57 protein-coding genes, 1 pseudogene and 1 riboswitch (2 of these 59 cut by a window edge) are annotated in these 57,671 nt (G+C 35.7%); of the genes and pseudogenes, 53 read left to right on the top strand and 5 right to left on the bottom strand.

All coding sequences use genetic code 11. The features are described 5' to 3' along the window. The 20 genes and pseudogenes from LF845_RS01695 to LF845_RS01595 all read left to right on the top strand — a co-directional run. Positions 1-1,871: the 3' portion of a P-loop NTPase gene (locus LF845_RS01695; protein WP_242819258.1), read on the top strand. The gene continues 67 nt to the left of window position 1, outside the view; only the last 1,871 of its 1,938 coding nucleotides appear in the window; its start codon lies off the left edge, out of view; its stop codon occupies positions 1,869-1,871. Continuing rightward, positions 1,861-2,124: a DUF167 domain-containing protein gene (locus LF845_RS01690; protein ID WP_242819257.1), complete on the top strand. Its 264-nt coding sequence runs from the start codon at positions 1,861-1,863 to the stop codon at positions 2,122-2,124. Before LF845_RS01695 ends, LF845_RS01690 begins: the two co-directional genes overlap by 11 nt. Positions 2,125-2,489: 365 nt before the next feature. Further along, on the top strand, positions 2,490-3,560 hold the full coding sequence (pheA, locus tag LF845_RS01685; RefSeq protein WP_242819256.1) for a prephenate dehydratase: 1,071 nt from the start codon (positions 2,490-2,492) through the stop codon (positions 3,558-3,560). Beyond that, positions 3,557-4,654, top strand: a complete 1,098-nt coding sequence (hisC, locus tag LF845_RS01680) for a histidinol-phosphate transaminase (protein WP_242819255.1) — start codon at positions 3,557-3,559, stop codon at positions 4,652-4,654. Before pheA ends, hisC begins: the two co-directional genes overlap by 4 nt. A gap of 3 nt (positions 4,655-4,657) precedes the next feature. Next, positions 4,658-5,677, top strand: a complete 1,020-nt coding sequence (gene aroF / locus LF845_RS01675) for a 3-deoxy-7-phosphoheptulonate synthase (protein ID WP_242819254.1) — start codon at positions 4,658-4,660, stop codon at positions 5,675-5,677. Between the two features lie 6 nt (positions 5,678-5,683). Then, the gene (locus LF845_RS01670) at positions 5,684-6,517 is read left to right on the top strand and encodes a prephenate dehydrogenase (RefSeq protein ID WP_242819253.1); all 834 of its coding nucleotides are present in this window, start codon (positions 5,684-5,686) and stop codon (positions 6,515-6,517) included. Beyond that, positions 6,514-7,794 (top strand): 3-phosphoshikimate 1-carboxyvinyltransferase, encoded by a 1,281-nt coding sequence (gene aroA, locus LF845_RS01665; protein ID WP_242819252.1) that lies wholly within the window; start codon positions 6,514-6,516, stop codon positions 7,792-7,794. Before LF845_RS01670 ends, aroA begins: the two co-directional genes overlap by 4 nt. A gap of 42 nt (positions 7,795-7,836) precedes the next feature. Further along, a complete protein-coding gene (cmk, locus tag LF845_RS01660) occupies positions 7,837-8,499 on the top strand; it encodes a (d)CMP kinase (RefSeq protein WP_242819251.1) in 663 nt (220 codons plus the stop codon). Further along, positions 8,499-9,347 carry a 4-hydroxy-3-methylbut-2-enyl diphosphate reductase gene (gene ispH, locus LF845_RS01655; protein WP_242819250.1) on the top strand — a complete coding sequence of 283 codons (849 nt, stop codon included), beginning with the start codon at positions 8,499-8,501 and terminating at the stop codon, positions 9,345-9,347. The genes cmk and ispH overlap by 1 nt, the downstream gene beginning before the upstream one ends. Beyond that, on the top strand, positions 9,337-11,034 hold the full coding sequence (locus tag LF845_RS01650; protein WP_242819249.1) for a S1 RNA-binding domain-containing protein: 1,698 nt from the start codon (positions 9,337-9,339) through the stop codon (positions 11,032-11,034). The genes ispH and LF845_RS01650 overlap by 11 nt, the downstream gene beginning before the upstream one ends. 41 nt (positions 11,035-11,075) lie before the next feature. Next, positions 11,076-12,050 (top strand): sodium:calcium antiporter, encoded by a 975-nt coding sequence (locus LF845_RS01645; protein WP_242819248.1) that lies wholly within the window; start codon positions 11,076-11,078, stop codon positions 12,048-12,050. Positions 12,051-12,053: 3 nt separating this feature from the next. Further along, positions 12,054-12,911, top strand: coding sequence for a signal peptide peptidase SppA (gene sppA / locus LF845_RS01640; protein ID WP_242819247.1), 858 nt, complete (start codon positions 12,054-12,056; stop codon positions 12,909-12,911). Between the two features lie 9 nt (positions 12,912-12,920). Beyond that, on the top strand, positions 12,921-14,423 hold the full coding sequence (locus LF845_RS01635; RefSeq protein ID WP_242819246.1) for a YifB family Mg chelatase-like AAA ATPase: 1,503 nt from the start codon (positions 12,921-12,923) through the stop codon (positions 14,421-14,423). A 207-nt stretch (positions 14,424-14,630) separates the two neighbouring features. Next, positions 14,631-14,969, top strand: coding sequence for a P-II family nitrogen regulator (locus tag LF845_RS01630; protein WP_242819245.1), 339 nt, complete (start codon positions 14,631-14,633; stop codon positions 14,967-14,969). A gap of 10 nt (positions 14,970-14,979) precedes the next feature. Beyond that, positions 14,980-16,311, top strand: coding sequence for an ammonium transporter (locus LF845_RS01625; protein ID WP_242819244.1), 1,332 nt, complete (start codon positions 14,980-14,982; stop codon positions 16,309-16,311). A gap of 275 nt (positions 16,312-16,586) precedes the next feature. Continuing rightward, positions 16,587-16,787, top strand: a riboswitch (cobalamin riboswitch). A 96-nt stretch (positions 16,788-16,883) separates the two neighbouring features. Beyond that, positions 16,884-19,099: pseudogene (locus LF845_RS01620) on the top strand (ribonucleoside triphosphate reductase). Continuing rightward, positions 19,071-19,754 (top strand): anaerobic ribonucleoside-triphosphate reductase activating protein, encoded by a 684-nt coding sequence (locus LF845_RS01610; protein ID WP_242819241.1) that lies wholly within the window; start codon positions 19,071-19,073, stop codon positions 19,752-19,754. The pseudogene LF845_RS01620 and the gene LF845_RS01610 overlap by 29 nt, the downstream one beginning before the upstream one ends. A 120-nt stretch (positions 19,755-19,874) precedes the next feature. Beyond that, complete coding sequence (locus LF845_RS01605) at positions 19,875-21,725, top strand: sensor histidine kinase (protein WP_242819240.1); 1,851 nt, start codon at positions 19,875-19,877, stop codon at positions 21,723-21,725. Then, positions 21,706-23,004, top strand: a complete 1,299-nt coding sequence (locus LF845_RS01600) for a sigma-54-dependent transcriptional regulator (RefSeq protein WP_242819239.1) — start codon at positions 21,706-21,708, stop codon at positions 23,002-23,004. Before LF845_RS01605 ends, LF845_RS01600 begins: the two co-directional genes overlap by 20 nt. A 144-nt stretch (positions 23,005-23,148) precedes the next feature. After that, complete coding sequence (locus LF845_RS01595) at positions 23,149-25,074, top strand: cytochrome c3 family protein (RefSeq protein WP_242819238.1); 1,926 nt, start codon at positions 23,149-23,151, stop codon at positions 25,072-25,074. 37 nt (positions 25,075-25,111) lie between these two features. Here LF845_RS01595 and aroF (LF845_RS01590) read toward each other — a convergent pair whose 3' ends face one another. Continuing rightward, positions 25,112-26,125, bottom strand: a complete 1,014-nt coding sequence (aroF, locus tag LF845_RS01590; protein WP_242819237.1) for a 3-deoxy-7-phosphoheptulonate synthase — start codon at positions 26,123-26,125, stop codon at positions 25,112-25,114. Positions 26,126-26,375: 250 nt separating this feature from the next. Between aroF (LF845_RS01590) and LF845_RS01585 the strand changes: the two genes are divergently transcribed. The 20 genes from LF845_RS01585 (at position 26,376) to LF845_RS01490 (ending at position 43,899) form a co-directional block, all read left to right on the top strand. Beyond that, the gene (locus tag LF845_RS01585; RefSeq protein WP_242819236.1) at positions 26,376-27,599 is read left to right on the top strand and encodes a GGDEF domain-containing protein; all 1,224 of its coding nucleotides are present in this window, start codon (positions 26,376-26,378) and stop codon (positions 27,597-27,599) included. Between the two features lies 1 nt (position 27,600). Next, complete coding sequence (hypA, locus tag LF845_RS01580) at positions 27,601-27,948, top strand: hydrogenase maturation nickel metallochaperone HypA (RefSeq protein ID WP_242819235.1); 348 nt, start codon at positions 27,601-27,603, stop codon at positions 27,946-27,948. Further along, positions 27,941-28,615: a hydrogenase nickel incorporation protein HypB gene (gene hypB, locus LF845_RS01575; protein ID WP_242819234.1), complete on the top strand. Its 675-nt coding sequence runs from the start codon at positions 27,941-27,943 to the stop codon at positions 28,613-28,615. Before hypA ends, hypB begins: the two co-directional genes overlap by 8 nt. Continuing rightward, positions 28,596-29,147 carry a ribonuclease HII gene (locus tag LF845_RS01570; protein ID WP_242819233.1) on the top strand — a complete coding sequence of 184 codons (552 nt, stop codon included), beginning with the start codon at positions 28,596-28,598 and terminating at the stop codon, positions 29,145-29,147. The genes hypB and LF845_RS01570 overlap by 20 nt, the downstream gene beginning before the upstream one ends. Beyond that, positions 29,134-29,472, top strand: a complete 339-nt coding sequence (locus LF845_RS01565) for a YraN family protein (protein ID WP_242819232.1) — start codon at positions 29,134-29,136, stop codon at positions 29,470-29,472. The genes LF845_RS01570 and LF845_RS01565 overlap by 14 nt, the downstream gene beginning before the upstream one ends. A gap of 34 nt (positions 29,473-29,506) precedes the next feature. Next, complete coding sequence (gene uvrC / locus LF845_RS01560; protein ID WP_242819231.1) at positions 29,507-31,330, top strand: excinuclease ABC subunit UvrC; 1,824 nt, start codon at positions 29,507-29,509, stop codon at positions 31,328-31,330. Positions 31,331-31,411: 81 nt separating this feature from the next. After that, complete coding sequence (locus LF845_RS01555; RefSeq protein ID WP_242819230.1) at positions 31,412-31,867, top strand: 23S rRNA (pseudouridine(1915)-N(3))-methyltransferase RlmH; 456 nt, start codon at positions 31,412-31,414, stop codon at positions 31,865-31,867. A 32-nt stretch (positions 31,868-31,899) separates the two neighbouring features. After that, the gene (locus LF845_RS01550) at positions 31,900-32,265 is read left to right on the top strand and encodes a TraR/DksA family transcriptional regulator (RefSeq protein WP_242819229.1); all 366 of its coding nucleotides are present in this window, start codon (positions 31,900-31,902) and stop codon (positions 32,263-32,265) included. A gap of 5 nt (positions 32,266-32,270) precedes the next feature. Then, a complete protein-coding gene (gene gpmI, locus LF845_RS01545; RefSeq protein ID WP_242819228.1) occupies positions 32,271-33,791 on the top strand; it encodes a 2,3-bisphosphoglycerate-independent phosphoglycerate mutase in 1,521 nt (506 codons plus the stop codon). Beyond that, on the top strand, positions 33,769-34,458 hold the full coding sequence (locus tag LF845_RS11995; protein WP_242819227.1) for a ComF family protein: 690 nt from the start codon (positions 33,769-33,771) through the stop codon (positions 34,456-34,458). The genes gpmI and LF845_RS11995 overlap by 23 nt, the downstream gene beginning before the upstream one ends. Continuing rightward, positions 34,455-35,789, top strand: coding sequence for a PAS domain-containing protein (locus tag LF845_RS01535; protein WP_242819226.1), 1,335 nt, complete (start codon positions 34,455-34,457; stop codon positions 35,787-35,789). The genes LF845_RS11995 and LF845_RS01535 overlap by 4 nt, the downstream gene beginning before the upstream one ends. Next, positions 35,767-36,765 (top strand): type I glyceraldehyde-3-phosphate dehydrogenase, encoded by a 999-nt coding sequence (gene gap, locus LF845_RS01530; protein WP_242819225.1) that lies wholly within the window; start codon positions 35,767-35,769, stop codon positions 36,763-36,765. Before LF845_RS01535 ends, gap begins: the two co-directional genes overlap by 23 nt. A gap of 71 nt (positions 36,766-36,836) precedes the next feature. After that, positions 36,837-38,012, top strand: a complete 1,176-nt coding sequence (locus LF845_RS01525) for a phosphoglycerate kinase (RefSeq protein WP_242819224.1) — start codon at positions 36,837-36,839, stop codon at positions 38,010-38,012. Between the two features lie 119 nt (positions 38,013-38,131). After that, positions 38,132-38,557, top strand: coding sequence for an ATP synthase F0 subunit B (locus tag LF845_RS01520; RefSeq protein WP_242819223.1), 426 nt, complete (start codon positions 38,132-38,134; stop codon positions 38,555-38,557). Positions 38,558-38,566: 9 nt separating this feature from the next. Continuing rightward, positions 38,567-39,124 carry an ATP synthase F0 subunit B gene (locus tag LF845_RS01515; protein WP_242819222.1) on the top strand — a complete coding sequence of 186 codons (558 nt, stop codon included), beginning with the start codon at positions 38,567-38,569 and terminating at the stop codon, positions 39,122-39,124. After that, complete coding sequence (atpH, locus tag LF845_RS01510; protein WP_242819221.1) at positions 39,121-39,660, top strand: ATP synthase F1 subunit delta; 540 nt, start codon at positions 39,121-39,123, stop codon at positions 39,658-39,660. The genes LF845_RS01515 and atpH overlap by 4 nt, the downstream gene beginning before the upstream one ends. Positions 39,661-39,681: 21 nt before the next feature. Then, positions 39,682-41,190, top strand: a complete 1,509-nt coding sequence (gene atpA / locus LF845_RS01505; protein ID WP_242819220.1) for a F0F1 ATP synthase subunit alpha — start codon at positions 39,682-39,684, stop codon at positions 41,188-41,190. Between the two features lie 12 nt (positions 41,191-41,202). Then, positions 41,203-42,060, top strand: coding sequence for an ATP synthase F1 subunit gamma (gene atpG / locus LF845_RS01500; protein ID WP_242819219.1), 858 nt, complete (start codon positions 41,203-41,205; stop codon positions 42,058-42,060). A gap of 13 nt (positions 42,061-42,073) precedes the next feature. Continuing rightward, a complete protein-coding gene (atpD, locus tag LF845_RS01495) occupies positions 42,074-43,480 on the top strand; it encodes a F0F1 ATP synthase subunit beta (protein ID WP_242819218.1) in 1,407 nt (468 codons plus the stop codon). A gap of 2 nt (positions 43,481-43,482) precedes the next feature. Beyond that, a complete protein-coding gene (locus LF845_RS01490; RefSeq protein WP_242819217.1) occupies positions 43,483-43,899 on the top strand; it encodes a F0F1 ATP synthase subunit epsilon in 417 nt (138 codons plus the stop codon). A 28-nt stretch (positions 43,900-43,927) separates the two neighbouring features. Here the strand turns inward: LF845_RS01490 and LF845_RS01485 are convergent, their stop codons facing one another. Continuing rightward, a complete protein-coding gene (locus LF845_RS01485) occupies positions 43,928-44,557 on the bottom strand; it encodes a carbonic anhydrase (RefSeq protein WP_242819216.1) in 630 nt (209 codons plus the stop codon). Between the two features lie 86 nt (positions 44,558-44,643). On the opposite strand from LF845_RS01485, the gene LF845_RS01480 reads away from it, so the two are divergent. Beyond that, complete coding sequence (locus LF845_RS01480) at positions 44,644-45,429, top strand: lysophospholipid acyltransferase family protein (RefSeq protein WP_242819215.1); 786 nt, start codon at positions 44,644-44,646, stop codon at positions 45,427-45,429. On the opposite strand, the gene LF845_RS01475 is transcribed toward LF845_RS01480, so the two are convergent. Next, positions 45,422-46,024, bottom strand: a complete 603-nt coding sequence (locus LF845_RS01475; RefSeq protein ID WP_242819214.1) for a MarC family protein — start codon at positions 46,022-46,024, stop codon at positions 45,422-45,424. The two genes, LF845_RS01480 and LF845_RS01475, sit on opposite strands and share 8 nt — an antisense overlap. Positions 46,025-46,030: 6 nt before the next feature. Then, a complete protein-coding gene (locus LF845_RS01470; RefSeq protein ID WP_242819213.1) occupies positions 46,031-46,447 on the bottom strand; it encodes a CoA-binding protein in 417 nt (138 codons plus the stop codon). Between the two features lie 64 nt (positions 46,448-46,511). On the opposite strand from LF845_RS01470, the gene LF845_RS01465 reads away from it, so the two are divergent. The 5 genes from LF845_RS01465 (at position 46,512) to LF845_RS01445 (ending at position 51,387) form a co-directional block, all read left to right on the top strand. After that, positions 46,512-47,135 carry a flagellar hook-basal body protein gene (locus LF845_RS01465; protein WP_242819212.1) on the top strand — a complete coding sequence of 208 codons (624 nt, stop codon included), beginning with the start codon at positions 46,512-46,514 and terminating at the stop codon, positions 47,133-47,135. A 27-nt stretch (positions 47,136-47,162) separates the two neighbouring features. Continuing rightward, entirely contained in the window at positions 47,163-48,302 is a 1,140-nt protein-coding gene (locus LF845_RS01460; protein ID WP_242819211.1) for an MFS transporter, read from the top strand. Positions 48,303-48,399: 97 nt separating this feature from the next. Further along, a complete protein-coding gene (locus LF845_RS01455) occupies positions 48,400-49,083 on the top strand; it encodes a TorD/DmsD family molecular chaperone (RefSeq protein WP_242819210.1) in 684 nt (227 codons plus the stop codon). Between the two features lie 80 nt (positions 49,084-49,163). Continuing rightward, positions 49,164-49,484, top strand: coding sequence for a c-type cytochrome (locus LF845_RS01450; protein ID WP_242819209.1), 321 nt, complete (start codon positions 49,164-49,166; stop codon positions 49,482-49,484). Positions 49,485-49,575: 91 nt separating this feature from the next. Next, positions 49,576-51,387: a DUF3373 family protein gene (locus LF845_RS01445; RefSeq protein WP_242819208.1), complete on the top strand. Its 1,812-nt coding sequence runs from the start codon at positions 49,576-49,578 to the stop codon at positions 51,385-51,387. Between the two features lie 268 nt (positions 51,388-51,655). Here the strand turns inward: LF845_RS01445 and LF845_RS01440 are convergent, their stop codons facing one another. After that, positions 51,656-52,105, bottom strand: coding sequence for a DUF4442 domain-containing protein (locus tag LF845_RS01440; protein ID WP_242819207.1), 450 nt, complete (start codon positions 52,103-52,105; stop codon positions 51,656-51,658). 177 nt (positions 52,106-52,282) lie between these two features. On the opposite strand from LF845_RS01440, the gene wrbA reads away from it, so the two are divergent. The 7 genes from wrbA to rsmA form a co-directional block, all read left to right on the top strand. After that, positions 52,283-52,897, top strand: coding sequence for an NAD(P)H:quinone oxidoreductase (gene wrbA, locus LF845_RS01435; protein WP_242819206.1), 615 nt, complete (start codon positions 52,283-52,285; stop codon positions 52,895-52,897). 145 nt (positions 52,898-53,042) lie between these two features. After that, positions 53,043-53,534 carry a rhodanese-like domain-containing protein gene (locus LF845_RS01430; protein ID WP_242819205.1) on the top strand — a complete coding sequence of 164 codons (492 nt, stop codon included), beginning with the start codon at positions 53,043-53,045 and terminating at the stop codon, positions 53,532-53,534. A gap of 124 nt (positions 53,535-53,658) precedes the next feature. After that, positions 53,659-54,546, top strand: a complete 888-nt coding sequence (locus LF845_RS01425) for a chemotaxis protein CheV (RefSeq protein ID WP_242819204.1) — start codon at positions 53,659-53,661, stop codon at positions 54,544-54,546. Positions 54,547-54,554: 8 nt separating this feature from the next. Next, positions 54,555-55,316 carry a tol-pal system protein YbgF gene (gene ybgF, locus LF845_RS01420; RefSeq protein ID WP_242819203.1) on the top strand — a complete coding sequence of 254 codons (762 nt, stop codon included), beginning with the start codon at positions 54,555-54,557 and terminating at the stop codon, positions 55,314-55,316. A 3-nt stretch (positions 55,317-55,319) separates the two neighbouring features. Then, the gene (locus LF845_RS01415; RefSeq protein ID WP_242819202.1) at positions 55,320-56,312 is read left to right on the top strand and encodes a LysM peptidoglycan-binding domain-containing protein; all 993 of its coding nucleotides are present in this window, start codon (positions 55,320-55,322) and stop codon (positions 56,310-56,312) included. A 51-nt stretch (positions 56,313-56,363) separates the two neighbouring features. Next, on the top strand, positions 56,364-57,335 hold the full coding sequence (gene pdxA, locus LF845_RS01410; protein WP_242819201.1) for a 4-hydroxythreonine-4-phosphate dehydrogenase PdxA: 972 nt from the start codon (positions 56,364-56,366) through the stop codon (positions 57,333-57,335). Next, positions 57,310-57,671 carry the 5' end (the start) of a 16S rRNA (adenine(1518)-N(6)/adenine(1519)-N(6))-dimethyltransferase RsmA gene (gene rsmA, locus LF845_RS01405; RefSeq protein WP_242819200.1) on the top strand. The gene runs 451 nt beyond the window's last position, so 362 of the gene's 813 nt are visible here — the first part of the coding sequence; it begins with the start codon at positions 57,310-57,312; the stop codon falls past the right edge of the window. Before pdxA ends, rsmA begins: the two co-directional genes overlap by 26 nt.

Below are 57,671 nucleotides of genomic sequence, written 5' to 3'. Positions count from 1 at the left end.
TTTGTATCAACCTTAGTGTTTGCCTTGCTAAATACGGATATAATACTTATTTGTTGGATGCCGATTTGGCCCTTGGAAATGCTGACCTTTTATTTGGTGAAATCCCTGGTAAAACAATTGAAAATCTATTGGAAGAAGATGTTACCATTGAAGATATCTTATTGAAAAAAAAGGAGCTGCCAAACTTTTCCATTATTCCTGCAGGGAAAGGGGTATCAAAGTTAGCTAATCTTACCAGTAAAAATAAAAATAAAATAATTAGTGAAATTGCAAAGCTTAAGGAAAAGGCAGATTTTCTTGTTATTGATACGGGAGCGGGTGTATCTGATGAGGTTATAAGTTTTATAAAGCTTGCTGATACTGTCATTTTGATAATAGTCCCGGAAGTTACTTCCATAAAAGATGCCTATGGAATGCTTAAAGTACTTAAAAGTAAAAATATAAATAAAAATATAGATGTTCTGGTGAATAAAGCCAAATCGAAAGTGCAGACACACAATGTATTTGATAAGTTTAAGGAGACTGTTGAAAAATTTTTGGATATAAAAGTAAATCTTTTGGGACCACTTCCTGATGATGAGAATTTTACCGAATCTGTTAATAGGCAAATTCCTATTGTTCTACTTTATCCAAACTCGCAAACTACAAGGTTTTTTAGGTATTATGCCGATGTTATAGCAAAAAATACTGTCCCTAAAAATGATATTGCAGACTTTTTTGAGCAATTTATAGAGGAAAAATCACTTTTAGAAAATGAAGAGGAAGTAAGTCCTACTGTTCAGGAACCTGAGCCTATGGTTGATGACCCGTATTTTATCGTTCAGATGGAAAAGACTATGAGTAAAATGTTGGAAGATATAAACGGGCTTTACAAAACCCTTAAGCTTTACCTGAGGAAAAGGTCAAGTGAGTTTGTAAAGGGGAATATCTTTAGGCAATTTACTGTAGGTACAGAGCTTATTTTGGTGGAAGATAAAAAAAGATTTTACGGGACAAATATTATAGGTTGGAGTTTAGGGCAGTACATAATAGTTGAATCAAGGCGTGAAATCTTGAAGTTGTTTGAGTATTATGAAAAAGTCACGGCAAGATATCTTTTTCAGGACAAACTGATCGAGTTTGAAACAGGTTTAATAAAAGGTATTGAGCCAAATTCATCATTGATTTTAATAAGTTACCCTCAGGATTATACAGAGTACTCTTTGCGTGGGAGTAAGCGTGTCCCGGTGAATATAGCTTGTAGTGTGAATTACAAAAACATTAAGACATTTCCTGGTGTTTTACACGACTTAAGTGTGAATGGTACATTGCTTGAAACAAGTTACCCTCTTGATATGAACGATGCCATAATAATTAGTTTTACTTTACCTAATGGAAAGAAAATTGAAAATGTTAAATCAAAAATTAAAAATATAAGGGATAATAACAGGTATGGACTTGAATTTGTAGACCTACCCAAAATATTCTACAAGCGGATAGAAAATTTTGTTAATATGTATAAGAGTATACTTGGTGAGAGTGAAAATATTCTAAGTGATAATAATTTCTCAGGTGACGTCAGTAATATAGATATGCATGAGTTAGTGCAGTTTTTGTGTGGTATGAAAAAAAATTTAACTGTTGAGATACTTACCAATAATGACTCAGGACAAATAATGATTAGAGAAGGAAATATAATAAATGCTGTTTATCAAGAGTTTGACCCCTACGAATCCCTTTATTTGCTGTTAAATTTAAACGAGGGGGAATTTTTCGTGAATGAAGGGGTACTAAGCCCTGATGTAAAAATAAAAGGGTCTTTGGAGTCACTTCTATTAAATAGTGCTTATTATAAAGACGCCGGAATTGTCACATATCCTGATGAAAATTAAGCTTCATGTTCAGCCTTCAGCAAAAAAGACAGAGTGTGTGGGATTTTATAACGATGATATTCTAAAAATTAAGCTATGCGCTCCTCCGGTAGACGGTGCCGCTAATAAGGAATTAATAAAATTTATTTCGAAAAAGCTTAATTTGAAGAAAAGTGCTGTTAATATATTGGTAGGTGAGCATAGTCGGGATAAGTTGATTCAAATCCCTTTGGATGTATCTATAAACGATATCATAGATGCACTGACTAAATAAAACTGTAAAGTTTAGGATAAATAAAATGCCCCTTTAAAAGGGGCAAGTTTGGGGGAGTTAATCTATTACTATTGGGAGGATGTCCTAAATCTTGAGTCCTAAGATATTTATTTATTTTTTTAAGTCAATAACAAATTAAATTATAGCAAACAAATAACATTTTTATTTTAAAAATTTCTATAATTTACTGTTAAGTTTTGTTAAATTTTTTGCTACCATCTTACAAAATATATTCTTAAAATCTTATAAAAGAGTGTTTTAAATTTAGTCCATTGATATTATAGTATTTTTTCATGTCAAACTAAAAAAAGTTGAATATTTTTTAACTTTTTGGTATTTTTCTAAAAAATAAATAGGAATGTTATATGAAAAGTATTGACGAGTTAAGACAACAGATTGACAATATTGACGAAAAGATACTCGAACTGCTAAATGAAAGAGCCCGTTGTGTTATTGAAATAGGTAAGATTAAACAGTCGCAAAACAAACCTCTTTATGTGCCGTCAAGGGAGAAGGCAATCTATGAAAGGTTGAAAGCGATTAATTCAGGACCATTTCCAAATGAGTCTTTAAAGAGTGTATTTAGGGAAATTATATCGGCATCACTCTCTCTTGAAGAGGTGCAAAAAATTGCTTACCTCGGGCCTGAAGGCACCTTTACGCACCTTGCAGGGATAAAGCACTTTGGTTTGTCTGCAAAGTTATTGCCTTCTAGAAGTATCCCTGAGGTATTTGAAGATGTGGAGAAAAAAAGGTGTGACTATGGTATTATTCCCATTGAAAATTCCCTTGAGGGAGTTGTTAATCATGCTCTTGACATGTTTATGAGTTCAAACTTGAAAATTTGTGGTGAAGTATTTTTAGAGGTAAGTCATCATTTGATGAATAAAACAGGTAAGCTTGAAGATATAAAAAGGATATATTCTCACCCTCATGCGATAGCTCAGTGCCGTAAGTGGCTTTCAAGGGAGGCAGGAAGTATTCCAATAATTGAGGTAGAATCAACCGCAAAGGCTGCAGAGATTGCGTCAAAGGATGAGACTTCTGCTGCGATAGCATCTGAAATGTCTGAGCTTGTTTACGGTCTAAAAATAGTTAATAAAAATATAGAAGATTTTACAAACAATTATACGAGGTTTTTAATTATAGGCAATTTTGAACCTGAAATGACCGGAAAGGATAAAACGTCCCTTGTGTTTTCAGTAGCCCACAGGGCAGGCTCGCTATATTCAGCCTTAAAATCTTTTTCAGAAAATGAGATAAATATGACAAAAATCGAGTCGAGACCATCTAAAATGAAAGCGTGGGAATATGTATTTTATGTAGATATAGATGGACATTATAAAGATAAAAAGATAAAAGATGCTATAGATAAGTTTAGTAATGAGGTATCTTTCTTTAAAATTTTAGGATCATATCCAAAGGGGGAAAAATGATAGATTACAAAAAATTAGCGGGGAAAAATATTGTAGACTTGGTGCCTTATCAGCCGGGTAAACCTATAAAAGAGCTTGAAAGGGAACTTGGAATCAAAAAAGCAGTAAAGCTTGCTTCTAATGAAAATCCGCTTGGGATTCCAGAAAAAGCCAAGAAGGCTATAATAGATAATTTAGATGAAATGAACAGGTATCCGCTTGGTGATGCTTATTATCTAAGAGAGAAGCTTGCTAATAAGCTTTCGGTCAAAAAAGAGGAGCTTATTTTTGGCACAGGCTCAAATGAAATTATTGAGCTTTTAATCAGGACTTTTGTTAAAGATGGTGAAACTGTCCTGTCTTATGCTCCTTCTTTCTCTGTTTACGGAATAATTGCACAGGCAGCTGGCAGTAAGTGTGAATGGGTAAAGATGAAAGATGGGTTTGAAGTGGATTTTGAAGGGCTAAAAAATAGTATTACCGAAAAAACAAGAATAGTTTTTTTGGCAAATCCAAATAATCCGACCGGGACGTATTTTAGTGAAGAAGCGCTTGTAGATTTTCTTGAAAGTATTTCAGAGGATAAAATTGTGGCACTTGATGAGGCTTATATAGAATATGTTGACGCAGGGGATTATCCAAATTCCCTAAAACTAATGAAAAAGTATAAAAATCTAATAGTAATGAGAACATTTTCAAAGGCCTATGGCCTTGCCGCTTTTAGGATAGGTTATGCTGTTGGTGATAGTGAGGCTATAGATATGTTAAACAGGGTAAGGCAGCCTTTTAACGTAAATATGCTTGCTCAGATTGCAGCTGAAGCAGCGTTAGACGATAATGATTTCCTTAGAAAGTCCATAAAGACCAATAGAGAAGGTAAGGCATATCTTTATAAAGAATTTGAAAATCTTGGCTTGGAGTATATCCCTACTCAGGCTAATTTTATCCTTGTAAATGTTGGAGACGGTAAGAAGATATTTGATGATTTGTTGAAAGAGGGGGTAATTGTAAGATTTTTAGGGCCAGGGCTTGCGGAATATGTAAGGGTGTCCATAGGCACAGAAGAAGAAAATAAATTTTTTATAGAAAAATTGAAAAAAATATTAGGAAGATAACCTATGATTATAGTTTTGAAAAACGGTGTAAGTCAGGCTGACGTTGATTTTTTGGTAGAAAAGCTTAACTCATATGGATTTAAAACACATATATACTTGAATGAAGGCAAAACTGTTATAGGGCTTGTAGGGGATGAATCGGTCTTAAGGGATAAGCCATTAAGCTCTTTTCCCGGAGTTGAAAAAGTTGTCCCTGTATTTAAACCTTTTAAACTTGTCAGCAGTGAATTTAAAAAAGAAGATTCTGTGCTTGATATCAAAGGGTTTAAAATTGGCGGCAAGCACAGTGTTGTAATGGCAGGACCATGCTCAGTGGAAAACAGGGAGATGCTTTTTGAGGTAGCTTCCAGAGTGCATGCATCAGGTGCGAGGATATTAAGGGGCGGCGCTTTTAAACCAAGGACTTCTCCTTATGCTTTTCAGGGGCTTGGAGAGGAAGGTTTGAAATACTTAAGAGAAGCTGCTGATGAATATAATATGCTTGTAATAACTGAACTTATGGACCCTAGAGACCTTGATGCGGTTGGAAAATACACCGATATAATTCAAATCGGTGCAAGAAATATGCAAAATTTCAGGCTGTTAAAAGAGGTGGGTAAGTCTAATATCCCTTGCATGCTCAAGAGAGGGATTTGTGCTACCATTAAAGAGTTTTTGATGGCTGCTGAATACATTGCATCTGAAGGAAATTATAATATAATCCTTTGCGAAAGAGGCATAAGAAGCTTTGACAGTGAAACAAGAAACCTTTTAGACTTGTCTGCAGTGCCTGTAATTAAAGGGATGAGTCATTTGCCAATTGTGGTTGACCCAAGCCATGGCACAGGGAGAAGGGATTGTATTTTGCCGATGGCACAAGCTGCTATTGCAGCAGGAGCTGATGGATTAATGATTGAAGTGCATCCAAAACCATCTGAGGCTATGAGTGACGGTGATCAATCAATTACTCCTGAAGAGTTTGATATTTTGATGAAGCGAATAAAAATTATTGCTGCTACAGTTGAAAAACATATAGAGGAATAAGTTATTTTGGAAAATATTCATTTTAATAAAATAGGGATAGCCGGACTTGGGCTTATCGGTGGTTCGTTTGCAAAGGCTTTTGTTGAACAAGGGATTAAAGTTTATGGGTTTGATAAAAGTGTTGAATGTCTTGGCAGTGCGGCTGAGTCATTTATCTTTGAAGGGCTGACCGATAACGAAGATGAGTTTTTAAATTTTGAACTTGATCTTATTTATATTTGTTTGCCTGTTAATTCGGCTTTGAAATTTTTAGAATATCTTGGGGGCAAAAAGGTAACTACATTTATTACTGACGGTTGCAGCACTAAGAAAAGCATTTGTGAGAAAGCAAAAGATTTAAATCTCAACTTTGTCGGCGGGCACCCTATTGCAGGAAAAGAGGTATCAGGCTTTGAAAACTCAGAAGCAGATATCTTTAAAAATGCTTACCATATTTTGATAGACTCAGAGCAGAAAGAGTTTTTAGGTGCACTTAAAAATCTGCACAGTCAAATAGGTATGAAAGTGAATGTTATGGATGTAGATAGGCATGATAAAATATTTGGTCTTATCAGTCACTTTCCACACTTAATAGCTTTTTCTTTGATAGATTTTGTTGAAAATGAAGATTCATTGGCATTTAGTTTTACTGGAGGCGGGTTTAGAGATTTTACACGGATTGCAAAAAGTAACCCTACGATGTGGTCAGATATATTTTTTGATAACAGTGACAACCTACAGCAGCTGATTGATAGATATATTGAGGAGCTTACAAAATGGAAAAATGCTATAAAATCAAACGATTACGACCTAATGAAAAGCATGATTTCAAAGGTTAAAGGGTTGAGGGAAGCGCTATGATAAGTTTTGAAAAGGTGAATACGTTAAAAGGTGAAATAGTTGTACCGTCAGATAAGTCAATATCACATAGAGCATTTATTTTGTCAGCTATGGCTGAGGGGAAGAGTAAGGTATTAAATCCCCTCCTATCAAGAGATACTCTTGCAACAAAAGCAGCTCTTGCAGCTGTGGGAGCGAAATTTATTGAGATAGACAATGGCTTTATTATAGAATCTGAAGGGTTTAGAAACTTCATCGAGCCAAATGATATAATAAATTGCGAAAACTCAGGCACGACTGCTCGGCTTTTAACCGGACTTTTTGCCGGCCAAAATAAATACTTTGTTCTTACCGGAGATAATTCTCTTAGGAAAAGACCGATGGGTAGAGTTATTGAACCTCTTGGTAAACTTGGTGCTTATATTGTAGCCAGAGAAAATAACAGATTTTTGCCTCTTACTATTATCCCAAGACAGTTGAAGGGTGCAGATATCGTTGGAAAAGTAAAAAGTGCCCAGGTAAAAAGTGCAATTATTTTAGCAGGTCTTCAGGCTGATTCCAAAACTATTTATACAGAGCAGGCTGTTACAAGAAATCATACTGAATTAATGCTCAAATCTTATGGCGTTGACTTGAAAATTGACGGCTTAAAGATTGAGATAAATCCTGTGGATAGGTTAAAGCCTTGTGAAATAAGTGTGCCGGGTGATTTTTCATCAGCTGCTTTCTTCCTTGGTGCTGCTTTAATGTTTGAAAATGCAGAGATTTTGATCAAAAATGTTGGACTTAACTCTACAAGATGTGGAATGCTTGATATTTTAAAAGGTATGGGTGTTAATTTTGAAGTTAATTTAAAATCTGACATAGGCGACCCTTTTGGAGATATTTTTATTCAGCATCAAGAATTTGAAGGGATAAAAATAGATGGAGATATTGTCGCTAACATTATAGATGAAATTCCTATGATTTCTGCCTTAGGATTATTTTCCAAAACCCCAATTGAAATAAGAGGTGCTGAAGAGTTAAGGGTTAAAGAGTCTGATAGAATAAAAGCAATGGTTTATAATTTAAGGGAAATCGGGGCTGAGGTGGAGGAGTTTGATGACGGCTTAAAAGTTTATTCTTTGAAAGAAATAAATAAAAAGGCCAACTTGAAATCCTTTGATGACCATAGAATTGCTATGATAAATATCCTTTTGTCAAAAAGATTTGGGCAACTTAGTATTGACGAAATAGATTCAATTGATGTATCTTTTCCAGATTTTATCAGTAAGGTTGATAGCTTGAGTTTGAAATAACAGCTATTTATAAATATGAAACAAATTTTGTGAGAAAGTTAAATGCCTTTAAGAATTGCTGTTGATGGACCAGCAGGAAGTGGTAAAAGCACTATTTCAAAAATAATAGCTGAAAAGTTAAATTTAATTTATATCGACACAGGTGCAATGTACAGGGCTTGTGCTTATATAAGTATAAAATATGCTTTAGATGATGCTTCCCTTGTAGATAAACTTCAAAATTGCGACATACTTTTTAGAAAAGATGGACAGTGTCAGCGAGTAATTTTAGAGATAGATTCAGATGAACTTGATGTTACGGATGAGATACGAGGTGCTGAGGTTACGGCAAAAGTGCCTGAGACTTCAAAGATAAAAGAAGTACGAGAAATATTGACAAGAAAGCAGCAGGAAATTGCATCTAAAAATGATGTTATAATGGACGGGCGGGATATAGGCACAGTGGTAATCCCTGATGCTGAATATAAATTTTATCTTGATGCTTCAGCAGAAGAGAGAGCTAAAAGACGTTTTGATGAACTTAAAGACAAAGGTGAAGATGTGAATTTTGAGGATGTTTTACGAAGTGTAATAAAGAGGGATTTTGAAGATATGAATAGAGAAATTGCACCACTTAGAAAAGCTGATGATGCTATTTTAATAGATACAAGCAATATGACTATTGATGAAGTTGCAAATAAAATATTAGAGAGAGTGTTGGATTAATGAATATTATAGTAGCTGATTATTCAGGCTTCTGCTTTGGAGTGGAAAGGGCAATAAAAATTGTAGAGGAAACGTCTGATAAAGGTGGGCGTGTGTATACACTTGGTCCTATTATTCATAATCCTCAATTAGTTAAAAAGCTTGAAGAAAAGGGCGTAAATGTCAAAAAGAGTGTTGAAGATGTCGAAAAAGATGATGTTGTGGTAATCCGCTCTCACGGTATCCCCAAACAACATATGGATAAATTAAAAGACAATAAAATAAGTGTTGTGGATGCGACATGTCCATTTGTGACAAGGGCTCAGCGACAAGTTTCGATACTAAGTAGCAGTGGCTATTTTTTGGTTGTTTTTGGCGAAAAGGAGCATCCGGAAGTAAAAGGGATAGTAAGTTATGCAAATAATGGATTTGTAGTTGTTGAAAATAGTGATGAAGTAGAAAGATATGTTGGATTTCACGATAAAATTGGTGTGGTGGCTCAGACTACCCAGAATAAAGCCAAGTTTGACATGGTAGTAGATGCCTTGAAGTCAAAGTGTAACGAGCTTAAAATAGTTAATACTATATGCAATGCCACTGACCAGAGACAGGAAGCTGCAAAAAAGGTTGCTTTAATTTCAGATATAATGTATGTAATCGGTGGTAAAAATAGTGGAAACACCACGAGACTTTATGAAATTTGCAAAGATATATGCCCCAAAGTGTTTCATATTGAGACAAAGGACGAGATTGACAAATCCGACCTTATAGGGGTAGAAAACATTGGCATAACCGCTGGAGCAAGCACTCCTAAATTTTTGATAGATGAGGTTATAGAATTTTTAAAAGAGGTTGAACATGCAGGATAACAATGGGATGAACAATGAAATGAAATTTGAGGACTTCGAGTCTATGCTTGAGGATTCTCTCAATCCGCCGTCTAAGGGGAGTATTGTAAAAGGGTCGGTGGTTGCAATAAATGGTACAGATATTTTAGTTAATATTGGTTATAAATCTGAAGGTGTAATAGATAAAAGTGAGCTTGAAAACAATGGAGAGCTTACAGTCAAGGTTGGCGATGAGATAGAGGCATTGGTCGAAGGTGTCCAGGGTGGTGGTGGTTATGTCAGACTTTCAAGAAAAGTATTGAATCAGCAGAGAGATTTTGATGAGATTCTTGAAAAGTTTGAAAAAAATAAGCCTGTCGCCGTTAAGATTGAAAACTTCAATGACAAAGGGTTTACAGGAAAAGTAGGTGAAGTTTCGGTATTTATCCCTTCCAATCATATTGATGTCAGGAATAAAATTAAAGACAGTAAAAGTTATATCGGCAAAGTTTTAAATTGCAAAATTTTAAAGGTAGATAGAAAGAGCAAAAGTATATTGGCTTCTCACAAACTTTATATTGTTGAAGCAGCTGAGATGGAAAAGAATGAGCTGTTTGACTCCATTAAAGAAGGGGACAAAGTTAAGGGTAAAGTAAAAACAATTAAAGAATACGGTGTATTTATAAATATAGGGGCTGTGGATGGTTTTCTTCATAGAGACAATATTGATTGGGGAAAGGTAAAACATCCATCAAAATATTTGGAAGTAGATGATGTAGTCGAAACAGTTGTTTTAAATGTTGATAAAGAAAATAAAAAAATTGAACTTGGCTTAAAACAGCTAAAAGAAGACCCTTGGAATAAAGTTGCGGAAAAATATCCTTTGGAGAGTGAGGCAAAGGGCAGAGTAGTGACCAGAAGAAAGAAGGGTTATGTCGTAGAGCTTGAGTCTGGTGTTGACGGGTTTATCCCTGAAGAAGAGCTTTCCTGGATTAAAAACTCCTCTGTGAAGCTTGAAAGAGGGGATATGGTTGAGGGCAAGGTTATCGGAGTTGATAATGACCACAAAAAGGTCTTGATGTCGTTAAAATTGTTATCTGAGAATCCTTGGATAACCTTAAAGAATAACCACCCGGAAGGGTCAGTTGTTACAGGCAAAATTAAAAGTGTAACTGACTTTGGTATATTTGTAGATTTTGGTGCACATATAGATGGTCTTATCAGAAAAATCGATATTTCTTGGACTGAAGATATTCAGGATTTAAATGAAAAGTTCAAAGCAGGTGATGAAATTACTGCTAAAATTCTAAAAATTGACGAGGATAAAGAAAGAATTTCTCTCGGTATAAAACAGCTTGAGAAAAATCCTTGGAAAGACATTGACAAACTTTTACCTTCGGGTAAAGTATTAGATGTTGAAGTAATTGAAGTTAATAAAGAGAATGTTGTTGTTGCATTGCCGAAAGACTTAAAGGGGATAATTCCTGCTAAAGAGCTTGATGAAAATAAAGTTATTCCAGAAGAGTTTTGCAAGGTAGGGGATACTTTAAAAGTTGTTGTGTTGAAAATTGATAAAAGGAACAGGGAGATATTGCTTTCAGTCAAAAAATACAAGCTTGACTCTGAAAAACGTGAAGTAAAAGAGTATTTAAAGCAGATAGAAGATAATTCGGATTCTACATTTAACTTAGGCACCTTAATAAAAGGGAAGATTGACGAGATAAAATAATCAAGGGGCTTAATAAGCCCCTTTTTTGTTGAGGTAATCATATGTATTTCGCTCTTTTTGCCATTTCGGCTTTTCTTGTGATATTTAGTGGGATAAAACTTTCAAAATATGGGGATGTAATAGCATCAAAGACCCCTTTGGGACACAGTTTTGTAGGTGTCACATTTTTGGCTCTTTTTACAAGTCTGCCTGAGCTTATCTCTTCTATTGGTGCAGTTACAATTGTTGATGCCCCTGATTTGGTATTTGGCAATGTCTATGGCTCAAATATGTTTAATATTCTGATTATATTCTTTCTTGATGCACTTTTTAAAAAGGATAGTGTGTTTAAAAGTGTCAGTTTATCAAATATAGTCACGGCATCATTTGCAATACTTTTACCACTTATATCAGCATTTGGCTTTTTATTGAATATAAAATTATTTGGTGTTATAAGCGGGATTAGCCTTGCTATATTTATAATCTATATCCTTTCAATGTACAGTGCTTACAGGACAATTGATATGAGTGACTCTGAGATTGAAGATGAAGGCATGGAAATTAGCCTGAACAGAGCTGTATTTATGTTTATGTTTATGGCGTCAATAATTGTATTTGCCGGGCTTCTTCTAAGTAAGAGTGCAGATGAAATAGCTGCTGTTACCGGTCTTGGTAGGACGGTAGTTGGTTCATTTTTACTTGCACTGGTGACATCTTTGCCTGAAGTTTCAGCATGTGTTGGTGCAATCAAGGTTGGCTCACCTAATATGGCTATCGGAAATTTATTTGGCTCAAATGTTTTTAATATTACAATTATACCTATTGCTGATATATTTTACAAAAAAGGGGATATTTTTACTGCTGCTAGCAAAATAAATCTTATTGCAGCAATATCTTCAGCAATTATTGTGCTAATTGCAGTATTAGGTATACAACAGGACAAACTTTCAAAGTTCAGATTTGGACATATTTCTTTATATTCTGTCTATATTCTTTTATTTTATGTGGTATACTCTACTATAATTGTCAGAGGTTAGTGGATGAAAAAATGGGGCAAAAGATTATTTAAACTTATTTTTGTTATCTTTATTGTGGGATTTATCTTTTCTGCGATACTCTACTATACTGGAAATGATGTAAGTGAGTTTTCCAAAAATAAAATAGTTGTTATAGACTTACAAGATGTAATTTATGAATCGGATACCATAATCAACAAGTTAAAAAAATATAATAAGAATGAGAAAGTGAAAGGGTTTATTCTTAGAGTAAACTCCCCTGGTGGAGGGGTTGCTCCGAGTCAGGAAATTTACAGATATATTAAAAATCTTGATAAACCTGTATTTGTAGCGATGCAATCTCTTGCTGCTTCAGGTGGATATTATGTTTCCATTGCAGCTGATAAAATATATGCTTTACCGGGCACGATAACAGGAAGTATAGGGGTAATTATTAAGTTTCCCAATATGAAAGGGCTTTACGAAAAAATAGGGATAGATTTTCAAACTATAAAATCGGGTAAATTCAAGGATATCGGCTCACCAAACAGAGAGATGACTAAAGAGGAGATTAAACTTCTTCAAGATTCTATAATGGAAGTATACAATCAATTTGTGAGTGATATTTTAAGTTCGAGAAAGATAAAGAAAGAGACTTTGCTTGATTATGCTGATGGCAGAATAATAGTTGGAAGTGTTGCCAAAAAGATTGGGCTGATAGATGAGCTTGGGACTTATTTAGACGCATTTGAGGATATGAAAAAACATTACAATATTCCGGATGCAGAGCTTTATTTTGATACTAACAAGGATAATTTACTTGAAAGGCTTACCGAAACAGCAACATATTTTAGAAACAAGATGGAAAATAAAAATTACCTATACTATCTTTTTGAAGGGTAATAAATATAGATGTTTGCAAAAGTCAGAACATTTACTCTAATAGGTATTAATTCCGAGCAGGTGGATGTTGAAGCCGACATACGAAATATGGGGATGCCATCTTTTAATGTTGTTGGGCTCGCTGAAGGTGCCGTAAAAGAGAGTCGTGAAAGGGTAAAATCTGCCTTAAAAAATCTTGAATTTAATATCTTTGATAAACCTATTACAGTCAATTTGGCTCCAGCCGATCTTAAAAAGGATGGGAGTCATTTTGATTTACCTGTTGCGATAGCCCTGTTGAAAGCCTCTGGGGTTATAAATGCCGATTTAGACAAATTTGCTTTTGCCGGTGAGCTTTCTCTGGATGGAAGACTTAGAGGGGTAGCAGGCATTTTACCTTTTGCATCAAGTCTTGAAGATAATACAAAATTGATATTACCTAATGAAAATGTAAGAGAAGCATCTGTCCTTGAAAATATTGAGATTTACGGATTTGACACGTTATCAGAAATACTACCTTTTTTGAATGGAGATGTGAAAGAGCCTTACAAAGGAGGGGTAGAGTTTGTCCCTGATACTTATGATATTGACTTTTCGGATGTAAGGGGGCAGTTTTTGGTTAAAAGGGCATCTGAGATTGCAGCGGCAGGGATGCACAATTTGTTAATGATGGGACCGCCAGGCAGCGGAAAAACTATGATAGCCAAGCGTATCCCTACCATTATGCCTGCCATGACGATAGATGAGGCTATTGAGACTACCAAAGTTCATTCGGTAGCGGGACTTCTTAGGGAAAATAAGGGGCTTGTCCAAACCAGACCTTTTATTATTACCCACCCAACGGCAAGTGATGTGGCAGTGATAGGTGGCGGAAAGGACGCAAAACCGGGTTTGGTGAGTATTGCCACCAACGGTATACTTTTTTTCGATGAATTTTTGGAATTTAAGAAAAATGTTCTCGAAGTGTTGAGGCAACCTTTGGAAGATAGGGTAGTGACTGTGAGCAGAGCAAACAGGACAGTGGTATATCCTGCCAATTTTATGTTTGTGGCGGCATGTAACCCTTGCCCGTGCGGCTTTTATGGCACAGACAAAGAATGTGTATGCTCTATGGGGCAGATTCAAAAATACAGGAGCAAGCTGTCAGGCCCGATAATGGACAGAATAGATTTGCATGTCAATGTTGAAGCAGTTGATATAAAAGAATTAAACAAACTGCCGGAGGGAGAATCATCTAAAGAGATTAAGAAACGTGTAGAGCTTGCAAGACAATTGCAGGAGAAAAGATTTAAGAAAGAAAAGATTAACTACAATAGTCAGATGACTGAGCGTCATATCAAAAAATACGCAAATATTGCCGATGAGGCATATTTGACCCTCGAAAATGTCCATGAAAAGCTTGGACTGTCGGCAAGAAGCTATATGAAAATTTTGAAAATAAGCCGCACTATCGCTGACCTTGAAGGCAGCAATGAGGTTTCTAAAAAGCATATTCTTGAAGCCTGCCAGTATAGGTTTGAAAATAGGGGGTAACTGCTTTAACAGAGTTACCTGATTTTTTTAAGTTGAGTTTTAAAACTATTCATTCTAACAAACGCTATATTTGATTATTTTTTAACCAGTAAATTAAATATTTGTGCAAACTTTAAGCATAAATTCATAAGAATCCAATAATAATTGATTATTTTTTTGGCACAAAGGTTGCTCCTTAGTTTCCAACTAAATTCTATGGAGGTCTTTATGAAACTTATCAAGGCTATTATCAAACCCTTTAAGCTTGATGATGTAAAGGATGCCCTGAGTGAGCTCGGAATCACAGGGATGACCGTCTATGAAGTTAAGGGGTATGGAAGGCAGAAAGGGCACAGTGAACTTTATCGAGGTGCGGAATACAATATTGATTTTGTGCCAAAGGTGCTCATAGAAATTGTAGTTAAAGATGAATTAGAGGAAAATGTTGTAAATGCTATTGCTAAAGCAGCTAAAACCGGGAAGATAGGGGATGGTAAGCTTTTTGTAATCCCTGTTGAAAAGTCACTAAGAATAAGAACAAATGAGCTAAATGATGAAAGTTTATAGGAGGTCTGCCATGAAAATAATTATAACTGTTATATATTTGTTGATTTTATCCGTTTCCGTTTTTGCTGAAGGGGATAAGATAATTACTCTTGAGTCCCTTGAGGAATCCATCAAGCAGGTGCAGACAAATGCTGACTGGCTTTGGACATTAATCGCAGCCTTTATGGTATTTTTTATGCAGCTTGGTTTTGCTATGGTAGAATCAGGATTTACCAGATCAAAAAACGCTCTTAATATTATAATGAAAAATTTACTGGATTTTGCGGCAGGGTCGATAGGATTTTGGGCGGTTGGTTTTGCCATAATGTTTGGAGCAACATCAACAGGTTTTTTCGGCACTGAAGGATTTTTTCTGTCAAATTGGGATATGCAGGATAATTGGACGTTAGCTTTTTGGATATTTCAGGTAGTATTCTGTGCTACTGCGGCGACAATTGTATCAGGTGCTATAGCTGAAAGGGCAAACTTCAAATTTTACATTCTATTTAGTTTTATTATGTCAATGCTTATATATCCGGTTTTTGGCAGCTGGGCTTGGGGAAGTCTTTTTCACGGAAATGGTTGGCTTGAAAAGCTTGGTTTTATAGACTTTGCAGGCTCCACAGTAGTCCATTCCATAGGTGGTTGGGCATCACTTGCTGCAGCAATAATCATTGGGCCGAGAATTGGAAAATATGGGGATAAAGGCCAGATTAGGGTAATTCCAGGCCATAATATCCCTTTGGCGGCACTTGGTGTTTTTATCTTGTGGTTTGGCTGGTACGGATTTAATGTGGGGAGTGAAACAGCAGCAGACTCTGCTTTACCACTCATTGCAGTGAATACGACACTTGCTCCTGCAGCTGCAGTGTTGTCGGCAATGACTGTGACATACTTTAGGTATAAAAAGTTTGATATCGGTATGTCATTAAACGGTGCATTGGCAGGGCTTGTAGGTATTACTGCAGGATGTGCAAATGTCACACCTTTTTATTCAATTATCATAGGTATAGTGGCAGGTATCCTTGTAGTCTATTCGGTTATATTCTTTGATAAGATTAAGGTAGATGACCCTGTGGGTGCAATTTCGGTGCACGGTGTAAACGGGGCATGGGGCACACTTGCAGCAGGATTATTTAATTACAATTTTGAAACCCATACCCTTGAACCAGTAATTATAAGCCAAATTATTGGTATTTTGGCAGCATTTATTTGGGCATTTGGCTCAACATATGTTGTTGTAAAGATATTAAATATCTTTATAAAATTCAGAGTAACCGAAGAGGAAGAGATTATGGGGCTTGACTTTTTCGAGCATGGCGCTAACGCTTATCCTGAGTTTCAAAAATCTTTAATTAGATAATATTGTAATTACTACCCCTGAATATTTAGCATAAGTAGGTATTCAGGGGTAGTTTTCTTAATTAGTACTAATAAATTGTATATTGATCATCATTCTGTCTTTTATGAAAAAATATAAAAAGCTCAATTTATCTATAAAAATGTCTAACAATAATAATCGAACAAGAGATGGTGGTTAATTTAATCTTTTCAGGAAAGATACCAGCTCCAGATTGGTGTAAAGTATAACTTTATAATAACTTGCAAATTTATATTTCAAAATCTCACTTTTATTTGACACGTTATACTCCTTCTGGTAATATTTAAATGTGCTGTGGAAGTCCGGTGAAAATCCGGCGCTGTCCCCGCAACTGTAAGCTGGACGAAAGCCAATTTGGCCACTTCCGAGTGTCTTAAGATAATTTAGACATGAGGTGGGAAGGTCGGCAAGTAGGATGAAAGCAAGCCAGGATACACAGCTCAAAAATATAATACTACGGAGGATAGTGACATGAGTAGCCTGTCTATTTCTATTATCAAACATTTTTCTTAAGCAAAAACTAATTTAAAAATTATCACTTTAGGAGTCAATTCATGAGTATAAAAGTAATTAAGCGTGACGGTAGGTTTGTATCTTTTGATATTGAGAGGATAGCAAATGCTATATTTAAGGCTGCCAAAGCAGTTGGTGGTGAAGACAGACAGTTAGCTGCCAATCTGACCCAAAAAATTTCGTCTATTATTTTAGATAAATATTCTACTATCGGTTCGGTAACCGTAGAAGATATTCAAGATATTGTTGAAAAAACGCTAATTGAAAACGGACATGCCAAAACTGCAAAGGCTTATATCTTGTATAGAAAACAGAGAGCAGATGCCAGAGAATTAAGGCAGGCTTTTGGTGAAATAGAAAACATCTTAGACGAATATTTAAGTGGCTCAGATTGGCGAATTAAAGAAAACAGCAATACCACATTTTCCCTTCAAGGTTTAAATAATTTTATATCTTCTTCTATTACAGCCAAATATTGGCTCAATAAAATATACACTGAGCAGATAAAAAATGCCCACGTAAACGGAGATATTCATATACACGATTTGGGCTCTTTGTCAGTTTACTGTTGCGGTTGGGATTTAAAAGATTTGCTTTTTAGGGGATTTGGTGGAGTCTATGGAAAGGTAGAAAGTGCACCGCCAAAGCATTTCAGGACGGCGTTAGGACAGATAGTCAATTTTTTCTATACCCTTCAGGGTGAAGCAGCGGGTGCACAGGCATTTGCCAATTTTGATACACTGCTGGCTCCGTTTGTAGCATTTGACAATCTTTCTTACGAAGAGGTAAAACAGGGGATTCAGGAATTCATTTTTAATTTGAATGTCCCCACAAGGGTAGGGTTTCAGACACCTTTTACAAATCTTACTTTTGATTTGACAGTCCCTGATAATTTTAAAAATGAGGCTGTGGTTTATGCAGGGGAAGTTACATCATATCAATATGGAGAGTTTCAGCGTGAGGTTAATTTAATCAACAAAGCATTTATAGAAGTGATGTCAAAGGGGGATGCGAAGGGGAGAATTTTTACATTTCCTATCCCAACATACAATATATCAAAAGAGTTTGATTGGGAAAATTCGGTTGTTACAGATTTGATGCGTATGACAGGCAGATATGGGACACCATATTTTGCAAACTTTGTGAATAGTGATATGTCACCTGAAGATGCAAGGAGTATGTGCTGCAGGCTTAGGCTTGATAATAGAGAGCTTAGAAAAAGAGGCGGGGGGCTTTTTGGTGCAAATCCTCTCACCGGTTCAATAGGAGTTGTAACCATAAATTTATCGAGAATCGGTTATTTGGCGGAAGATGAAAGTGGCTATTTTAAAAGATTATCTCATTTGATGGATATAGCACGACAGTCCCTTTATATTAAAAGAAAGATTTTGGAGCAATACACCGATATGGGGCTTTACCCTTACTCAAAGGTTTATCTTGATAGTATCAAAAATCATACGGGGCAATACTGGAAAAATCATTTCAATACCATCGGTATTATCGGTATGCACGAATCACTATATAATTTCTTAGGGGTAGGAATCGACTGCAAGGAAGGGTTAGAATATGCGGCAAAAGTGTTGAATTTTATGAATGATAATTTAATAAAATTTCAGGAAGAGGATGATATGCTTTACAACCTTGAAGCGACTCCTGCTGAAGGGACGAGCTATAGATTGGCAAAATTGGACAAAAAGTATTATCCAAGAATTTTTACTTCAGGTGATAATAAGCCTTATTATACAAATTCAACTCAACTGCCTGTGGATTCAAGGCTTGATCTGTTTTCTGCTCTTGAACATCAAAACAATTTACAGCCGCTTTATACCGGAGGGACTGTTTTTCATACATTTATTGGTGAATCTGTTGATGATACTGCATCGTTAAAAGAGCTTGTAAAAGAGATAGCTTACAGTTACAAAATCCCTTATTTTACAATTACGCCGACATTTTCTATTTGTCCTATTCATGGTTATCTAAAAGGGGAGCATCATTATTGTCCAATATGTAAAGAGGAAAAAACAAATGAAATTTTATCAGAAATCAGACAACTAAAAGTAGGAGGTAATAAATGAGCAATCAAGAAAAAATTAAAATTTTGGAAGAAGAATTAAAAAATGTAAAAGGGACGAAATGTGAAGTTTACAGCAGGGTGGTAGGATACCATAGGCCTGTTGATAATTGGAATGAGAGTAAGCAGGAAGAATTTAAGGATAGAGAAACGTATAATGTTTCATTTGCCGATAGCAGGATTTGAGCCTTTATCTCTCAATAATTTTACAGGTAGAGCTGCCTGCACCGTATTTACATCAGGATGTAACTTGCGGTGCAGGTATTGCCACAACAGACACTTGGTGCTGGAAACCGAGCCGCTTTTAAGCAGTGATGAGCTAATTGATAAACTTTCAAAAAGTGCAGTAAAGAATATTTCAATAACTGGCGGTGAGCCGCTTATGCACAGAGGTCTTAAAGATTTTCTCATCTTTTTGCGTGAATATGGCTTTACAATAAAGTTAGATACAAATGGGACTTATCCGAAAAGACTGTCTGATATTATTGATGAAGGGCTAATTGATTACATTGCGATAGATATTAAAGGTTTTGATAATGATGACTTTAAATATATCACAAGAAGTGGATTTGATCTTAGGACACTTAAAGAAACAATTGGCCTGGTTAAAAAGTCAAATATAGATTTCGAATTAAGATATACTGTCTGGAAAGTGCCCTCAGAAGAGTCTGTGAGATATTTTTTTGATGAAATGGATTTGGAAAGTTTGGATATAATCTATTTGCAGCGATATACAAATAATTGCTTAGATAAAACATTTATTCCAGAATTAAACGATGAATCTTTAACAAAAACTGAAAAAATACTAAAGAAGTATGTTAGCGCATTCGTTAGGAACTAATTTTACTTTTTGAAAAGTTCCACTTATTTTTCCAAATAAAGTTTAATAGAGTTAACTTTTTGATGTCTTGGTATAAAGTATTTGATATTAGATATCTTTTATATTAAGGTAAATTATAAGATGAAGGTTAAGCTTACCATTCACATACTGATATTAGTGACTGTTATTTTAACTGTTCTGACAACAATCAACTATTATCAAAGCAAGCAAATTTTGTTGTTAGAAGTTATGAATCAGGCAGAAACGATTACTGCAAACTCGAAAAGCTCCATTGAGGAATTTTTAAGATATATCAAAGATATTAGCTACAATATTAGCCGAGATTATTTGGTTGAAAAGTTTTTAGAAGATTACGATGCTAACATTAAAGAAAAGCTTGAGGAAAAGTTTTTGGAAATATATTCTAAACTTCCTGTTATTCAGGCACTACGTATAACAGATTTACAAGGTCAGATTATGGTTTTTGTGAGGGAAGGGGAGGTCTTGTCAAAAGTCAACAATTATAAAGGAATTAGTTTGTCTGAAAAAGACTTTTTCAAAGAAGCGGTTGCAGATAATTCCTCAGAAATAATACTTTCCAATTTTGAAAGGGGTAAGTTACCTGAAACCGTTAATTTTTGTCCTGCTATGGTTAGAGCTGTTGTGCCAATAATGTCTAACAATAACAAAGCTGGATATTTGATTGTTAATTTTTGGGGATTGAAAATAGGCCAGTTTGTTAGTAGATTTAAAAAAGATACCGGCGTGGCTTTTCTGGTTGAAGTAAATAATATGAATAAAGAAAGAAACGGTATATTTTTGTTTCATAGAGATAAAAGTTACGAATTTGCTAATCAGTATAATACAAGTTATTATTTTCAAAATATTTATGGAAAAGAGATGTTTGATAAACTGAAGGATGATTTTGGTATATTTAAGATCAATGAAGATATTTTTGCATTTGCATCAGTTTATCCTTACAAAGACAAGGCACGAAAATGGGTAATATGCAATACTCTCTATTCCAATTATTATTTAAGTGTACTTGAAGTTCTTAAAAAAAACTTACTGTCAATATTTATTGTTTCCGTATTTTTAAGTCTTTTTGTTTCCATATTTTTTACCGAGAGCTTTTTTAAACCATTAAATGAAATAAAGTTGGCACTTAATGCTTATGGGAAAGGAGATTTTAGTTACAAGGTTGATGAAGCAAAAATGGATAATGAACTAAAAGAAATAATGAAAAATATTTATGAAATGGTTAGTGCACTGCAAAAATATATTTTGGAAATAGAGGAAAGACAAAAAAAAATTGAGCTTTTAAATAGATTAAGCTCTATTGGACTTTTGTCTGCAGGTATCAGTCACGAATTAAACACACCTTTAAATTCAATTATTTTGTTGTGCGATATTCTGATAGAAGAAAGTAAAAATGATAAGGTAAACATGAATGATATTACCGATATAAAGAATGAGGCCAAAAGATGCGTGTCTATTATAAGAAATTTAAAATTACTTGATCCTCAAAATAAAGTGCACATAAATGATGTGGTAAATATAAGAGAGGTCATAGAAAGTAATATATTATATTTCAAGAATATTTTTAATAACTTAGTTATAGAATCAAGCTTGGTGGATTGTAATATTTTAGGTAATAGCGTTTTGCTGAGTCAAGTAGTGTTTAATATTTTATTAAATGCAATTGAAGCATGCGATTCTGAATGTAGAATATCTATAAAAGTTTTTGAAAAAGATAATAAGGTCTGTATAATTATAAGGGATAAAGGAAGAGGTATGGACGAGGAAACGATAAACAATATCTTCGTCCCATTTTATACTACAAAAAATCCACAAAAAAGTATGGGTTTGGGGTTGAGTCTTGTACACAAAATTGTATCTGATCATAATGGAAAAATTGAAGTAAAATCCAAAAAGGGTGAATGGACGGAATTTGTTTTGAGGTTTGATAAATATGAAAGTTTTGGTAATTGAAGATAATAAAGTATTAAACAATACGTTAGTAAGGAGTCTTCAGAATAATTATGACGTTTATGGGACTACAGACCCTGAGATGGCATTAAACCATCTGGAAAACGAGTTTGTTGATGTGGTAATATCGGATATAAAGTTGCCTAAAATTAATGGACTTGATTTATTAAAAAAAATAAAAGAGATATCAGGTGATATACATGTAATGTTAATAACCGGATATGGTACCGTTGAGGAAGCAGTTGATGCCATTAAGTCGGGCGCTTATGATTATTTGCTTAAGCCTGTTGATATAGAAGTACTAAAGCTAAAATTATCTCAAATTTCAGAAACAATAAATATAAAAGAACGAATTCTTTTGGAGGCCAATAAAGTAAACATTGTGTATAACTCAAGTGTTATGTCACAACTACTTGCTTTTGCACAGAAAGCAGCCAAAACAGATTCTAATATTTTAATCGAAGGGGAGAGTGGAACAGGGAAAGACCTTGTTGCTAGATTTGTTCATGAAAATAGCTCAAGAAATAATAATTCTATAATTTCGATTAATTGTGCAAATTTTCAGGAAAACATTTTTGAAAGTGAATTGTTTGGTTTTAAAAGAGGAGCGTTTACAGGCGCTGATAGAAATAAGCGAGGTCTTATTTCTGTCGCAAATGGAGGTACATTATTTTTAGATGAAATAAGTGAAATACCTCTTCCTATTCAGTCTAAACTTTTAAGGTTTATTGAAACTAAAACTTTTTACCCTTTGGGTTCGGAGGGTATTGAAAAAAGTGACATAAGGCTGATTACCGCCACTAATAAGGACTTGAACACGTTAGTTAAAAATGGTGGTTTTAGAGATGATTTATATTATAGGATTAGTGTAGTTAAAATAAAAATACCACCTTTAAGAGAGAGAAAAGAGGATATATTGCCACTGGCATATTTCTTTATTAAAAAATTTAAAAGTTTAAACCCAACAATTATAGACATTGAAGAAAAGGCAAGGAGTAAGCTTTTGTCATATGATTATCCGGGTAATGTAAGAGAATTGTCAAATATTATAGAACGGGCAATGATAATCGAAAGTAATGAATGCACTATCACCGGTACTTCAATAATTACAGAAAAAACATTTGGACACGAAGAAAAAGAATTGAGTCTTTCAGATATTGAAAAACGCCACATAATGAATGTACTTAGGAAAAATAATTATGATAAAGTAAAAACTGCTGCTATTTTACAGATTGACAGATCAACACTTTATCGAAAATTAAAAGAATATAATTTACAATAAATAATATTTGTGTTGCATTTTAAAACACATAATTCTCAAAATCCAACATTTTTATAAATTGGCCTGAAGAAATACAACATTTTTTGAACAAGTCTTTTGGCATTTTATTTGCATAAAACGAATAAACTTTTGAAGGAGGAATAGATGAAGAAAACTTTATTTTGTTTAATTTTTATTTTTATTTGTACTATGGCAATGGCGTATGACCCTGATTCCAGCTGTGTCAAATGTCATTCTGACAAGCAAGCTTTGGAAAAATTAGGATATCCTCAAATGTATCTTAACCCGACTGAAGTTGACAAAGAAGTTAACATGGAGGGTGTTCCAACTTGTGTAGATTGTCACCTTGGTAACAATCAAACGATGGATAAGGATGAAGCTCACAAAAATATGCCAAGACCGTTTTATGCAGCAGTTGGTAAAAAACATAAATATGAAGCTGTGAGCAGAGAAGTTACGAACTTTGATCCAATTCAGCCAAAAGGGAATGACAGAACAAAATTGTTGATTAGGAAACCTACTGAAGAGGCTAAAGAAAAATATGGAATTAAAAAGATAATCCAACTTTTTTATCATGATCACGATCCTAAAACCATGGCCTATTCACCCAAAATTGCAAAAGAAACATGCGGAAAATGCCATGAGAATGAATTGGAGGCTTATAATAAGTCTGGAATGGGACTTAACAAGTATCAAAGGGGTTTTACTGATTGGACAGCTAACCCTCCAGGACCTCAAAATTGCGGTGTTTGGTGGGGGGATAACTACAAGAAGATAAAGGATGAGTGTACCAAAGATTTTACAGAGTTAATGAATGCCGGGAAAAACAGAGGTTGTAATAAGTGCCATGCCAGTTGTAACGATTGTCACTATGAAGGATTTAAAAAGTCAAATGCTAGACATTTGTTTGCCAAAAAAGTCGAAAATTTAAGCTGTTATGGAAGTGGAAAAGGGACAATATGCCATGCAGGTCCTATGGATAGGAGAAGGGGCGCTGGTTATATCCGTGAAGAATTTGCATTTCCGTATGATGAGTTGCCAACAGACGTTCACTCTAAAAATGGTATAAATTGTATCGATTGTCACAAAATGAAAAATCACAGCTACGGGCATTTGGCGTCAAATGATGCTAAAGAGTCATGTTCAAGCTGTCATAATGAAGTTGTAGAAGCTATTAAGGCAAGTGATGATCACAAAAATGTCGATTGCACATCTTGCCACATAAAAGAGGTTGGCGCGTACCAGTTTACTTTCTGGGGTCCTGGAATGTCGGAAGGCCAATTTAATTATTTTGCTAAACATAAAGAATATTATGGTACCAGAAGTATGCCAACTTTGATTAAACATCCGACAACTGGGAAGTGGATCCCTGTTAAACCCTACCCTATGGCAGTTATGAACATTAAAGGTGATGTGGAAAAGACAGGTCTAAAACTTAGAGAGATTGAAAAGACCGTCGTAAAAGGTAAAACCGAAATTGGTGAGCCGGAAAACTTTATTATTGAGAGAAAACCCGATGAAGTAAATGATATGTATGTAATAACCGGGATATTTAGAAATTTGAAAAATAATGATAATATGCTTGCCTGGATTCAAATGGACAAAATGTCTCATGCCATAGGAAGTGGTAGGAGTTGTAACAGTTGCCATGCAAGCCACGAACAGATTGCTACCAGTTGGTTTGCTTATGATGTGAAAACTGATGTTAACAAACCTTTTTATGGTTCATATGTTATTAAAGCCGGTAAAGATGGTTTGATATTCAGTGACTTTAACTTTAGTGAAATAATACCAGTAAAAGGAAGAAATGTGGACGATTTTGCACCGTTTGTATACGATAGCAAGGCTTGGAATGTGAAAGGTATAGATTTTTCCATACCATTTGACGACCAAAAGTATGAGAAACAGTTAAATAAATACAATATGTTGTATGCCCAAATACACGATTTGAGATTAAAGTTTAATAAGGATAAAATAAAGTCTGAACAACTGAAAAAAATTAAAGCTATTTTGCCTCATAACCAACAGATAGCAGAAAGGATGCTTGAAAATCTATCTAGAGAGGAATAGTGGCAAAAATAATGGGGGCTTTTGCCCCCTCAACTTTTTACATATATCTGCCAACGGCAAGAGCTATTGCTTTTAACTCTCCCATCATTTTGATAAATTGGTCCGGTTTTAAAGACTGTGCACCATCACTTAGAGCTTTTTCAGGCTCAGGGTGTACCTCTACAATTATACCGTCAGCACCAACTGCAATGGCAGCTCTAGCAAGCGGTGTAACATAATGCCAATGACCAGCTGCGTGGCTTGGGTCAATTATTATTGGTAAGTGCGACCTTTCCTGGACAACAGGCACGCAACTAATATCAAGGGTGTTTCTTGTTGCAGTTTCAAAAGTTCTTATACCTCTCTCACAGAGAATTACATTACTATTTCCTTCTGAAAGGATATATTCTGCTGCCATTAAAAATTCTTCTATGGTTGTGGCCATCCCTCTTTTTAAAAGCACAGGTTTTTTGGTTTTTCCTAAAAGTGATAATAGTGCAAAGTTTTGTATGTTTCTTGCACCTACCTGAAACATATCGGTATATTTGTAGACCACATCCACATCCCTCGGATTGACGACTTCAGTAACAAAAGGAAGCCCTGTTACATCTCTTGCTTTTGCAAGAAGTTTTAGACCTTTTTCCCCTAGCCCTTGAAATGCATAAGGTGAAGTTCTCGGTTTGAATGCACCACCCCTGAGCATTTTTGCCCCGGCAGCTTTAACATATTCGGCTGATTTGATAATCTGCTCTTCACTCTCCACGGAGCAAGGTCCTGCAATAACTGTAATCTCTTCCCCCCCAAACTTTACGCCTGCTACATCAATGACCGATTTTTCTTTTTTTACCTCACGGCTTGCAAGCTTATAAGGTTTTGTGATTGGGAGCACTTTATCAACCCCCGGCATATCACCAATAAGCCCGATATGGTCTTTGTCACTAAGCCCGATAAGCCCTACGACATTTCTCTCTTTTCCAAAGATGATGTGTGGCTTGAACCCAAACTCTTCAGCTTTTGTGCAGACATCTTTTAATTGTTGCTCAGTTGCTCCAATTTCCATTACTACTATCATACAATCCTCCATAACAAAAAAGGCCACAAGCGGTATAACCGCCTGTGGCCTTTATTATTTTAATATTTATAGGCTCACCCTCAGGCGGTATACCTCAACTTATAAAAGTAAAAAAAGAAAAAGTTAAAGAAAAATGAGTCAACAGATTTTTTGAATAGCTCAAAGGTTAAACTTTTCATGGCAAATTTATAATCGTTAAAATTTTTAAAGTCAACTTGTTTTTTTTAGTGAAAGCTGTTAAAAATGCCCTATGGAAAGAGAATATTCAAACTATTTTAATGTATTATCGACAAAGACATTGGTAATATTGAAGCAAATTAAGGATAAAGGTGAACAGTTAACTCCTGCTAATATTAAAAAATATTTGGCCTCTGACTCAGAGATTATCTCCCTTACAAAAGAGCTGAACAAATCTTCTACCAACTTTGTGGAAGATATTAAAAAGGCATTTAATAACAATAGCCACAATATAAAAAAATATCTTGATTTTGAAGATATTGAGCTTATCAGCAAAAAGCTTGAAAAACTAAATAGCTACAATCTCCTTAATGAAATGAGTGAAATTATAGCAATATTAGGGAAATATTACAGTGATTATGAATCTACCCTTGAAAAAATATATTCGTTTATAAAAGAATTTTCTCAAAAGATAACAAATACTCAAAATGTTGTAAAAAATCTTAAAGATGAAAATTTAAACTTTATTGATGAAGACAGTGCAAAAGATGAAAATATCCTTTCAAGTGTTAAAGGTTTGAAGGAAAATATTGAGAAAAATCAATCGATAGATAATTTACAAAAGCAGGTGGCTGAGCTTACAAACTCTCTCACTGAAATTCTTGAACAAAAAATTTATTCAAAGAAAAATTTTAAACGTAATCTCAACAGTACTTTTGGAGAAATTGAGAGCGACTTTATAAGTTATAAAGATAAGTATGAAGAGCTTAAAAAAGAGATTGAAAATTATAGGAAACAATCTGTTACCGATGAGTTGACAGGGCTTTATAGAAAAAACAAGATGCTTGAAATATTAAGTGAGCTTAAGAATGCTGCTATAAAAAAATCTGAAGATTTTTATATATTGATGTCTGACATTGATAAGTTTAAAGATGTTAATGATACCTATGGTCACCTTGCCGGTGATAATGTCCTAAGACATTTTGGGAAGATTTTGAAAAATTTTACCAACAATACTGTTGAAGCCTTTAGGTATGGGGGCGAAGAGTTTCTAATTACTGTCAAGGGAAGTTTTGAAGATGCCTTTTCTGTGGCAAGTCAGGTTAAGCTGAGTATGGAAAACACTAAATTTAAGTTAAATAATGATACAAAAACTATCACCGTAAGTATTGGAATAGCTAAATATAAGCCAAAAGAAGATATTAAACTAACCATTGATAGAGCTGATAAAAATCTCTATATGGCAAAAGCCGGCGGTCGTAACTGCATATTTTTCGAGTCTAAGAGGGTAGGCTAAATTGCACGAAGCAAGCATCGCACAAAGTCTTCTTGATGTAGTCATTGAAACTGCACATAAAAATTCAGTTAAATCTGTTTTATCCGTTGAAGTGAATATCGGCAGGCTAGCTGCCGTGGAAAAAAATTCACTTTTATTTGCATTTGATGCTTTGAAGGAAGGGACGGTTGCCGAAAAGGCAAGTCTAATTATCAATGATATCCCTATTGTGGGCAAATGTAATGCCTGTGGTTTAGAAGATGAATACGACAATTTTGTTTTTAGCTGCCATAATTGCGGTTCATATGATGTGACTATTATTTCCGGTGAGGAATTGAATATAAAAGAGATTGAGGTGGAAGATGAGTAAAAAGATTGAAGTGGAAGATAAAATATTATCAAAAAATGATAAATTGGCAAATGAACTTAGACAATTATTCTTGGACAAGAAGGTATTGGTAATAAACTTTGTATCTTCTCCCGGAAGTGGTAAGACAAGTATATTGGAAAATATTTTACCAAAACTAAGTAAAAAATATAGGTTAGCTGTAATCGAAGGGGATTTAGAAACTGAAAATGATGCTGAGCGTATAAGAAAAGCAGGTATTAAAGCTTATCAGATAACTACTGGCGGGGCTTGTCATTTAGAAGCATTCGGCATTAAAAATGCATTACCTAACTTTGACTTAGATAATCTTGATTTGCTGATAATCGAAAATGTGGGCAATCTTGTGTGTCCTGCATCATTTGATTTAGGCGAAGACTTTAAAATAGTTGTAATAAGCACACCTGAAGGGGATGATAAGCCTGCTAAATATCCTTCGATGATAAGGGCTTCAAGTGCAATAATAGTAAATAAAATAGATTTGGCTGAATATATGGAATTTGATGTGGATAAATGTATCGACTATGCAAAGCGGATAAATCCAAATTTGGTGGAGTTTAGAACATCCTGTAAGACAAAGACTGGCCTTGACGATTTGATAGCTTTTATTGAAACCAAAATTGAAGAGAAACATGCTGGTATTAGGGGTTGATGAGGTTGGCAGAGGTTGCCTGGCCGGGCCTGTAGTAGCTTGTGCATGCGTATTGGATGATAAATTTTTCAATGATGAGATAAAAGATTCAAAAAAGCTGAGTGAAAAGAAGAGGGAAAGTCTTTATAGTTACATTATTAGCAATTGTGTTGACTATTCTTTCGGTGTGATTTGTAATGAAATAATCGATAGCATCAATATTTTAAATGCCACTAAGCAGGCTATGCATATTGCAATTAACGGCATAACGGCTGATTATGACAAAGTAGTTGTAGATGCAGTAAAATTAAATAATATCAAAAAACCTATGGAGCATCCCTTCAAAGCTGAGGATAAGTTTTTGTCAGTTGCTGCAGCCTCAATTTTGGCAAAGGTTTATAGAGATAACCTGATGAAAAAACTGCATATTTATTATCCGGAATATCTTTGGTATAAAAACAAGGGCTACGGCACAAAAGAGCATGTTGATGCTATCAAAAGGTATGGTGTTACACCTATTCACAGAAGGAGCTTTTTAAGTGAAATTATTTAAAGGGAAAAAAGGGGAAGAGCTTGCTCTGAATTTCCTTGAAAATAACGGATATAAGCTAATTGAAAAAAACTTCAAAAGCAAGTTTGGTGAGATTGATTTGATTATGAAAGATGGCGAAGTGATTGTCTTTGTTGAGGTTAAATATAGATTATCAGAAGATTACGGCAGTCCAAAAGATGCTGTAACCTATGAAAAAATGAAAAAAATAATAAAAACAGCCGAGTATTTTATTGTAAAAAATAATTTAAATTCCCTTTACAGGTTTGACGTCGTGTCCATTCTTAAGAACAATATAGAGCATGTAAAAAATGCTTTTACACTGTAAGAATATTTAATTTTTACGCAAAAGGTGAGATAAATTGAAAAATGATGTGATAAAAAAAGTCCAAAATGCCCCAAATCAACCAGGTGTTTATACTTTTATTGATAAAAAAGGTACAATTATTTATGTGGGTAAAGCTGTCTCACTAATAAAAAGATTAAAATCATACTTTGACAGCTCTTTTAAACAGCCGAAAACATTGAAAATGCTTGAGCTTGTTGCTGATTTAAAATATTACGTTACTAATACGGAAACTGAAGCACTCCTTTTGGAAGCAAGCCTCATAAAAATAGAAAAACCAAGATTTAATGTAAAGCTTAAAGATGCAAAAGGTTACCCGTATATTAAAATAACACGTGAATTGTATCCAAAGCTTATTGTGACAAGAAATACTGATGACAAAGAGGCTACTTATTATGGTCCGTATGTAAATGTTAGAGATTTAAGGTATATTGTAAGAGATCTTCATTATATTTTTCCTTTAAGGCGATGTAAAAATTCTAAGTTCAAAGAGGGTAGAGTTTGTATTTACTATCAAATGAAGCAGTGTGAAGGGCCTTGTGAGGGGATAATTACTCAAGAAGAGTATATGAAAATAGTTGAGGATGTAAAACTTTTTTTTAACGGTCATGTTGATGAATTAGAGAACAAATATAACATGCTGATGAAAGATTACGCTGCAAATCTCAAATTTGAAAAGGCGGCTTTGTACAGAGATAGATTAAAATCCTTAAAGAATATCTTTGCCAAGCAGTCCACAGTGGTTAATTTTGCAAAGAATACCGATATTTTTTACTTCAATTATAAAGATATATTCAGTGTAACAAAGATGTTTGTCAGAAATGGCAATATTACCGGGATAGATTCGGAATGTTTTGGAGGGGATGAGCTGTTGTCCTGTTCTGAAATTGTTTTGAATTTTTACAAAAATACAGGACAAATACCTGATAGTATATCACTTCTTGAATATAATGATGACTTTTCGGAGGATATGGTTGCAGAAGCTGTTTCGGAGCTTAAAGGGAAAAAAGTAGAGTTAAGGAAAAAGATACCTGCCGGGATGATTGAAATCTTGAAGAAAAACAGTGAGCTTGCAGTTAAACAATTTTTAGAGAGTGAGCTTGGAATAGATAAAATTAAGTCTGCCTTTAACAAAATTGTTGGAGAAAAAGAGGTTAAAAGTATTGAATGTATTGATATATCGCATATTTATGGAGATTTTACTGTGGGAGCTTCCGTTTGTTTTGATTTTAACGAACAGAGATTTGATAAAAGCAGGTATAGAAGATATAAAATAAGAGGTATAGCCAATAATGACTTTGAAAGTATTTATCAGGTAATAAAAAGAAAAGGGGAAAAGATAGTAGCAGGGGAAGAGGAGAAAAGTGACCTTTATATAATTGATGGGGGGCTTGGGCAACTTAAAGCAGCAACTAAGGGCTTTGAAGAATATAATATCGCCGCATCAGTAGTAGCGATTGCTAAGGGTAGAAGTAAAAGCTTTGATGAAAAAATTGAAAGTGATATTTCTCCTGAATATATTTTTATCCATAATAGAAAAAATCCCCTAAATTTTAAAAAAAATGATCCATTTTTGTTGTTTGTGCAAAAGATTAGGGACGAAGCCCATCGTTTTGTAATAGAGTATGCCAGAAAAAGTGCATTAAATAATATTAAAAAATCAAATTTGACAAACTTTAAGGGTATTGGGGAAAAACGAGCTAAGAAACTTTTAATTGAATACCCTGATATAAAAAATATTTTAAGTGCAGATTTGAAAGAGGTTTCAAAGAAAACAGGGGTGCCTGAAAATATACTTCAAAATTTAATTCAAGAGCTTAAAGGTAATAGGTTTTTATAATTTTTAATTATTACAAATATATGGTCAGGCAATAAAGATATTGACACTATACCTAATGTCATATATATGTTACCGCAATTTATGGAAATTAAGATTGTAATGGCCTCTAAATTGAGTGATAAGGCGGCTCAAAATATGTTCAGAGAATATGCTAAGAGATTGTCAGCATATGTGAAAGTTGATTTTACTGATTTTAAAAGCTCAAATTTCAGCGACCCGGCTGTCGTAAAGCGTGAAGACGGTAAGCGATTAAAAGATGCTTCTAATGGATTTTACAGGATACTTCTTGATGAAACAGGAAAAGTTTTTGACTCTTTCGAGTTTTCAAAATGGCTTAACAATTTGTTAGAAAATAAAAAGAAGCTGGCTTTTTTGATTGGCGGCTCTTTTGGACACGATAATTCCTTGACAGAAAGTTGCGATGAAGTAATTTCATTATCAAAGCTAACGTTGGCACATCAGCTGGCACTTGTAGTGTTAACTGAGCAGATATATAGAGGAATGACGATTAAGTTTGGTCATCCCTATCATAAGTAACAGATAGATCTTAAGACTATTAGGAGGAGCAAATGGATCCTAAAAAAACAGAGATATACCGTGAAAGATTACTAAAAATGAAAAAAGAGCTTTTGGAATCGTTAAAGTCAAGATACGAAGAAGCTATCAGTCTTGGTGAAGACAATGATGGAAAAGACTCGGCTGACGAAGCTTATAATTTATACAATAAAAATTTGATGTTGGGTAGAGTTGAGACAGATGCTCTTAAGTTGAGATTGGTGCAGCAGGCTTTGAAAAGGCTTGAAGAAGGCACTTATGGTGTTTGCATTGAGTGTGGCGAAGATATTGAAGAGAAGAGACTCGAATATGTGCCTTTTGCAAGGTATTGTACCGACTGTAAAAGTGAGCTTGAGAAAAAAGGTGTAATAAGGATGTAATTTTCATGAGAAAAGTTATTTTGTTAATCCTTGACGGTTGGGGTGTCAGAGAGAGCAGCGAGCATAATGCCGTAAAATTATCAAATCCTGTAAATTATAATTTTCTTTTGGAAAATGCTTCCTGGACTATTATGAATGCCAGTGAAGAGTGGGTTGGTTTGCCGAAAGGACAAATGGGCAATTCTGAGGTAGGGCATACAAATATAGGCGCTGGCAGAGTGGTCTATCAGGATTTTTTAAGGATTAACAAAGCTGTTGAAACAGGACAAATATATGAAAATGTTAACATTGTAAGATTTTTTGAAAAACTCAAAAAAAATGGTAAAAGTGCTCATTTTTTAGGTCTATTAAGTGATGGTGGCGTCCATAGCCATATTGACCACCTAAAAGCACTTGTAAAAATGGCAAAAGATTTTGGGGTGGAAAAAAGTTATATTCACCCTTTCATGGATGGCAGGGATACTCCACCTAAAAGTGGTATCAATTATATAAATGAATTACAAGAATATCTTAATGCTATCGGTTACGGTGAGATAGCTACTATATCAGGCAGATACTATGCAATGGACAGAGATAAAAGATGGGACAGGGTTCAAAAGGCTTATAGCTCAATAATAGGGGCTGACAACAAAGTCACGGAATCACCTGCTGAGTATATTTTAAAATCTTATAAAAATGATATTACCGATGAGTTTATTGAGCCTGCTTCAATGGCAAATTTTAAAGGGGTTGAAGGCGGGGACGGAATATTTTTCTTTAATTTTAGGGCTGATAGGGCGAGAGAGCTTACAACTGCTATAACGGATAAAAACTTTAGTGGTTTTTTAAGAGATAAGGCTGTCAACGTTGAATATATCACAATGACAGAGTATGATGAAAAGTTTAATTTTGATATAGCATTCCCCCCTGAGGATTTAATAAATACACTTGGTGAAGTTATTAGTAAAAATGGGCTTACTCAGCTTAGAATTGCAGAGACTGAAAAATATGCTCATGTTACCTTTTTCTTTAACGGTGGGCGTGAAATTGAGTTTGAGAATGAAAAAAGAATATTAATCCCCTCTCCGAAGGACGTTGCCACTTATGATAAAAAACCTGAGATGAGTGTGGACAAAGTGGTTCAAGAGTTTGAAAATATCTATCTAAATGAGAATATTCAATTAGTTGTAATGAATTTTGCCAATCCTGATATGGTTGGCCACACCGGGGTTGAAGAAGCTGCTATAAAAGCTTGTAAAGCAGTAGACAATGCCCTCGGAAAGGTAATAGAAGTTGCGGATAAAACCAATTCTGTTTTAATTGTTACTGCTGACCATGGTAATTGCGAGCAGATGTGGGATTTTGAAAATAATCAGCCGCACACTGCACATACTACAAACCCTGTTCACTTTATCGTCTATAATTACGATTGCAAACTAAAGCAGCACAAAGATGTAAAATTAGCCGACATAGCTCCGACTATTTTGGATATAATGGATATAAGTAAGCCCGAGCAGATGACAGGTGAATCACTCATTATTAAATGAAGTTTTTTACTCCGAATGTGCAGCTTGCGGTTGCAAAATCAAATCTTTTGACTATCTGTGTGATGACTGTTTTAAAAATGAAGTAAGTTTTGTAAGATTTGTATGTAATAATTGTGGTTACCCTCTTGAAGTAGAGGCTTCTTCTTGCAAAAATTGTTTTGTGCCTAAAAATTACAGCAAACTTTATGTGGCGTGTTGGTACGAAAAGTATGTAAGGGAAGCCATAAAAAATATAAAGTTCAAATTTGCTGTTAAAGAGAAATTCTTTATAAAAAATATTTTAGAAAATTATATCAAGAGTAACCGTTTTTATGGTTATGACCTTGTAGTCCCTGTGCCTGTAAGTTTTAGAAGACGATTTATGCGCTTTGTACATTTGTCTGAAATGCTTGCAAAAGATATTGCTTTATTGTCAGGAGCAAAGTATTCAAATATTCTTTACAAACATAGATATACAAAGTTTCAGTGGCAGTATGGGAAAAAAGAAAGAATGAAAAATGTAAAAAATAGCATAAGATGCAAAGTAGACACTTTAGGTTTGAATATTTTGTTGGTGGATGATATAATAACCACAGGCGCAACGGTAAACGAATGTGCCAGGGCTTTAAAAGAGGGCGGCGCTAAAAATATTGACTGCTTTATTCTGGCAAAAGGGCATTTTAGATGAATGTAATTTTTGATTTTTTAAAAGATGTGTCTAAAAAAGTGACCGATATCCCGATAGTGCTTTTTGACTCCGATAATTTTCACACCTTTTTTAATGGAAATAAAGTTGAAGTTCCTATTCCGCAGGCAATTGTTGATGTCATAAGAGAGAATAAAACTTTCAAACTTTTTAAACAAAAGGATGAATATGTCTATATTTTTGTAATTTCCGTCACTTTTGATGGGACAGTGTGCAGACTGATTATTAAAGATAAGAGTGACTATTTCGGAATTTTGCAGATAGTTTCTGCACTAATGGAGTATTCTTACCTTTCAGCCTTTTCTGAAAAAAACCTTGCAAGGGAGGTTGACTTACTTAGAGAAGAGTTGGAGGAGTGTGAAAAGGAGCTTGGCGAGGTTTATGAGAAATATTCTAATCTCGAGGAAGATATTTCTAAAAAGAATTATGAAATAGAGGGGCTTGAGGAGTCTGTCAAAGTTTTGAGAAATAGTAGACAGAAGATGCTTAAGCTTATTGACGGGCTAAATATTCCACTGTTTTCTATAGATTTAAATTATGAGCTTTTGAATGTTAACCGAAGCGTGTCGCACTTTACCGGTGAGAAAGATTTACCAAAGTTTATAGGTAGCAAGTGTTACAGACTTATATTTAAAAACGATGATATTTGTCAGTGGTGTAAAGCAAGTGAAGTTATGGAAACTAAAAAGTCGGTGTGTCAGCATATTACAATTGAAAAAGATGGTAAAAAGTTTGTCTACGAGCATACAATGTATCCGATTTTTGACAATAATGGAGTTGTTATAGAGTTTGGCGAGTATTTAAGCGATATCTCAGAGCAGTATAACTTAATAGAAAACTTAAAAAAATCAAAAGAGCAAATATTTAAGATATCTAAAGAGAAAATAGAAAGTATTAATGAAATAAGCTCTTTAAGGGCTGAGTATGATAAGTTGGTTGCTGCTTATGAAGAGTCTCAGACTAAGGTAAATAAACTTTCACTGGCTTTGCAAAAAGTCCTTGAGCAAAGCACAGTAAATGAAGTTTTAAGGTTAAAGAGTGAGAATAAAGATTTAAGGCTTAAAATCGACCGTCTTGAAAATGCTGTGGAAAATTATAAAAAAGCAAAAAATGACGAGTCTGGGAGATTAGCGGAAGCGATAAAAAAATCTGTATATTCTCTTGATAGATTGATTAATATGGTTGACAAACGCAAAAAAATTGAAGACAAAGATTTGAAAAATATTCATGAATTTGTAGTGAATGAAATAAGTATGTTGAAAAAATTTATAGATATTAAGGAGGATAGTGATGACAACAAGAGTAGCGATTAACGGTTTTGGAAGGATAGGCAGATGTGCATTTAGAGCTGCCATGGTGAGAAATCTTGATATTGAATTTGTAGGGATAAATGACCTTACGGATGCGGCTACTTTGGCTCATCTTTTAAAATATGACTCCGTCCACGGGATTGCCAATTTCGATGTGAAAGCCGAAGAAAAAGCTTTGATAGTAAATGGCAAAAAGATTAACGTCTATTCCTCTAAAGACGCTTCTATTTTGCCTTGGGGCGAATTGGGTGTGGATGTTGTTATCGAGTCTACGGGAGTGTTTAGAAAAAGGGAGCAAGCAGCAGCCCATTTAAAAGCAGGGGCTAAAAAAGTTATCATTTCAGCACCTGCTGATGACCCTGATATAACAGTAGCTCTTGGTGTTAATTTTGATAAATATGACAAAACTAAGCATCATGTTATATCAAATGCATCTTGCACTACAAACTGTCTTGCACCAGTAGCTAAAGTATTAAATGATAAATTTGGGATAATTAACGGTATTATGACTACTGTCCACTCTTACACAAATGACCAGAGAATTTTGGATTTACCTCACAAAGACTTGAGAAGGGCAAGGGCTGCCGCTGTGTCAATGATTCCTACTTCTACCGGTGCAGCAAAAGCGGTAGGTCTTGTATTGCCTGAATTAAAAGGGAAACTTGACGGTATGGCTGTTAGGGTGCCTACTCCAAACGTGTCAATGGTTGATTTGACTTGCAACCTTAATAAGGCGGTAACTGAAGAAGAAGTGAATATGGCTATGAAAGAGGCATCTGAAGGGGATTTGAAAGGGATTCTACAGTATGTTGAAGAGGAGCTTGTGTCTATCGATTTTAATGGTAATCCTCACTCTTCAATATTTGATGCCCCACTTACTAAAGTGATTGGCGGCACTTGCGTTAAGGTTATTAGTTGGTATGACAATGAGTGGGGTTATTCTAACAGAATAGCTGAACTGGCGACAAAAGTTTTATAAAAAATATCCTATAGGCCTGCGGTTAGTTTTTGACTGTAGGCTTTTTCTTTATATTAATTTACGGAGGTTTTATGGTTAAGTCACTACAATCTTGTAATTTTGAGTATAAAAAAGTATTTGTAAGAGTTGACTTTAATGTGCCTATTAAGGATGGTAAAGTTTCGGATGACACTCGTATAAGAGAGGCTCTTAAAACTATTAATTTTATAAAAGAGAAAAAAGGGAAAGTAATCCTTGCCTCCCATCTTGGCAGACCAAAGGGTGAATTTAAAAAGGAATTTTCTCTTCAACCTGTTGCAAGTTATATCAATGAAAATTTCTTTCCGGTAAAGTTTATTGATGACTGTGTCGGTGAAAAGGTTATTAAGGCAGTTGACGAGCTAAAACCCGGGGAAGTGCTACTTCTTGAAAACTTGAGGTTTTATAAAGGCGAGGAGAAAAATGAGGAAGCCTTTGTTGAAGAGCTGGCTAAGTTTACCGAAATATATGTGAATGACGCCTTTGGGACAAGTCATAGAAAACATGCTTCTGTTTACGGATTGCCGTTAAGGGTTAAAGAAAAATATGCCGGTTTTTTAGTTCAAAAAGAGGTTGATTACTTTGAAAAGCTCTTAAAGTCTCCCGAAAAACCTTTTGGTGCCATTTTGGGTGGTGCGAAAGTCAGCGATAAGATTGGTGTCATTGAAAGCCTTATTAATTTGGTTGACAAGATTTTTATCGGCGGGGCAATGGCATATACTTTCTTAGAATATAAAGCTTACAATGTTGGAATTTCGTTGGTTGAAAAAGAGCATATTGCTACTGTAGAGAAAATTTATAAAAAAGCGGAAGAGAAAGGTGTAAAAATATTTACGCCTATTGATCATGTTTGTTCGAAAGAGTTTTGTGGTGAGCCTGTTTATGTAAACGATGTTAATATTCCGGCGGAGCTTATGGGGCTTGATATAGGTGAGAAGACTGTCAATCTGTATAGTCAGGAGCTTAAAGAATGTAAAACAGTGTTATGGAATGGTCCGATGGGTGTTTTTGAAGATAGCAGGTATTCTAAGGGGACATTTGAAATTGCCACACTGTTGGCTGGGCTTGATGCTGTTGTGGTTGTCGGTGGCGGAGACTCTGTGAGTGCTGTTAAAAAAATCGGTGCTGATAGCAAGTTATCGCATGTTTCAACCGGTGGCGGTGCTTCTCTTGAGTATATTGAACTTGGACATTTGCCCGGAATAGATGTGCTGAAGGGGCAAATTTAACAATAATAAAACTTATTTTTAATGTTGACAAAAGCGGGTTATTTTGATACTGTCTGCGCGATAATTATAAATTGTATACAGTATACCGCATTGATAATTTCTTTTAAAGGAGAGGTGTAATGATTAGTATTGATTATACTCTGTTAATCCAAATGATAAACTTTTTAATAATATTTTTTATAGGCAAGAAGCTGATTTATGACCCAATGTTGTCAAATATTGACAGCAGGGATAGTAAGATCAAGAGCCTATTGGAATCAGCTGGCAATTTAAGGGCTGAAGTTGAGAAAAATAAAAAAGAGTACGAAGAGAAGTTACAGCAAGTAAGGGCAGAGGTTGCAGAGTATCAAGGTAAGATTAGACAACAAGCTGTGACTGAGGCATATGAAAAAGTATCTAAAGTTAAGGAAGAGATAGATAAAAAGATAGAAACAGCGAGAAAGGAGCTTGAAATACAGGTTGAGAAAGCAAAAGTCTCACTTGAAACGGAAGCTAACGGGCTTGCGGATGAAATTGTAGCAAAAATTTTGGGCAAAGTGGCTTAGGGGGTAATAGTGAAGAGGATACTTTCGTTACTTATTTTTGTGATACCACATATAGTGTTGGCATCAGAAGGTGCTGAAAGTCATGGGCCTGATTATATGGGTCTTTTTTGGAGAATTATTGTTTTTGCAGTTTTTGCCTTTATTTTGGTTAAAGTTTTAAAAAAGCCTTTGAACGATTTTCTGACAAAAAGGACAGCAGATATTGAAAAGGCCATTGCAGATGCTCAAAAGGCTAAAGAGCAAGCAGAAACGGAGTTAAAAGAATACAAATCAAAGCTTGCTCAGATGAATAAAGAGCTTGAAGATATGAAAGAGAGAGCAATGAAATCTGCTGAGGCTGAAAAGGAAAGAATCTTGGAGGAAGCAAGCAACAATATAGACAAATTGAGAAGCTTTGCCGAGAATATGATAGAATCCGATTTGAATAGGGCTAAAGAAGAGTTAAGAAAAGAGACTTTTAGGCTTGCTTTAAAGTTGGCTGAGGAAAAGCTTGGTAACGAGCTTTCTGGTGACAGACAAAAATTATTAATGCAGGAATATATTAAAAAGATAGGAGCGATAAATTGAGAGTCGATATTGTTTCCAAGAGATATGCACAGGCATTTTATGAAACCTTGAAAGAGGGTGGAAAGTTTGACTCTGTTTTTTCGCAGCTGAAAGAGATGGTTGCCGTGCTGCAGGAAAGCCAGGATTTTTTAAACTTTATTAAATCCCCTCTTATAAAAAGGGATGAGAAGGTTTCCTTTTTTGGAAAGCTTAAAAATGATGGGAAGATAACATCCGATTTGTATAATTTTCTTGTATTGCTCATTAATAAGGGGAGAATTTCCCTGCTTCCTGAAATATATGAATATATGAACTTTCTTGATATGGAAGACAAAGGTGAAGTGGTAGCGGAAGTGACCACGGCTTTTGAGGTAAATGACGACATTAAAAATGAAATTAAGGCTTCCTTGGAGAAAGTTTCTGGGAAAAAGGTATTTTTGGATTTGAAAGTTGATAAATCGATTATTGCGGGGCTTGTTGCGAAAATTAAAAGTGTCCAGTTTGATGCGTCTGTAAAAGGTCAGTTAGATAGATTAAAAGATAGTATAATAGGATAAATAAAAAAGGAGTTGCGTGATATGCAAATCAGGGCAGAAGAGATAAGCAAGGTCATTAAAGAACAGATTAAGAATTTTGAACAAAAAGTTCAAATGGAAGAAATTGGCACGGTATTAAGTGCCGGTGACGGTATTGCTAAGGTTTATGGCCTTGACAATGCTATGGCTGGTGAGCTTCTTGAATTGCCGGGCGGAGTTTACGGTATTGTGTTCAACCTTGAAGAGGATAACGTTGGTATCGTTATTATGGGTGAATATACTCATATCAAGGAAGGTGACACAGTCAAAAGGACAGGTAAGATTGCATCTGTGCCTGTCGGTGAAGCACTTATCGGAAGGGTTGTTGACCCGTTGGGGCAGCCTATTGACGGAAAAGGTCCCATCGAGACAAATGAGTATGACGTAATTGAAAAAATTGCTCCCGGTATTGTTGCAAGAAAACCTGTTCACGAACCTTTGCAGACCGGTATCAAAGCTATTGACTCAATGATTCCTATCGGAAGAGGTCAGAGGGAGCTTATCATTGGTGACAGGCAGACAGGTAAGACTGCCGTTGTCTTGGATACTATTATTAACCAGAAAGGTAAGGATGTTATCTGCGTATATGTTGCAATCGGACAAAAAAGATCAACCGTTGCAAGGGTGGTAGATACACTTGAGAAACACGGGGCTATGGATTACACAATAATAGTTTCTGCTACTGCAAGTGACCCTGCGCCATTACAGTTTATCGCACCATTCTCCGGTTGTACGATGGGTGAATATTTTAGAGATAGGGGTAAGCATGCCCTTGTAATATATGATGACCTCTCCAAGCAGGCAACTGCTTACAGGCAGCTCTCACTTCTTCTTAGAAGGCCGCCTGGACGTGAGGCATATCCTGGTGACGTTTTCTATTTGCACTCAAGACTTCTTGAAAGGGCTGCAAAATTAAATGACGAGCTTGGCGCCGGTTCATTGACTGCGCTACCGATTATTGAAACTCAGGCGGGTGACGTTTCTGCGTATATTCCGACAAACGTTATCTCTATTACTGACGGTCAGATTTACCTTGAAAGTGACCTGTTCTATTCAGGTATCAGACCGGCTGTTAACGTTGGTCTTTCAGTTTCAAGGGTTGGTGGTTCTGCTCAGATTAAGGCGATGAAGCAGGTTGCTGGAAGATTAAGACTTGAGCTTGCTCAGTTTAGAGAGTTGGCAGCGTTTGCACAGTTTGGTAGTGACCTTGATGCAGCTACACAAGCTCAGCTTAACAGAGGTGAAAAATTGGTTGAAATCTTAAAGCAAGGCCAATATTCGCCTGTACCGGTTGAAGAGCAGATTATATCAATCTTTGCCGGTGTAAACGGGCTTGTGGATGATATCCCGACAAAGAGTGTTACAAAGTTTGAAGCAGAGTTATTGACATATATTAAGACAAACAAACCTGAAATTTTACAGGAAATCAGAGAGAAAAAGGCTTTGAGTGACGAGCTTACTGCTAAAATGAAAGAGGCTGTTTTAGAGTTTAAAAAGCAGTTTTCTGCTTAAAGGGGAACCTAAATGGCTGGAATGAGGGACATAAAAAGGAAGATAAAGTCGGTTAAGAATACGCAGAAGATTACCAAAGCAATGAAGATGGTATCTGCTGCTAAGATGAGAAAGGCTCAAGAGGCTATGATTGCAACAAAGCCTTATGCATTAAACATAAGGAATGTTGTGAACAATATCGGTGCCAGAGTCAGTGAAGAGGTTCACCCTTTCCTTCAAAAGAAGGGGACCGTGAATAGTATAGGTTTGGTTGTGGTTACCTCTGATAGAGGGCTTTGCGGCGGATTTAATTCCAACCTGATAAAAAAAGTCATCGCCTTTATAAAAGAAAATTCCTCAAAGACGATTAAATTTTACTTTGTAGGAAGAAAGGCATACGATTTTTTCAAAAAGCGTGATTATGAAATATTACAAAAATACACATCCTTTGGTGGCAGAGTTAGATATGATGATGCCATTGAAATGGGAAAAGTTATCGGCGATGATTTTGTGAACGGCGTTGTAGACGAAGTCTATACTATTTACAATGAATTTAAGTCTGTTGCATATCAGGTGCCTAAGGTAGAAAAGATACTGCCTCTAAGCCTTGAACAGACCGACAGTGAGAATGTAATAGATTATTTATATGAGCCATCACCGGAAAGTCTGATAAAAGAGATTCTTCCAAGATATCTCAATTTCTCTCTCTTTAGTGCTATTCTTGAGTCTATTGCCGGAGAGCACGGAGCGAGAATGGCAGCAATGGACAACGCCACAAGGAATGCTGGTGAGCTCATTAAAAAGCTTGAAATTACATATAACAAAGCAAGACAAGCAGCAATTACAAAGGAAATCTTAGACATTGTAAACGGTGCTGAGGCATTAAAATAAAGGAGTGAAGATAATGGCAAATGTAGGAAAGGTAGTCCAGGTTATTGGACCAGTAGTCGATGTAAAATTTGAAAGCGGTAATTTGCCTGAAATTTATAACGCTATTAAGCTCACAAACCCAGTTACAGGTAATGTTGTGGTTTGTGAAGTTGAGCAGCATCTTGGTGAAAAATCAGTAAGGGCAGTTGCAATGACCTCAACTGAAGGTCTTGTAAGGGGTATGGATGCGGAAGATACAGGTAAGCCGATAACTGCTCCTGTTGGAAAAAATTCTCTTGGAAGGATTTTAAATGTTGTTGGGGAGCCTGTTGATAACAAACCTGCAGTTGAAGCCGATGATTTTTGGCCGATTCATAGACCTGCTCCAACACTGGAAGATCAGGATACAGGAAATGAAATACTTGAAACAGGTATTAAGGTTATTGACCTTTTAGAGCCTTATACCAAGGGTGGAAAGACAGGTCTTTTCGGTGGTGCAGGTGTTGGTAAGACAGTTCTTATTATGGAGCTTATCAATAATATCGCTAAGCAGCACGGTGGATATTCTGTTTTTTGCGGTGTTGGTGAGAGGACAAGGGAAGGTAACGACCTTTACCTTGAAATGGAAGAATCAGGAGTTTTGGATAAAGTTGCACTAATTTACGGGCAGATGAATGAGCCGCCCGGAGCAAGGATGAGGGTTGGTCTTACCGGTCTTACTATTGCTGAATATTTCAGAGATGTTGAAGGGCAGGACGTGCTTCTTTTCGTTGACAACATATTCAGATTTACTCAGGCAGGTTCGGAAGTGTCAGCACTTCTTGGACGTATGCCATCTGCGGTTGGTTATCAGCCGACACTTGGTACAGAGATGGGTGAATTACAGGAGAGGATTACTTCTACAAATAAGGGTTCTATTACATCTGTTCAGGCAGTTTACGTGCCTGCAGACGACCTTACAGACCCTGCACCTGCTACGACATTTGCACACCTTGATGCGACTACAGTTCTTTCTCGTCAGATTGCAGAGCTTGGTATCTATCCTGCAGTTGACCCACTTGACTCTACTTCAAGAATGCTTGACCCTAATATTATCGGTGAAGAGCATTACAATGTTGCAAGGGGGGTTCAGGCTATTTTGCAGAGATATAAAGAGTTGCAGGATATTATCGCTATTCTTGGTATGGAAGAGCTTACTGAAGAGGATAAACTTACTGTTGCAAGGGCAAGGAAGATTCAGAGATTCTTGTCTCAGCCTTTCCATGTTGCAGAGCAATTTACCGGTATGAAAGGTAAATATGTGCAGTTGAAAGATACCATCAGGGGCTTTAAGGAGATTCTTGATGGTAAGTGTGACGATCTTCCTGAGCAGGCATTTTACATGGTAGGCGGTATTGAAGAGGTATATGAAAAAGCTGAACAGCTTAAGAAAAGAGGATAATCATGGCTGAAAAGCTAAAATTGGAATTGGTTTCACCTGAAAGGCAGCTGCTTGATATTGAGGTTGATGAAGTGGTTGCTCCGGGTGTGGAAGGTGATTTCGGCGTCTTGCCAGGTCACACCCCGTTTCTTACTGCTTTAAGAGTTGGTGAGCTTGTTTACAAGCAGAATGGGGTTGAGGACTATGTCGCCATTGACAGAGGTTTTTTTGAAGTAGTCAATGACAAGGTGACTGTTTTGGCTGAAAGTGCCGAGCTTGGTCGTGAAATTGACCTTGAAGAAGCTATCAGAAGGAAACTTGAAGCCGAAAAAGCCCTTGAGGCGGCACGTCATGAAGATGAAATGAAATTCAGAAAGGTTGAGGCAGAGTTGAGAAGAGAGCTTTTAAGAGTTTCAGTAGCTGAGAGATATAGAAAATAGATAAAATGGGCCCCGTCAGGGGCCTTTTTCACATATTGATAGGTTCAAAATATCCTGTTTCTTTATTGTAGTTAAATATCTCCCCTTTTTCAATTATGTAATACCAACCGTAAATATTCAATTTTTTTGAGCTGTATTTTTCAGCTATATATGGATAGGTTAAAAGATTTTTTATTTGTTCAATAATGTTTAGCTGCTCGATCATCCACTCTTTGACAGGCAAAGATTTTTCTTTAGCAATTTCATTAAGTTTTTTTAGGGCAGGCAGACCTAAACTTAGCCATTTTTTTACACTTTTAATATTACTGAAATTTTGATTGTAGTAGTTTAAAAGTGAGTTACACCCCCCGCAATTTGAATGTCCGCATACAACAATATTTTCGACATTAAGGACATTTACTGCATATTCAATAACAGCCTGCGTCCCAAAATATTGGTCATCCTCTCTGTAAGGAGGGACAATATTTGCAATATTTCTTAGTAAGAAAAGCTCACCCGGCATTGCATTGGTAATAAGTGTGGGCACAACCCTTGAGTCGGAGCAGCCGATAAAAAGTGTGTGAGGATTTTGTTTGTCCTTTAGATTACTGAAAACATCCGAGTAAGTTTCAAAATCTTCAGATTTGAATTTTACAAGCCCTTGAATAAGTTTTTCCATCTCTTCCCCCTTGATTTTAAGAGTAAATAAATTATAATCGCTGAGCATTTTAAATCAAGTAAACTTAAGCTTATGAGGTAAATTTTATGATAACATTAAAGGATAATTATAAAACAGAGAAGAAAACTTTAGGTTTCTTTAGTAAACATTTCCCTACACTTAAATTTTATTTAGGTCTATTAAAGGTTGTATTTAGTTCGAGCAGTATAGCAAAAAAAGGGAAATACAATGATGATGAATGGGTAAAGAGTAGTTATGATACACTTCAACTTTTGGAAAGTATTGGGTGCGAGATAGAGGTTACGGGTGTCGAAAACTTTGCAAATGAGCCTGACCCTGTAGTATTTATCGGCAACCATATGAGTACTCTTGAGACGTTTATATTACCTTGCCTTATTCATCCTAAAAAACCCGTTACCTTTGTGGTAAAAAAGAGTCTCGTAGAGTACCCTGTATTTAGACATATAATGGTTGCAAGAGACCCGATTGTAGTAAGCAGGGATAATCCGAGAGAAGATTTAAAAACTGTATTAAATGACGGCACGGAAAAATTGAGTAAAGGGGTATCGGTTATTGTGTTTCCACAGACTACAAGGACCCCCGTGTTTGATTCAAAGCAGTTTAACACAATAGGTATAAAGTTGGCAAAAAAAGCCGGTGTAAAAGTTGTCCCCGTAGCCCTTAAGACTGATGCTTGGACAAACGGCAAACTCATAAAGGATTTTGGTAAAATATACCCTGAAAGAAAGGTAAGGTTTGCATTTGGCAAGCCTATGTCAATTACGGGTCGCGGCGATGAGGAACATGAAGCTGTCATATCATTTATAAAGGAGCATTTAAAAAGTTGGGAGCATCCGTATATTGTTAGTTAAATAAGAAGTTTTTTATCCCGGTAAATATAAGTTGTGCAGAAATTGATGCAATAAACAGCCCTGTTATTTTACTTAATATGGCAAGCCCTCGTTGACCTATAATTTTTTCTATTTTGACTGAAGAGAGTAATAATATTCCAATAGCTATAACGGCAAAGAATAACCCTGCGCAGTCTATTAACTTTAAAGTTAAAGATTTATTCTCTGCAGCCATTACAAGGAGGATACCTATTGTCCCCGGCCCGACAGTAACAGGGAGTGCCAACGGGACGACGGCAATATCTTCTTTTTGATTGCTTTGGCTTATAGTTTTCCCTTGGACAAGGCTGACTGAGGATAAAAATAACAACACTCCTGCACCAATCCTGAAAGCGTCGATAGTAATCCCAAAGACCATAAAGATATATTTTCCGAATAGATACATTGTGAAAGTAATTAAGAGGACGGCAAATGTAACTTTGACGGCTGTTTTTTTCCTCTCTGTTTCACTAAAGTCATTTGTCATGACAAGGAATGTAGAAAGGACGAAAAATGGGGTTAATATGAAAAAAAGCTTTAAAAAGACATGGATAAAAGAAGAAAATATTAACCCCATACAAAATTATCCTACCATTTTTAATCTTAGAAATTCTTTAAAGATACATTTATCCATAATAATAGGGATATTATTTTCATCGGCAATCTTTTTTGCCTCTTCGCTGTAGACCTCTTCTTGCAACCAGATAAATTTTGCTCCCTTTTCAACAGCTTCTCTAACAATTTCAGGGCATGCTTCACTTTTTCTAAATACATCTACCAAGTCAGGGGTAACAGGGACATCTTTTATACTTTTATAAGCCTTGACACCTAAGACTTCATCTTCGGTTGGATTTACAGGATAGCAGTTATACCCTTTCCCCATTAGAAATTTCATAATACCGTTACTTGCCCTTTCAGGTTTGTTTGAAGCGCCTACAATTACGATATCTTTAGCATTTTTTAAAAATTCCTTAAGAAAATCGTCTGTTATATTATTCATAAGTAATATCCTCCTTGTAAAATGTCGATAAGTGAAATATAATATAAAAATAAGGAGAAAGCAAATGATTCAGGGTTTATATTCGGCGTTAAGTGCGATTGTGGCGGGTGATAACAGGATTTCCCTTACCGCCAATAATATCGCAAATGTAAACTCCACCTCGTATAAGTCACAATATTCGGTTTTGTCTGAGCTTTCAAAAGGGGGAGTAAAGGTAATTTCTGTCAATAGCGATAAATCTCAAGGCTATCTTATCCATACGGGTAGAAATCTTGACCTTGCAATAAACGGAAACGGCTATTTTAAAGTTTACGGTGAAAACGGTGAAAATCTCACGAGAGAAGGCAATTTTTATCTTGATAAAAACAGAGAGATAGTAAATGCAAATGGGGAGAGGCTTACCGACGGGCTCAATCTAAACAATAATGATGAAATAAGTATAGATACCAAAGGGAATCTGTTGGTAAACGGGCAAAAAGTGTTTAAAATAGATATTTTTAGCGACAACGATAAACCTGTCCCGGAAAATTCTTATGAAATAATACCTGGCTTTCTTGAGGCTTCAAATGTTGACTTAGCCAAGGAGATTGTTAACAATATAGTAGACCTGAGATATGTGCAGGCAAACACCAAAACCATTAAAACAACAGATGAAATGTTGGGATATATTTTGGATATCAAATCTTAAACTATAAAAATACAAGATGCCAAATAGATGAATTTTAAAAATACGATTCTTATTATTTTTTCAGCGATTCTGACATTTTCGGCATTATATGCACCTCAGCCTCTATTGCCAATACTTTCAAAAGAGTTTAACCTTTCTGCTTCCACATCAGGTCTTATAATAACTTTTACCCTTATTCCACTTAGTTTTTCACCGTTTTTATACGGGATAATATTGGAAACCGTATCGGCGAGGAAGATAATCTTGATGGCACTGCTTCTTTTGGGGTTGAGTGAAATAATGTTAGGGTTTGCGGTAAGTTTTTATCAGATACTTGGCATAAGGCTTTTTCAAGGGGTTTTAATTCCTGCAATTTTGACGTCCCTTATGACATATGTTTCCAAACTTTCAAATGCTGAAAATATCCAAAGGGTTATGTCGATTTATATCGCTTCAACCATTGTGGGCGGGTTTGCAGGTAGGGCGATTTCAGGGCTGATATCTTATGTTTTTAATTGGCGGATTAGTTTCCTGTTTTTGGGAGTATGTCTGATTATTCTTGTATTTTTTGTGAAATCCCTTGAAAAGGATGTAACTCTTAGCGTTACCAGACCAAAGTTTAGCGATATTCTTGTAGTGCTTGAAGACAAGAAATTTTTGGTAGTATTTATATCTATTTTTCTTTCATTTTTCTGTTTTGCAGGTCTTTTAAATTACCTGCCCGACCACCTTTCAAAATTGAGCAGTAAATCTAATGAGCTAAAAACAGGGCTTGCGTATTCGGGGTATTTAATGGGGGTTGTGGTAAGCCTTTTGTCCGTAAAAGTTATAGCATTATTAGGGTATAGAAAATCCCTTATCTTAGGTTCGACAGTTTATATAATGGCTCTGCTGCTATTTCAGATGGACAATTTACTGTGGATATATATCAATATGTTTATCTTTTGCGGCGGGATGTTTATGCTCCACTCCGTTGGGTCTGGGTTTGTGAATAAAAATGCAGATAAAAATAAGGGGATTGTAAACGGCATGTATGTATCCTTTTATTATTTCGGCGGAATTATCGGATCATACCTGCCAGGGCTTATCTATGAAAAATACGGGTGGAGTAGCTTTTTGATACTATTATCTTCAATGGCAGGAGTAATTTTGCTCTTAAATCTATTTGCGCACAAAAAGTTAATATAGAAAAAATTGCATATTGTATACAAAAAAGTCTTTACAAATAAATTTCTTTATTTAAAATGATACATAGCATGGTTGGAATATTCAAATATGGTGAAAAATGCTTGAATTAAAAGTACCTTTTGATTTACAAAAGATAAAAGAGACCGCAAAGGCTGGCAACTGGGAAGATATCGTCATTAATTTTGACCGCTATGATGAAACAGCGGTAATAAATCTTAGCAACATTCTGATGTTTTTATCCCTTGCCTTTAGATACCCCGATGTAAAAGTATACAGCAGGCTTAAAGAGTCTGTTAGATATTTTGACGATTTTTTTGAAGAGTATACAGGTCAAAAGCTTATTCTTGACAAGGTTGATGATATGCAGGTGGAGTATACAAGACTTTTTGTGACAAATAAGGACGGCGTGCCTGCAAGCCCTTATGCTTCGGTTTATCTCACCGATGAAGGTTTGTTATACAGCGATTATCTGATAAAGCTTAAAGATTTGATGATAAAAACAGGTTTTGAGCTGAAAGAGGAATGCAAAGACCTGGAAGACAATATTTATATAATGCTTGAATATATTTCCATAATGATTGGCAGACTCAATGTGGATGGTATAAGCGCTGCCAAAGGATTTTTTCTTGTATCGTACGGTTTAGTATTGCCAATGTGTGAGAAATTTTGTAAAAATATTATCGAGCACGCAAGGATTGATTTTTACAAGGTGCTCGCAATGGGGCTGCTGGAGTTTATTAATGACCTTGATGGTATTGTGGAAGAGGTATTTTGTGAATAGCTTTTATTATAAAGTCAATATTGGTTATTTTGAATATATAAATAAAACAAGGCACATTAGCCAAATATAAGGAGGCATGTATGAAAAAGAAACTTTTTACAGCTTTGGTTTTAGCAACAATTGCAATTTTTGCGGTTACTTCAGCTTACGCTGCTGGTGATGCAAGAAAAGGTAAGAGAGTATGGAAAAAAAGCTGTCGTCTTGCTTGTCATGACGGCTCAAAAGCAGGTGTAGCTGCACTTAGCCCTGTGTCAAAGACTCAGGCTCAGTGGAAAGCAGCATTGCCAAAGATTAAAGAGTGCTCAGCAAAAGCTGGACTTAGCGACAAGGACGTAGAAGATATGTTTGAATATCTTCACAGCCACGCTCTTGACTCTGACCAGCCAGAAACTTGTGGTTAAGATTGGTTAATTAAGGGGGTTTTCCCCCTTTGTTTTAATTTTGATAGCCTACTTATAAGGTAGGTAAAATTTATTAATTATGGAGGTTTCGATGAGAAAACTTTTAAGTGTAATTTTAGGGGTTTTATTGGTTTCAACTTTTGCGTTTGCTGATTCTGAACTTGATCAGCTGAGAAAGCAGATTGCAGACCTTCAGACTCAGGTAGACACTATGAACAAATTTGTGTCCAAAAACACAAGACACACTGCAACAGACAAGCTTTCTATCAGTGCAGAGTTTATGACAAGACTTGACAGCACACAGTACAAAAACGTAAGGGCATTGCCTGAATTTGCTAGTGATATGATGGGGTTATGGTTGGCTGATAGTCTTGCTCAAACTGATGGCGATGTTACAGACGGAGTTACTTCAACTGCATGGGATAGTAATGGTGATGGTTTTAATGATGCGTTTATGTCAAACTATTACGCTGATTTTGGCCAGGTTATGATGAATCCTCAAATTGTTGGTATGTTAATGAGTATGGGAGCTCCAGATCCAACTACTGATCAGGGAGGATATCAGGCTTTTGCTATGAACACTTTTGCTGGTATGTTATCTTCCCGTACTGTTCCTGCCCAATATTTAGATGCTCTTAAAACAACTTTTGGTGTTATCAAACCCAAGAAATACGACACTAACAACGATTTCATGCTTACTAACAGACTCAGATTAAGACTTTCATCCAAAGTGAATGAAAATCTCTCTTTCAGCGGCCGTCTTACAATGTTCAAGACTTTTGGAGATTCTACACCTTTCCACTTCTTCAACGGCACAATGGGGAGTATGGCACTAGATGCAAACTCTGCTCAGGTGCCAACAGATGATACTTTAAGGGTTGAAAGAGCTTACTTTGTGTATAAAAACAGCATCGGTGATGTTCACTGGCATTTCTCTTTTGGTCGTCGTCCTGCTGCTTACGGTTATGGTATGGAAAACCATGAAAATGCAGTGCTTGGCGGCTCACCTGCAGGTACAATCATTCAGATGAACTTTGATGGTGGTTCATTAGGATTTGACCTTGCTGATTTGACAGGTATCCCAGGGCTTAACGTTAAATTCTGCTATGGTCAGGGCTACGAAGGTGGCTACGGCACGCTCAACTCTATGAATGCACAGGCTGATGTAAATGATGTTCATTTCTTTGGTGCTATCGTTAAGCTTTTTGATAATGAGGACTACAAAGTCATTTACAACTGGGCTCACGGTTACGGCTTGACTGACGGATTTATCGGTACTGCAGTATTTCCATTCTATGTGTCAGGTAATGATTACAATCTTGATGGACAATACGATGAATACACTTTAAATCCTAACTATGGCGGATTTGTTTCACGTGTTGAGCCTATGAGCGAAGTTGGTAATATCGACCTTCACTCTATCATAGCTCAAGGTTATACATTTGACTTTAGCTGGTTTGCTTCATACTCTATGAGCAAGACTGATCCTACTAACAGATCAGCTAATCCAATGTATCAGTTCATGGGCATGGATCAGATGATGGACGGTACAGGTCATATGTATTGGCTTGGTGTTATGACACCTGAATTGCCATTCTTGGGTGGTAAACTTGGTGTTGAATACAATCACGGTACAAAGTACTGGCAGCCATTTATCCTTACTTATGATGCTCAGAAACTTGCTACTCGTGGTGATGTATATGAAGTATACTATCATCAGCCAATCGTTGGTAACAACTTCTTTGCTACACTTGGCTACATCCACTATGATTACGAATACACTAACAGTGGTAACTTTATGGGTGAGCCTGTTAAGATTGAAGATGCTACAGCTTTCAACACTTTAATGCCTGTAGTTGACAAGGTTGATCAGTTCTACCTTAAGATGACATACAGATTCTAATCTGAATCAGATTATTATTAAAAAGGCCGGTGTTTGCCGGCCTTTTTTTTATTATTTAGACAATGCTTGCAAGTCGCGATGCAAAAATCCGTTTGCAAGTTTCACTCAAAGTCTTATAAGGCTTTTTTTAAAAGACACCAGATTGTATATTTATTCCAAAAAATATTGACATCTACAACAAAATATCTAACCCCGAACTTAGAACTTAGAACTTAGAACTTAGAACTTAGAACTTAGAACTTAGAACTTAGAACTTAGAACTTAGAACTTAGAACTTCTTTTTCACATACAATACCTTTTTTACCCTTGCTATCAGGTTTTCCTCACCATCAATAATCTTTAAAGTAAATTCCGGATAATATTTATCTCCGTTTGCGGTTTTATCTTTTATCTCATTTATAATTTCATCTGTTATTGCGACAGTGCAATAGACCTTTTTCTTTGTTGCTTTTACAAAATCTATTTCAGCAGACTTATCCCACACTATATAATCTCTACCAAGAGAATTCATCAACAATAACATAATATGCGGGTCAGTCATCGAGTAAAGACTGCCACCAAAATGAGTGCCTACAGCATTTCTGTTATACCAACGAAGCACCATCGATACTTTTAACTCTTTCCAATCTTCCCTGATATATTCTATTTTAACTCCTGCTCCGACATATGGTGGATAGATATTTAGTAAAAATTTCATCACTTTTGGTGAAAAATACACAAAGTCCCCCTTAAAATTTTTGAAGATTATTACGATATCAGTGATAATTGTCAAATAGTTTTGATTTACTAAAGCGGATTAATGCAAAATTTACGATTAAGTAACACATTAATAGCCTTGCTTTTTAAAACAATAGATATATGTTACTTATACAGTATGAATTAGAAGGAGGAAGATATGACAAAGGTATATGTTGTATTTTATAGTTTATATGGACATGTTTATAAATTAGCTGAAGCAGTTAAGAAAGGTGCTGAATCGGTTGAAGGTGTCAGTGTTAAGCTACTGCAGGTGCCTGAGCTTATGAGTGAAGAGCAGATAAAAAATGCCGGAGCATTTGATGCCAAGGAGAGTTTTTCACATATCCCTGTGGCAAATGTATCAGATTTAGCCGATGCGGATGCAATCATCTTTGGGACACCTACAAGATTTGGCAATATGGCTTCCCAAATGAAAAATTTTATAGACCAGACAGGGAGCCTTTGGGCAAAAGGTGCATTGATAGGCAAAATTGGTTCTGTGTTTACTTCCACCGCTTCACAACATGGCGGCCAAGAGACTACATTGACGAGCTTTCATACAGTGCTGCTTCATCACGGTATGATAGTCGTAGGTGTACCTTATTCGGAGCAAAGGTTACTTAATATGAAAGAGATTACCGGCGGCACACCTTATGGTGCCACCACGATTACTGACCACGATGGCAGCAGAGTGCCAAGTGAAAATGAACTTGCAATAGCAGAGTTTCAGGGGCGCCATGTTGCAGAAGTAGCAAAAAAACTAAAATGTTAAGACAATTATTCATCAATAAGGATGAATGCTTTTTAAATTAAAAGATTATGTTTATAATTTTTAACAATTTGTAAATAAATGAACAGATAGGTTGACAAGATTTTTTTTTATGTGGTATATTTTATTATATTTCAGGAGGTGGAATATGAAAAGATTTTTATTAGCATTATTTTGTTTGATGGCTTTTAGCTTTAGCGTATTTGCTGAGGCAAACCCTGTTGCTGACAACAGCAAAGCGATGGTAAGTGCTGCAAAGCAAATGGTTAAGGAGATAACCCCTCAGGAGCTTATGGACTTAATTAAAGGCAAGGCAAATTTTGTGCTTATCGATGTTAGGACAAAGGAAGAGGTGCCCGCAGCAAAAATTGAGGCTAAAGAGTATTACAATATTAGCAGAGGTTTGATCGAATTTATGCTACCAAAGATGAATATCCCGACTGATAAGCTCATTGTTACTTATTGTAAAGTTGGCGGTAGAGGGGTATTAGCCGCAGAAACATTAAAAAGGTTGGGTTATCAGAATGTTGTAAATCTTAAAGGTGGTATAAAAGGATGGATTGAGGCAGGTTTTCCTGTAACTAATCCGCTTGGAACATTTAAAATGGTTCCATATGAACTTACTGGGTGTGCTGAATAATAATTTTAAGGCGGCTTAGCCGCCTTTTTTGTTATGAATTTTTTCTTTTCACTTTTCTAAAAAAATAATTATATTTCCCTTGAATGGCATCAGTTTGTGTGATATTTTCTGTTAGGAGAAGATTATGGGAATTGATCATGAAATTTTGCTTGAAGTAGGCACAAATGAATTTGAAGTTGTGGAATTCATTATTAGAGGTGAAAAAGAGCATTATTTTGGTATTAACGTAGCAAAGGTTAGGGAGATTATCCTTTTTCCCGAAATTGTTAGAGTGCCGGATTCCCATCCTGCAGTTATAGGCACAGCAAATGTAAGACAAAAGCTTATCCCTATTATTAATCTCTCTTATTGGCTCAATATAAAGCATGATTATGACCCCAAAAAATCAAAAGTTATAATTACATATTTTAACCATCAATATAACGGGTTTGTTGTGGATGATATAACAAGAATTCATCGAATTACCTGGGCGGATATAAATGACTATGCTTCAATTAGTGATATAAACTTGGCTGAGTCTGTGTTAGGTGTGGTGAATATTAATGACAGACTTGTGCAGCTTTTGGATTTTGAAAAAATTGTTGCGGAGATTAATCCTTTAACTTCTATGCACAATGTTGAAATTGATTACACAAAGCAGAATCTAAGACGTGGTAAAAAGATATTTTTGGCCGAAGATTCAGATGTTATTCGTAAACTTCTGAAAAATAACCTTGAAAAAGCAGGGTATAGTGTTAAGGCATTTGAGAACGGAAAGTTATTGTTGAATGCTTTAACTAAAGAGGTGCCGGATATTATTGTTACCGACTTGGAGATGCCTGTAGCTGACGGGACATTTTTGATAAGAAAGGTGAGAGAGTCAGGTGAACTAAAAAATCTACCGATAATAGTGTTTTCCTCCCTTGCAAGTGAGGAAAATGAATTGAAAGTATTGGGGATTGGTGCCAATGAGTTTATCGGTAAGCCTGATTTGGGAATTGTTATAAATGCGATAGATAAATATGTAATATAGGAGCTGTTATGAAAAAGGGGATAGTAACATTTGTTTTACCTTTTCTTTTTATTGCCTGTGCTCAGGATAATCAGGCGATAAAGCAGAGTATAAGTAATCTTAATGAAGAAATTATCAATCTACAAAAATCTATAGCCGATATGAAAGTAAATGTTGATGAGCTTGACAGGAAAATCAGTATTAACGAGGAAAAGATAAACGGCAACTCAAAGGCAATTGCACAGGTCAGAAATGATATGTCATACGTTACAAATGAAGTGACAATTATGAAGACTAAGGTGGATAGCGTTTCAAAATCTGGCAATATGCAAAATACAAACGTTAATAATTTAAACCAAACGAAATCGCAGGCCGGCAATAATGAAAATCAGATAATTGTTATCGAGGATAACTTTTCCGATAAATCAAGTCTTTACTCATATGCTTATGAGCTTTTTAATTCGGGAAAACTATTTGAAAGCAAAAAGAAGTTTGAAGAATTTTTGGCTCTGTATCCAAATGATGATTTGTCTGATAATGCAATGTATTGGATTGCAGAGATACACTATTCAAATAATGAATATCAAGAATGCATAGATACATTGACTAATTTGATACAAAAATACCCGGATGCAAACAAAGTGCCTGATGCTTATCTCAAAATTGCTTTGGCAAAAAAAGAGATGGGGGATATTCAAGGGGCTAAGGATACACTAAATAAACTAATCTCTTTGTATCCCGACAGCGACGCAGCTAAGACTGCCAAGAGCAGATTGCAAGGGTTGGAGTAGATTATGAAAAAAATATTATTATCTTTAAGTTTGGCTTTATTTGCGTTTAACGGTTTTACACAAGATGTGCATGTAGTAAAAAAAGGTGATACCCTTTGGGATATTTCTGAAAAATATTATAAGGATAACTTTAAGTGGCCGTTAATATGGAAGTATAATGTCCATATTAACAATCCTGACCTCATTTATCCAAAAGAGAAGCTGAATATACCTGTTATCGTAAATGATGGTGAAGTGCTGAAGTTGACAGATGAAGCTACCTTTAAAATTGGCGATTCAACTAAAAAAGGGGTTGAAGCAGCTGCCGGCACTGTAGCGAATAAAGAAAGTGCTAATATTGCCAATGTAGGTGCAAGTAAGGTTGTAAAATTAAGTGATTATGAATTAGTGTTGAAAAAACTGCCATCCGAAAAGGTAATAGCTACTCAAGAGGGTAAATATTTTGTGTCAGATGGGGATATTTTAAGAGTGAGTATTGCCAAAGAAAAGTTTGCTGAAGGTCAGGAAATTACTTTTCTAAGACATTTGGAAAGCTTTGAAAACGGCGAGCTATTGAAAATAGATGGCTATGGTATTGTAGAAAAGGTAGAAAAAGACAATGCAGTTGTGAGAGTAAAAAAGGCTTTTGACTCCATCAGCAAAGGGCTCTATGTCAAAGCTAAAAAAGATGAAGATATGATGAAAGTGTCCGACCAATTTGTTGAAGTAAGGTCAAACAGAAAAGGTAAAGTGGTATACCTTTCTCAATCTATGACAATTTCCGGTGACGGGTATAGGATAGTTTTTGATAAAGGGTTAAAAGACGGAATAAAGCAGGGTGATATTGTAGAAGTCGTCCGTATCAAGAGTGACGGCGGATTTTACAGAGAGGTTAGAGTTGGAGAAGCTCAAGTGCTTTATGTAAATGAAGATTATGCTACTGCGGCGATTTTAAGCAGCACTCTTGAGATAACAAGGGGTGATGAAGTCAAGCTCGTAAAAGTAGCTGTTTATTAATATAAATATTTTACTTGTTGCTATATACACAATAGGAAATAATGTAACATTATGGGTTTAAATAAAATTGTCGTTACTATGGGCGACCCTGCCGGCATTGGCCCTGAGATTATTTGCAAATTGATTCTTGATAAACAATTTTGCAGTCAATATGACCTGACTTTTGTAGGCAGCAAAACTATTCTGAAAGAGAGCTTTAAACGTGTATTTTCTATAACTACTTTTCCTGATTGTAAGTTTATAGATGTTGCAGGGAAAGAAGAAATAAGTTATATGCCTGGAGTTTTGACACCGGCAAATGGAAGGCTTTCCATAAAGTATATCGCAAAAGCTTTTAACCTCATCAAATCCGGCAAAGCTGATGCAATGGTTACCTGCCCCATAAATAAAAAAGCTATCAATCTCGCAGGATTAAAATATCCGGGGCATACGGAATATCTCGGATTTTTAAGTAAATGTGACAATTTTTCAATGATGCTTGTGGGGGATAAAATAAAGGTAGTCCTTGTGACAACTCATATCCCTATTGGGAAAGTAGCTGAAAGTATTACCGAGGATAAAATAATCAAAGCTGTGATGAATAGTCATAATGCTGGAAAGTTTTTTGGCAATCCAAACCCAAAAATTGCTGTGGCAGGCTTAAATCCTCATGCAGGTGACAACGGGGCAATCTCAAATGAGGAATTGCAGATTATTTCTCCGGCAGTAAATAAGTGTATTGAAAAAGGGTTAAATGTCTATGGCCCTATTCCATCCGATACACTTTTTGCAAGGATGCTGAAAGGGGAGTTTGATATTGCTGTCGTAATGTATCACGATCAAGGGCTTATACCCGTCAAGATGGAAAGTTTTGGAAGTGCCGTAAATGTTACTCTTAATTTACCTTTTATCAGGACGAGTGTTGATCACGGGACGGCATATGATATAGCCGGAAAAGGGGTTGCAAGTGAGAGTAGTCTTAAAAGAGCTATTGAAGTAGCGGATATGATGGTGAACAATGTTAAATTTAATACAAATATTTAAGTCCGAATTTGGCCATACGAAAAAGTCGTTTGGTCAGCACTTTCTCGTAAATAAACATATATTGTCTGTTATTTGTGATGAAGCAGAGATAAAGCCGGATGATTATGTTGTTGAAATAGGTCCTGGTTGCGGTGTACTTTCATATGAGCTTCTTGAGCGAAATGCAAATGTCCTGTGTGTGGAGATTGATAGAGACCTTGCGCATTTTTTGAGGAGATATTTACACATATATGGAAACTTTAATATCATTAATAAAGATTTTATGTTGACTGATACGGCAGATTTTCAGACGGATAAAAAAATAAAGTTTGTGGGCAATTTGCCCTATAATGTGTC

The sequence above is a fragment of the Deferrivibrio essentukiensis genome (assembly GCF_020480685.1).
GTDB lineage: Bacteria > Chrysiogenota > Deferribacteres > Deferribacterales > Deferrivibrionaceae > Deferrivibrio > Deferrivibrio essentukiensis.
This window is presented reverse-complemented; position numbering and strand designations above follow the sequence as displayed.

Coding starts and splice junctions, on each gene's coding strand:
- LF845_RS01555 (WP_242819230.1), top strand. CDS start 31,412: ATGGAAATTAAGATTGTAATGGCCTCTAAATTGAGTGATAAGGCGGCT.
- LF845_RS01470 (WP_242819213.1), bottom strand. CDS start 46,447: ATGAATAATATAACAGACGATTTTCTTAAGGAATTTTTAAAAAATGCT.
- LF845_RS01520 (WP_242819223.1), top strand. CDS start 38,132: ATGATTAGTATTGATTATACTCTGTTAATCCAAATGATAAACTTTTTA.
- LF845_RS01550 (WP_242819229.1), top strand. CDS start 31,900: ATGGATCCTAAAAAAACAGAGATATACCGTGAAAGATTACTAAAAATG.
- LF845_RS01605 (WP_242819240.1), top strand. CDS start 19,875: ATGAAGGTTAAGCTTACCATTCACATACTGATATTAGTGACTGTTATT.
- gpmI (WP_242819228.1), top strand. CDS start 32,271: ATGAGAAAAGTTATTTTGTTAATCCTTGACGGTTGGGGTGTCAGAGAG.
- LF845_RS01445 (WP_242819208.1), top strand. CDS start 49,576: ATGAGAAAACTTTTAAGTGTAATTTTAGGGGTTTTATTGGTTTCAACT.
- aroF (WP_242819237.1), bottom strand. CDS start 26,125: ATGATAGTAGTAATGGAAATTGGAGCAACTGAGCAACAATTAAAAGAT.
- atpA (WP_242819220.1), top strand. CDS start 39,682: ATGCAAATCAGGGCAGAAGAGATAAGCAAGGTCATTAAAGAACAGATT.
- ispH (WP_242819250.1), top strand. CDS start 8,499: ATGAATATTATAGTAGCTGATTATTCAGGCTTCTGCTTTGGAGTGGAA.
- LF845_RS01645 (WP_242819248.1), top strand. CDS start 11,076: ATGTATTTCGCTCTTTTTGCCATTTCGGCTTTTCTTGTGATATTTAGT.
- pheA (WP_242819256.1), top strand. CDS start 2,490: ATGAAAAGTATTGACGAGTTAAGACAACAGATTGACAATATTGACGAA.
- LF845_RS01690 (WP_242819257.1), top strand. CDS start 1,861: ATGAAAATTAAGCTTCATGTTCAGCCTTCAGCAAAAAAGACAGAGTGT.
- pdxA (WP_242819201.1), top strand. CDS start 56,364: ATGGGTTTAAATAAAATTGTCGTTACTATGGGCGACCCTGCCGGCATT.
- atpG (WP_242819219.1), top strand. CDS start 41,203: ATGGCTGGAATGAGGGACATAAAAAGGAAGATAAAGTCGGTTAAGAAT.
- hisC (WP_242819255.1), top strand. CDS start 3,557: ATGATAGATTACAAAAAATTAGCGGGGAAAAATATTGTAGACTTGGTG.
- atpD (WP_242819218.1), top strand. CDS start 42,074: ATGGCAAATGTAGGAAAGGTAGTCCAGGTTATTGGACCAGTAGTCGAT.
- LF845_RS01415 (WP_242819202.1), top strand. CDS start 55,320: ATGAAAAAAATATTATTATCTTTAAGTTTGGCTTTATTTGCGTTTAAC.
- sppA (WP_242819247.1), top strand. CDS start 12,054: ATGAAAAAATGGGGCAAAAGATTATTTAAACTTATTTTTGTTATCTTT.
- LF845_RS01485 (WP_242819216.1), bottom strand. CDS start 44,557: ATGGAAAAACTTATTCAAGGGCTTGTAAAATTCAAATCTGAAGATTTT.
- hypB (WP_242819234.1), top strand. CDS start 27,941: ATGAGTAAAAAGATTGAAGTGGAAGATAAAATATTATCAAAAAATGAT.
- LF845_RS01650 (WP_242819249.1), top strand. CDS start 9,337: ATGCAGGATAACAATGGGATGAACAATGAAATGAAATTTGAGGACTTC.
- LF845_RS01610 (WP_242819241.1), top strand. CDS start 19,071: ATGTTTCATTTGCCGATAGCAGGATTTGAGCCTTTATCTCTCAATAAT.
- LF845_RS01570 (WP_242819233.1), top strand. CDS start 28,596: ATGCTGGTATTAGGGGTTGATGAGGTTGGCAGAGGTTGCCTGGCCGGG.
- LF845_RS01625 (WP_242819244.1), top strand. CDS start 14,980: ATGAAAATAATTATAACTGTTATATATTTGTTGATTTTATCCGTTTCC.
- LF845_RS01490 (WP_242819217.1), top strand. CDS start 43,483: ATGGCTGAAAAGCTAAAATTGGAATTGGTTTCACCTGAAAGGCAGCTG.
- LF845_RS01595 (WP_242819238.1), top strand. CDS start 23,149: ATGAAGAAAACTTTATTTTGTTTAATTTTTATTTTTATTTGTACTATG.
- aroF (WP_242819254.1), top strand. CDS start 4,658: ATGATTATAGTTTTGAAAAACGGTGTAAGTCAGGCTGACGTTGATTTT.
- LF845_RS01535 (WP_242819226.1), top strand. CDS start 34,455: ATGAATGTAATTTTTGATTTTTTAAAAGATGTGTCTAAAAAAGTGACC.
- LF845_RS01600 (WP_242819239.1), top strand. CDS start 21,706: ATGAAAGTTTTGGTAATTGAAGATAATAAAGTATTAAACAATACGTTA.
- LF845_RS01450 (WP_242819209.1), top strand. CDS start 49,164: ATGAAAAAGAAACTTTTTACAGCTTTGGTTTTAGCAACAATTGCAATT.
- aroA (WP_242819252.1), top strand. CDS start 6,514: ATGATAAGTTTTGAAAAGGTGAATACGTTAAAAGGTGAAATAGTTGTA.
- LF845_RS01455 (WP_242819210.1), top strand. CDS start 48,400: ATGCTTGAATTAAAAGTACCTTTTGATTTACAAAAGATAAAAGAGACC.
- LF845_RS01425 (WP_242819204.1), top strand. CDS start 53,659: ATGGGAATTGATCATGAAATTTTGCTTGAAGTAGGCACAAATGAATTT.
- LF845_RS01460 (WP_242819211.1), top strand. CDS start 47,163: ATGAATTTTAAAAATACGATTCTTATTATTTTTTCAGCGATTCTGACA.
- ybgF (WP_242819203.1), top strand. CDS start 54,555: ATGAAAAAGGGGATAGTAACATTTGTTTTACCTTTTCTTTTTATTGCC.
- cmk (WP_242819251.1), top strand. CDS start 7,837: ATGCCTTTAAGAATTGCTGTTGATGGACCAGCAGGAAGTGGTAAAAGC.
- LF845_RS01430 (WP_242819205.1), top strand. CDS start 53,043: ATGAAAAGATTTTTATTAGCATTATTTTGTTTGATGGCTTTTAGCTTT.
- LF845_RS01475 (WP_242819214.1), bottom strand. CDS start 46,024: ATGGGGTTAATATTTTCTTCTTTTATCCATGTCTTTTTAAAGCTTTTT.
- LF845_RS01630 (WP_242819245.1), top strand. CDS start 14,631: ATGAAACTTATCAAGGCTATTATCAAACCCTTTAAGCTTGATGATGTA.
- LF845_RS01635 (WP_242819246.1), top strand. CDS start 12,921: ATGTTTGCAAAAGTCAGAACATTTACTCTAATAGGTATTAATTCCGAG.
- LF845_RS01585 (WP_242819236.1), top strand. CDS start 26,376: ATGGAAAGAGAATATTCAAACTATTTTAATGTATTATCGACAAAGACA.
- gap (WP_242819225.1), top strand. CDS start 35,767: ATGACAACAAGAGTAGCGATTAACGGTTTTGGAAGGATAGGCAGATGT.
- LF845_RS01480 (WP_242819215.1), top strand. CDS start 44,644: ATGATAACATTAAAGGATAATTATAAAACAGAGAAGAAAACTTTAGGT.
- LF845_RS01465 (WP_242819212.1), top strand. CDS start 46,512: ATGATTCAGGGTTTATATTCGGCGTTAAGTGCGATTGTGGCGGGTGAT.
- wrbA (WP_242819206.1), top strand. CDS start 52,283: ATGACAAAGGTATATGTTGTATTTTATAGTTTATATGGACATGTTTAT.
- LF845_RS01525 (WP_242819224.1), top strand. CDS start 36,837: ATGGTTAAGTCACTACAATCTTGTAATTTTGAGTATAAAAAAGTATTT.